Annotated in this window: 56 protein-coding genes and 4 tRNA genes (2 of these 60 only partly in view); 32 read left to right on the forward strand and 28 right to left on the reverse strand. The window is 52.9% G+C overall.

The window, feature by feature from the left end:
- The 3 genes from J4377_RS05830 to J4377_RS05840 all read left to right on the forward strand — a co-directional run.
- On the forward strand, window positions 1–31 hold the end of the coding sequence (locus tag J4377_RS05830; protein ID WP_009100748.1) for a DUF1820 family protein. 299 nt of this gene lie to the left of the window's left edge; 31 of the gene's 330 nt are visible here — the last part of the coding sequence; the start codon falls outside the window, past its left edge; its stop codon occupies window positions 29–31.
- Window positions 32–115: 84 nt separating this feature from the next.
- Window positions 116–751 (forward strand): TIGR04211 family SH3 domain-containing protein, encoded by a 636-nt coding sequence (locus J4377_RS05835; RefSeq protein WP_253487365.1) that lies wholly within the window; start codon window positions 116–118, stop codon window positions 749–751.
- A gap of 53 nt (window positions 752–804) precedes the next feature.
- Window positions 805–1,437: a thiopurine S-methyltransferase gene (locus tag J4377_RS05840; RefSeq protein ID WP_253487367.1), complete on the forward strand. Its 633-nt coding sequence runs from the start codon at window positions 805–807 to the stop codon at window positions 1,435–1,437.
- 55 nt (window positions 1,438–1,492) lie between these two features.
- Here J4377_RS05840 and J4377_RS05845 read toward each other — a convergent pair whose 3' ends face one another.
- Complete coding sequence (locus J4377_RS05845; RefSeq protein ID WP_095602290.1) at window positions 1,493–2,086, reverse strand: YajG family lipoprotein; 594 nt, start codon at window positions 2,084–2,086, stop codon at window positions 1,493–1,495.
- Window positions 2,087–2,270: 184 nt separating this feature from the next.
- On the opposite strand from J4377_RS05845, the gene J4377_RS05850 reads away from it, so the two are divergent.
- Window positions 2,271–2,885, forward strand: coding sequence for an alpha-ketoglutarate-dependent dioxygenase AlkB (locus J4377_RS05850; protein WP_253487374.1), 615 nt, complete (start codon window positions 2,271–2,273; stop codon window positions 2,883–2,885).
- A gap of 119 nt (window positions 2,886–3,004) precedes the next feature.
- Here the strand turns inward: J4377_RS05850 and J4377_RS05855 are convergent, their stop codons facing one another.
- The 4 genes from J4377_RS05855 to cysP are packed head-to-tail and all read right to left on the reverse strand — an operon-like array spanning window position 3,005 to window position 6,824.
- Window positions 3,005–4,099: a sulfate/molybdate ABC transporter ATP-binding protein gene (locus J4377_RS05855; RefSeq protein WP_253487375.1), complete on the reverse strand. Its 1,095-nt coding sequence runs from the start codon at window positions 4,097–4,099 to the stop codon at window positions 3,005–3,007.
- The gene (gene cysW, locus J4377_RS05860) at window positions 4,096–4,923 is read right to left on the reverse strand and encodes a sulfate ABC transporter permease subunit CysW (protein WP_038482796.1); all 828 of its coding nucleotides are present in this window, start codon (window positions 4,921–4,923) and stop codon (window positions 4,096–4,098) included. Before cysW ends, J4377_RS05855 begins: the two co-directional genes overlap by 4 nt.
- The gene (gene cysT / locus J4377_RS05865; protein WP_253487377.1) at window positions 4,923–5,777 is read right to left on the reverse strand and encodes a sulfate ABC transporter permease subunit CysT; all 855 of its coding nucleotides are present in this window, start codon (window positions 5,775–5,777) and stop codon (window positions 4,923–4,925) included. Before cysT ends, cysW begins: the two co-directional genes overlap by 1 nt.
- Window positions 5,778–5,786: 9 nt before the next feature.
- Window positions 5,787–6,824, reverse strand: coding sequence for a thiosulfate ABC transporter substrate-binding protein CysP (gene cysP, locus J4377_RS05870; protein ID WP_038482802.1), 1,038 nt, complete (start codon window positions 6,822–6,824; stop codon window positions 5,787–5,789).
- A 220-nt stretch (window positions 6,825–7,044) separates the two neighbouring features.
- On the opposite strand from cysP, the gene rpe reads away from it, so the two are divergent.
- The gene (gene rpe, locus J4377_RS05875; protein WP_038482805.1) at window positions 7,045–7,746 is read left to right on the forward strand and encodes a ribulose-phosphate 3-epimerase; all 702 of its coding nucleotides are present in this window, start codon (window positions 7,045–7,047) and stop codon (window positions 7,744–7,746) included.
- 9 nt (window positions 7,747–7,755) lie between these two features.
- On the opposite strand, the gene J4377_RS05880 is transcribed toward rpe, so the two are convergent.
- Entirely contained in the window at window positions 7,756–9,054 is a 1,299-nt protein-coding gene (locus tag J4377_RS05880) for an NAD(P)/FAD-dependent oxidoreductase (protein WP_253487379.1), read from the reverse strand.
- 152 nt (window positions 9,055–9,206) lie between these two features.
- Between J4377_RS05880 and J4377_RS05885 the strand changes: the two genes are divergently transcribed.
- Window positions 9,207–9,875: a phosphoglycolate phosphatase gene (locus tag J4377_RS05885; protein WP_253487381.1), complete on the forward strand. Its 669-nt coding sequence runs from the start codon at window positions 9,207–9,209 to the stop codon at window positions 9,873–9,875.
- A 25-nt stretch (window positions 9,876–9,900) separates the two neighbouring features.
- Here J4377_RS05885 and J4377_RS05890 read toward each other — a convergent pair whose 3' ends face one another.
- Window positions 9,901–10,818, reverse strand: coding sequence for a metal ABC transporter solute-binding protein, Zn/Mn family (locus J4377_RS05890; protein WP_253487383.1), 918 nt, complete (start codon window positions 10,816–10,818; stop codon window positions 9,901–9,903).
- A 309-nt stretch (window positions 10,819–11,127) separates the two neighbouring features.
- Between J4377_RS05890 and J4377_RS05895 the strand changes: the two genes are divergently transcribed.
- The 3 genes from J4377_RS05895 to trpC are packed head-to-tail and all read left to right on the forward strand — an operon-like array spanning window position 11,128 to window position 13,601.
- Window positions 11,128–11,733 (forward strand): aminodeoxychorismate/anthranilate synthase component II, encoded by a 606-nt coding sequence (locus tag J4377_RS05895; protein WP_231658593.1) that lies wholly within the window; start codon window positions 11,128–11,130, stop codon window positions 11,731–11,733.
- Between the two features lie 36 nt (window positions 11,734–11,769).
- Window positions 11,770–12,789, forward strand: a complete 1,020-nt coding sequence (trpD, locus tag J4377_RS05900; RefSeq protein WP_038482819.1) for an anthranilate phosphoribosyltransferase — start codon at window positions 11,770–11,772, stop codon at window positions 12,787–12,789.
- Between the two features lie 8 nt (window positions 12,790–12,797).
- Window positions 12,798–13,601 (forward strand): indole-3-glycerol phosphate synthase TrpC, encoded by an 804-nt coding sequence (gene trpC, locus J4377_RS05905; protein ID WP_198350170.1) that lies wholly within the window; start codon window positions 12,798–12,800, stop codon window positions 13,599–13,601.
- Between the two features lie 18 nt (window positions 13,602–13,619).
- Here trpC and J4377_RS05910 read toward each other — a convergent pair whose 3' ends face one another.
- The 3 genes from J4377_RS05910 to J4377_RS05920 all read right to left on the reverse strand — a co-directional run bounded on the left by J4377_RS05910 (window position 13,620) and on the right by J4377_RS05920 (window position 18,772).
- Window positions 13,620–16,724, reverse strand: coding sequence for an FAD-binding and (Fe-S)-binding domain-containing protein (locus tag J4377_RS05910; RefSeq protein ID WP_253487385.1), 3,105 nt, complete (start codon window positions 16,722–16,724; stop codon window positions 13,620–13,622).
- 87 nt (window positions 16,725–16,811) lie between these two features.
- Window positions 16,812–17,402, reverse strand: coding sequence for a DUF4202 domain-containing protein (locus J4377_RS05915; RefSeq protein ID WP_253487387.1), 591 nt, complete (start codon window positions 17,400–17,402; stop codon window positions 16,812–16,814).
- Between the two features lie 116 nt (window positions 17,403–17,518).
- Complete coding sequence (locus tag J4377_RS05920; protein WP_038482831.1) at window positions 17,519–18,772, reverse strand: dicarboxylate/amino acid:cation symporter; 1,254 nt, start codon at window positions 18,770–18,772, stop codon at window positions 17,519–17,521.
- 341 nt (window positions 18,773–19,113) lie between these two features.
- Between J4377_RS05920 and serS the strand changes: the two genes are divergently transcribed.
- Entirely contained in the window at window positions 19,114–20,391 is a 1,278-nt protein-coding gene (gene serS / locus J4377_RS05925) for a serine--tRNA ligase (protein WP_253487394.1), read from the forward strand.
- Here the strand turns inward: serS and J4377_RS05930 are convergent.
- On the reverse strand, window positions 20,336–21,163 hold the full coding sequence (locus J4377_RS05930) for an SIMPL domain-containing protein (RefSeq protein WP_253487396.1): 828 nt from the start codon (window positions 21,161–21,163) through the stop codon (window positions 20,336–20,338). The genes serS and J4377_RS05930 overlap by 56 nt on opposite strands.
- A gap of 192 nt (window positions 21,164–21,355) precedes the next feature.
- Here J4377_RS05930 and J4377_RS05935 point away from each other — a divergent pair, with 192 nt between their 5' ends.
- Window positions 21,356–22,453: an AI-2E family transporter gene (locus J4377_RS05935; protein WP_120387218.1), complete on the forward strand. Its 1,098-nt coding sequence runs from the start codon at window positions 21,356–21,358 to the stop codon at window positions 22,451–22,453.
- Between the two features lie 69 nt (window positions 22,454–22,522).
- On the opposite strand, the gene trxA is transcribed toward J4377_RS05935, so the two are convergent.
- Window positions 22,523–22,906, reverse strand: coding sequence for a thioredoxin (gene trxA, locus J4377_RS05940; protein WP_009722702.1), 384 nt, complete (start codon window positions 22,904–22,906; stop codon window positions 22,523–22,525).
- A 298-nt stretch (window positions 22,907–23,204) separates the two neighbouring features.
- Between trxA and cysB the strand changes: the two genes are divergently transcribed.
- A complete protein-coding gene (gene cysB, locus J4377_RS05945; protein WP_038482846.1) occupies window positions 23,205–24,179 on the forward strand; it encodes an HTH-type transcriptional regulator CysB in 975 nt (324 codons plus the stop codon).
- A gap of 100 nt (window positions 24,180–24,279) precedes the next feature.
- Here the strand turns inward: cysB and J4377_RS05950 are convergent, their stop codons facing one another.
- Together J4377_RS05950 and pabB are read right to left on the reverse strand one after the other, a co-directional pair.
- Window positions 24,280–24,900: a phosphoadenosine phosphosulfate reductase family protein gene (locus J4377_RS05950; protein WP_038482849.1), complete on the reverse strand. Its 621-nt coding sequence runs from the start codon at window positions 24,898–24,900 to the stop codon at window positions 24,280–24,282.
- A 115-nt stretch (window positions 24,901–25,015) separates the two neighbouring features.
- Entirely contained in the window at window positions 25,016–26,374 is a 1,359-nt protein-coding gene (gene pabB / locus J4377_RS05955; RefSeq protein ID WP_038482852.1) for an aminodeoxychorismate synthase component I, read from the reverse strand.
- Between the two features lie 252 nt (window positions 26,375–26,626).
- Between pabB and J4377_RS05960 the strand changes: the two genes are divergently transcribed.
- From J4377_RS05960 to prpF, 5 genes are all read left to right on the forward strand, one after another.
- Window positions 26,627–27,370: a GntR family transcriptional regulator gene (locus tag J4377_RS05960; protein WP_038482855.1), complete on the forward strand. Its 744-nt coding sequence runs from the start codon at window positions 26,627–26,629 to the stop codon at window positions 27,368–27,370.
- Window positions 27,371–27,413: 43 nt separating this feature from the next.
- The gene (gene prpB / locus J4377_RS05965; RefSeq protein WP_038482858.1) at window positions 27,414–28,310 is read left to right on the forward strand and encodes a methylisocitrate lyase; all 897 of its coding nucleotides are present in this window, start codon (window positions 27,414–27,416) and stop codon (window positions 28,308–28,310) included.
- 57 nt (window positions 28,311–28,367) lie between these two features.
- On the forward strand, window positions 28,368–29,495 hold the full coding sequence (gene prpC, locus J4377_RS05970) for a 2-methylcitrate synthase (RefSeq protein WP_038482861.1): 1,128 nt from the start codon (window positions 28,368–28,370) through the stop codon (window positions 29,493–29,495).
- 32 nt (window positions 29,496–29,527) lie between these two features.
- Window positions 29,528–32,167, forward strand: a complete 2,640-nt coding sequence (gene acnD, locus J4377_RS05975; RefSeq protein WP_038482864.1) for a Fe/S-dependent 2-methylisocitrate dehydratase AcnD — start codon at window positions 29,528–29,530, stop codon at window positions 32,165–32,167.
- Window positions 32,168–32,327: 160 nt separating this feature from the next.
- On the forward strand, window positions 32,328–33,506 hold the full coding sequence (gene prpF, locus J4377_RS05980; RefSeq protein ID WP_253487398.1) for a 2-methylaconitate cis-trans isomerase PrpF: 1,179 nt from the start codon (window positions 32,328–32,330) through the stop codon (window positions 33,504–33,506).
- A 114-nt stretch (window positions 33,507–33,620) separates the two neighbouring features.
- On the opposite strand, the gene J4377_RS05985 is transcribed toward prpF, so the two are convergent.
- On the reverse strand, window positions 33,621–33,905 hold the full coding sequence (locus J4377_RS05985) for a ComEA family DNA-binding protein (protein WP_038482869.1): 285 nt from the start codon (window positions 33,903–33,905) through the stop codon (window positions 33,621–33,623).
- Window positions 33,906–34,181: 276 nt separating this feature from the next.
- Here J4377_RS05985 and pyrF point away from each other — a divergent pair, with 276 nt between their 5' ends.
- Window positions 34,182–34,880, forward strand: a complete 699-nt coding sequence (gene pyrF / locus J4377_RS05990; RefSeq protein WP_038482872.1) for an orotidine-5'-phosphate decarboxylase — start codon at window positions 34,182–34,184, stop codon at window positions 34,878–34,880.
- 13 nt (window positions 34,881–34,893) lie between these two features.
- Here the strand turns inward: pyrF and lapB are convergent, their stop codons facing one another.
- The 3 genes from lapB to J4377_RS06005 form a co-directional block, all read right to left on the reverse strand.
- Complete coding sequence (gene lapB, locus J4377_RS05995) at window positions 34,894–36,093, reverse strand: lipopolysaccharide assembly protein LapB (RefSeq protein WP_038482875.1); 1,200 nt, start codon at window positions 36,091–36,093, stop codon at window positions 34,894–34,896.
- Complete coding sequence (locus J4377_RS06000) at window positions 36,094–36,399, reverse strand: lipopolysaccharide assembly protein LapA domain-containing protein (RefSeq protein WP_038482879.1); 306 nt, start codon at window positions 36,397–36,399, stop codon at window positions 36,094–36,096.
- A 143-nt stretch (window positions 36,400–36,542) separates the two neighbouring features.
- Window positions 36,543–36,839: an integration host factor subunit beta gene (locus J4377_RS06005; protein WP_009722715.1), complete on the reverse strand. Its 297-nt coding sequence runs from the start codon at window positions 36,837–36,839 to the stop codon at window positions 36,543–36,545.
- Between the two features lie 205 nt (window positions 36,840–37,044).
- Here J4377_RS06005 and J4377_RS06010 point away from each other — a divergent pair, with 205 nt between their 5' ends.
- Window positions 37,045–37,338 (forward strand): succinate dehydrogenase assembly factor 2, encoded by a 294-nt coding sequence (locus J4377_RS06010; protein ID WP_009722716.1) that lies wholly within the window; start codon window positions 37,045–37,047, stop codon window positions 37,336–37,338.
- 46 nt (window positions 37,339–37,384) lie between these two features.
- Window positions 37,385–37,696, forward strand: a complete 312-nt coding sequence (locus tag J4377_RS06015; RefSeq protein WP_253487399.1) for a hypothetical protein — start codon at window positions 37,385–37,387, stop codon at window positions 37,694–37,696.
- On the opposite strand, the gene nadB is transcribed toward J4377_RS06015, so the two are convergent.
- The 7 genes from nadB to uvrY form a co-directional block, all read right to left on the reverse strand.
- A complete protein-coding gene (gene nadB, locus J4377_RS06020) occupies window positions 37,673–39,367 on the reverse strand; it encodes an L-aspartate oxidase (protein WP_253487401.1) in 1,695 nt (564 codons plus the stop codon). The two genes, J4377_RS06015 and nadB, sit on opposite strands and share 24 nt — an antisense overlap.
- Window positions 39,368–39,706: 339 nt before the next feature.
- A tRNA-Leu gene (locus J4377_RS06025) sits at window positions 39,707–39,793 on the reverse strand.
- A gap of 41 nt (window positions 39,794–39,834) precedes the next feature.
- Window positions 39,835–39,908 (reverse strand) — tRNA-Cys (locus J4377_RS06030).
- Between the two features lie 87 nt (window positions 39,909–39,995).
- A tRNA-Gly gene (locus J4377_RS06035) sits at window positions 39,996–40,070 on the reverse strand.
- An 84-nt stretch (window positions 40,071–40,154) separates the two neighbouring features.
- On the reverse strand, window positions 40,155–40,703 hold the full coding sequence (pgsA, locus tag J4377_RS06040; protein WP_038482886.1) for a CDP-diacylglycerol--glycerol-3-phosphate 3-phosphatidyltransferase: 549 nt from the start codon (window positions 40,701–40,703) through the stop codon (window positions 40,155–40,157).
- A gap of 97 nt (window positions 40,704–40,800) precedes the next feature.
- Window positions 40,801–42,615 (reverse strand): excinuclease ABC subunit UvrC, encoded by a 1,815-nt coding sequence (uvrC, locus tag J4377_RS06045; RefSeq protein ID WP_253487402.1) that lies wholly within the window; start codon window positions 42,613–42,615, stop codon window positions 40,801–40,803.
- A gap of 46 nt (window positions 42,616–42,661) precedes the next feature.
- Window positions 42,662–43,312: a UvrY/SirA/GacA family response regulator transcription factor gene (uvrY, locus tag J4377_RS06050; RefSeq protein WP_038482893.1), complete on the reverse strand. Its 651-nt coding sequence runs from the start codon at window positions 43,310–43,312 to the stop codon at window positions 42,662–42,664.
- A 195-nt stretch (window positions 43,313–43,507) separates the two neighbouring features.
- On the opposite strand from uvrY, the gene J4377_RS06055 reads away from it, so the two are divergent.
- Window positions 43,508–43,583, forward strand: a tRNA-Ala gene (locus J4377_RS06055).
- Window positions 43,584–43,764: 181 nt separating this feature from the next.
- Here the strand turns inward: J4377_RS06055 and argF are convergent.
- A complete protein-coding gene (gene argF, locus J4377_RS06060) occupies window positions 43,765–44,688 on the reverse strand; it encodes an ornithine carbamoyltransferase (RefSeq protein ID WP_198350143.1) in 924 nt (307 codons plus the stop codon).
- Between the two features lie 221 nt (window positions 44,689–44,909).
- On the opposite strand from argF, the gene grxD reads away from it, so the two are divergent.
- The 8 genes from grxD (at window position 44,910) to J4377_RS06100 (ending at window position 51,050) form a co-directional block, all read left to right on the forward strand.
- Entirely contained in the window at window positions 44,910–45,260 is a 351-nt protein-coding gene (gene grxD / locus J4377_RS06065) for a Grx4 family monothiol glutaredoxin (protein ID WP_038482899.1), read from the forward strand.
- Window positions 45,261–45,395: 135 nt separating this feature from the next.
- Window positions 45,396–47,459, forward strand: a complete 2,064-nt coding sequence (gene dnaX, locus J4377_RS06070) for a DNA polymerase III subunit gamma/tau (RefSeq protein WP_253487404.1) — start codon at window positions 45,396–45,398, stop codon at window positions 47,457–47,459.
- A gap of 54 nt (window positions 47,460–47,513) precedes the next feature.
- Window positions 47,514–47,840, forward strand: a complete 327-nt coding sequence (locus tag J4377_RS06075) for a YbaB/EbfC family nucleoid-associated protein (protein ID WP_038482905.1) — start codon at window positions 47,514–47,516, stop codon at window positions 47,838–47,840.
- A 2-nt stretch (window positions 47,841–47,842) separates the two neighbouring features.
- Window positions 47,843–48,448 (forward strand): recombination mediator RecR, encoded by a 606-nt coding sequence (gene recR / locus J4377_RS06080; RefSeq protein WP_198350141.1) that lies wholly within the window; start codon window positions 47,843–47,845, stop codon window positions 48,446–48,448.
- 53 nt (window positions 48,449–48,501) lie between these two features.
- Window positions 48,502–49,635 (forward strand): ribonuclease D, encoded by a 1,134-nt coding sequence (gene rnd / locus J4377_RS06085; protein ID WP_038482911.1) that lies wholly within the window; start codon window positions 48,502–48,504, stop codon window positions 49,633–49,635.
- Complete coding sequence (locus tag J4377_RS06090) at window positions 49,635–49,928, forward strand: YcgL domain-containing protein (RefSeq protein WP_038482913.1); 294 nt, start codon at window positions 49,635–49,637, stop codon at window positions 49,926–49,928. The genes rnd and J4377_RS06090 overlap by 1 nt, the downstream gene beginning before the upstream one ends.
- Window positions 49,929–49,975: 47 nt before the next feature.
- The gene (locus J4377_RS06095; RefSeq protein WP_253487406.1) at window positions 49,976–50,611 is read left to right on the forward strand and encodes an ACP phosphodiesterase; all 636 of its coding nucleotides are present in this window, start codon (window positions 49,976–49,978) and stop codon (window positions 50,609–50,611) included.
- Entirely contained in the window at window positions 50,592–51,050 is a 459-nt protein-coding gene (locus J4377_RS06100) for a YcgN family cysteine cluster protein (protein WP_253487408.1), read from the forward strand. The genes J4377_RS06095 and J4377_RS06100 overlap by 20 nt, the downstream gene beginning before the upstream one ends.
- A 56-nt stretch (window positions 51,051–51,106) precedes the next feature.
- Here the strand turns inward: J4377_RS06100 and J4377_RS06105 are convergent, their stop codons facing one another.
- Window positions 51,107–51,274: a hypothetical protein gene (locus tag J4377_RS06105; protein ID WP_167457126.1), complete on the reverse strand. Its 168-nt coding sequence runs from the start codon at window positions 51,272–51,274 to the stop codon at window positions 51,107–51,109.
- A 173-nt stretch (window positions 51,275–51,447) separates the two neighbouring features.
- Window positions 51,448–53,553 carry a S9 family peptidase gene (locus tag J4377_RS06110; RefSeq protein ID WP_253487415.1) on the reverse strand — a complete coding sequence of 702 codons (2,106 nt, stop codon included), beginning with the start codon at window positions 53,551–53,553 and terminating at the stop codon, window positions 51,448–51,450.
- A 62-nt stretch (window positions 53,554–53,615) separates the two neighbouring features.
- Between J4377_RS06110 and J4377_RS06115 the strand changes: the two genes are divergently transcribed.
- The 3 genes from J4377_RS06115 to J4377_RS06125 all read left to right on the forward strand — a co-directional run.
- Window positions 53,616–54,041 (forward strand): hypothetical protein, encoded by a 426-nt coding sequence (locus tag J4377_RS06115; protein WP_038482919.1) that lies wholly within the window; start codon window positions 53,616–53,618, stop codon window positions 54,039–54,041.
- A gap of 33 nt (window positions 54,042–54,074) precedes the next feature.
- Window positions 54,075–54,878, forward strand: coding sequence for a class II glutamine amidotransferase (locus J4377_RS06120; protein ID WP_231658633.1), 804 nt, complete (start codon window positions 54,075–54,077; stop codon window positions 54,876–54,878).
- A gap of 167 nt (window positions 54,879–55,045) precedes the next feature.
- Window positions 55,046–56,365, forward strand: partial view of an AMP-binding protein gene (locus tag J4377_RS06125; protein ID WP_120387210.1) — the 5' portion only. The gene runs 351 nt beyond the window's last position; 1,320 of the gene's 1,671 nt are visible here — the first part of the coding sequence; it begins with the start codon at window positions 55,046–55,048; the stop codon falls past the right edge of the window.

Here is a 56,365-nt window from a genome sequence, read left to right on the forward strand (position 1 = left end):
CTTTCCATTGCCGCCTCGTGGAGAAGGGTAAGCGCCTAGACAAGCGCACCGCTTTGAGCGATACGCGCGAAGGCTTCGTCTGCCTCGCGCGTTTTTACAATCAGGACATGACGTTATGCAAGTAAATAAACTTCGTAGTAGTTGTTACGCCACTGCCGTTGGCGTGTTGTTGAGTATCGGAGGAACCCCCGCATTTGCCCAGTCTGATAACCAAGCTTGGGTAAGCGATGAGTTAAGCACGTATGTGCGTAGTGGCCCCACCGATGGTTATCGCATTGTGGGAACGTTAAATGCAGGTGAGCAGGTCGAAGTGCTTGAAACAAGCGGCGATTATACTCGCGTACGTAGTAATAGCGGCGATACGGTGTGGGTGCTCAGTAGCGAGCTACAGCAAGACCCGAGCGCCCGTGAACAGTTACCCGTACTACAAGCCCAAGTCGATGAGCTTACCCAAGAACTAGATGGTATTAACGATACTTGGGATCAGCGCGTTTCTTCTATGACGGAAACACTTGATATTCGTGAAAAGCGGATAGTCGAGTTAGAAGCGCGTAACCACGAGCTTGATAGTGAAGCAGAGCAGTCTCGCCAGCAGGTGCGTGCCTTACAGGCGCGTCTAGAGACCCAGGAAGAAGATCTGCTGATGCGCTATTTCATGTACGGCGGTGGGGTTGCCGGCGCTGGGTTATTAGTGGGTCTGATTGTCCCCCATTTGCCGCGTCGTCGTAAAAAGAGAGACCGCTGGTTTTAAAGCGACGTAAAAAACAAACGTTTTGTGTAAATTTCGAGCACGAGGTGGCCGCAATGGAAAACCCCTGGCGCCAACGTTGGCAAGAGGGACGTATTGGCTTTCATTTGTCCGATACACACCCGGCGCTTGTCCAGTACTGGCCTACGCTTAATGTGACGCCTGGGGCCAAAGTACTTGTGCCGTTATGCGGAAAAAGCCTGGATATGCGTTGGCTAGCAGATGAAGGGCACCCCGTGTTGGGGATCGAGTTGGCTCCTGAAGCAATAGAGCAGTTTCTGGCCCAGCGCAATGCGAGTGTATCGCGCTATACCCAGGCAGGTTTTAATGTCTCACGCCAGGGTAGCGTTGAATTGTGGTGCGGCGATTTTTTTCACTTGCACATCAAACAGGCAGCGGAAGTGGGCGCATTTTATGACCGAGCTTCATTAATTGCACTGCCTCCGGCTACCCGAGAGCGCTATGCCTTCCACCTTGCCCAATTAGTGCCGCCTGGTGCTAAAGGGTTATTAGTGGGGTTAACTCACGATGAAGACAATGCAGGCCCGCCTTACAGTGTGCCCAACAGTGAAATTGAGCATTTGTTTATGCCCAACTTCCGTGTTGAACTGGTTGAGAATAGAGAGGCTGATGAGCGGGGACGCAGCGAAAGCGTTTGGGTCCTGGAGCGTCGTGGCCCGCACCTATAAATCTGCCCGTAAAGCGGGCAGATGTTCTCAGAATAAGCTATCAGGATAAAACTGTTTAGCGAGCGAGTAAGCGGCCCAGCTCTGGGTCACTAAACGCACGATTTAAACCATCACTTAACAAATCGTTTAGCATGCGTGTATTGGCATCTTCGCCGGGCTTGATGGCATAGCCTTGGGTGCGTCGCGAGGTGTAAGTGCCGGTATACGTCGTGCCTTTATTCTGGGCGATTGCCCGAAAAACCCCTTCAATACGCGCTTCGCCGACTAGCGGCTGTCCGCTGTTACCTCTGGCATAGTTAAGGCTTGCAAGTTCAAGAGTAATGCTCGGGCGGCCTTGGGCAGCATCGCGAGTAGGAGTGAACCCCATATCGCGCACAGCGCGTTCTGCTTCGGCTTGCAACTGCGGAATGAGCTCATGACTACTCACGGTAATCTGCGCGGTAGACATACTGCCACCTGAGCGTGTTCCAATCACTTCACTTTCCCTGGCATCAGCAGCTATCACGGTGACTTGCTGGCCAGAGCCTGTCTGCGGCACGCTGGCGCTGCGCTCTGGGCTTAGCTGTAGGTACTGAGGGCTAGCGCAGGCTGCTAGCAAAACGCTGGTAAGCAGCGCACCAGAGAGGTGTAAAAAATGGCGCCGACGCATGGTCTTCCTCCGCTATGGTTAAAACGTCAGTATAACGCGGGTAGTGTGCTGGCGGTATGTTCTGGTGGCGTGGGTTGTGCCGTCGCTTTCAACGCCGTGTCGGGAGAAGCGCCGTCAGTGATATCGAACAAATGCGTTAGGCTGTTTTTGCTGTCTTCATAGTGAGTACAAAATAGGCATAGCGATGACGTTCACAGATCTGTTTGAAAACGACGACATGAAGTTGATTAACCTGCTTCCACAAGATGGGGCGGTTTATTACCACGGCAAAATTCTAGATGTGGCCACTGCCGATATGTATCTAGCTAAATGTCGGGGCGAACTAAGTTGGGAGCATGATCGAGCGTTTATTTACGGAAAAGAGATCGTTACTAAGAGGAAAATAGCCTGGTATGCGGATGAGCCGATCTCTTATACATACTCTGGATATACGAAGATGGCGTCAGTGTGGCCTGGTTTTTTACAAGAGATTAAGCAGGTAGTGGAGAGTAGCTGCGGTGAAGTATTTAATTCGTGCTTGTGTAACTTCTATAGTTCAGGCGCGGAAGGTATGAGTTGGCACAGTGATGCTGAAAAAGACCTGGTTGAGAATGGCGTGATTGGAGCGTTGAGCCTAGGTGGCGAAAGGAGATTTTCGTTTAAACATAAAAAAACAGGGGAGAGTCTATCGCTTAATCTAGAGCACGGTAGTCTGTTGGTGATGAAAGGTGCCACGCAGCAAAACTGGCTACATAGCCTGCCTAAAACCAAGAAAGATTGTGGGCCGCGGGTGAGCCTAACGTTTAGGCAAATGCGCTAACCAGCTGTTGATACAGGCTGATAACTTATCTGTCGCGAGTCAAAGAAAGGTAGGAGGTGGCAGCTCTAAATCGGTCGCGAACTAAAGCTGCCCTCTGCTTGTGCCGTTGTTGGCATGCCCTAAGCGGCGCGGCTTTGCGCCGCCACTTTTGACTCTGTTGCGGGGAAACGGTGCCATTGCCGTGGATGGACGAAGAGGCGTTGTCCGCGGCGCATCTCAAGCTGCTCAAAATCAGCATGGCGCACCGTTGCAAGCCACGGCTTAGCCAGCCAGTCGGCTTCCAGCTCAACACGCACTTCAGCACCTACCGGTGAAATGGCCGTAACCGTCACCGGCAGATGACTCTCTGCACTAGGCTGCTGGGCAAGGCGCACTTCATGAGGGCGTAGCAATAGCTCTTCGTCACCGTCAGGCAAGTCAACAGTGAGATGAGCGTCGCCGCAGGTGAGCACGCCTTGATGTACTTTGCCTTCTAAGTGGTTAACGTCGCCAAGGAATTCAAATACAAAACGATTTTTGGGCGAACGATAGAGCGTTTCAGGCGTATCAATTTGCTCGATACGTCCGTTACTCATCACCACTACACGATCAGAAAGCTCCAGCGCTTCTTCTTGGTCGTGGGTAACAAACACACTGGTAAAGTTAAGTTCTTCATGCAGGCGGCGTAACCAGCGTCGTAGGTCCTGGCGCACCTTGGCATCCAGCGCACCAAATGGCTCATCCAAAAGCAATACGTCAGGCTCAACGGCCAGGGCGCGTGCAAGTGAAACACGTTGCTGCTGGCCGCCAGAGAGCTGGGCAGGCAAACGGTTAGCTAGATGCTGCAGCTGAACCATTTCCAGCAGCCTAAAGACACGGGCACGAATCTCGCCGTTGGATGGGCGGCGCTTTTTGGGCATCACGGTTAACCCAAAGGCTACATTGTCGTACACGCTCATATGGCGGAAGAGAGCGTAGTGTTGGAAAACAAATCCAATGCGGCGATCGCGAACGTGAACATTGGTCACATCGCGGTCGCCGAACAGTATTTTACCGGGTTGAGGAGAGCGGTCAGCGCTCTCCAAGCCGGCAATAATACGTAAAAGTGTGGTTTTTCCTGAGCCAGACGGGCCAAGCAGGCCGACTAGTTCGCCTTCATGGATGTCCAGATTGATCGGCTCAAGCGCCTGGGTGTTGGCAAAGTGCTTGGAGATGTTCTGTAGGCGAATACTCATAAAAATGCCTCCTGGCGCGCTGCGCGCCATTCCAGGCCTGCCTTGGCCGCAAGGGTTAACAGGGCAATAAGGGCTAGCAGCGCGGCGCTAGCAAACGCGCCCACCGCGTTGTAATCCTGATAAAGCTGCTCTAGATGCAGCGGTAAGGTGTTGGTCTTTCCGCGAATAGCCCCGGCGACCACCGAAACGGCACCAAATTCACCCACGGCACGCGCGTTGGTGAGGATGATCCCGTAGAGCAGTGCCCAGCGAATGTTAGGTAGCGTGACACGTCGGAAGGTGGTCCAGCCGCCAGCGCCGAGGGTCACGGCGGCTTCTTCTTCTCGGGAACCTTGGGCCTGCATAAGCGGAATGAGTTCGCGGGCCACAAACGGGCAGGTCACGAAAATAGTTACCATTAAAATGCCGGGCCAAGCGAACATCAGTTGAATATCGTGGGTATCTAGCCAACTGCCAATCCAACCGTTACGGCCATATAGCAACAGATAGATAAGCCCAGCCACTACGGGGGAAACGGCAAATGGAATATCGATCAGCGTTTGTAAAATACGCCGGCCCGGGAAACTGAAGCGGGTAACCAGCCACGCCAAGGCGACACCAAATACTAGGCAAATCGGTATGGTTAATAACGCAATGACGAGCGTCAGGCCAATCGCGTGCAGGGTGAACGTATTGCTAACGTTGGCCCAAAAGACCATCACGCCTTGGGAGAAGGCTTGGGCAAAAATTGCCACCAAAGGTAGCAGCAAAAATAGCGCTGACAGCAACAGAGCGGCGCCAATGAGTAAACGCCGCACAGCGGGTGCATCACCTATCCGGCGCATTAGCCTGTTCCTCCATGCAAGCGGCGCACAAAGCGGCCTTGCCAAATATTGATCACCAACAGCAGTGCCAGTGACACAAAGAGCACGACGGAGGCAATTGCGGAGGCACCAGCGTAGTCATACTCCTGCAGTTTGACGAAAATCATCAGAGCAGTGATTTCGGTTTCGTAGGGCATATTGCCCGCGATAAAAATAATCGCCCCGAACTCACCTAACGAGCGCACAAAGGCTAGCCCAGTGCCAGTAACGAGAGCTGGCCACAGGTGCGGCATAATCACACGCCGAAACGCCACGCCATCGGTTGCGCCAAGAGACATCGCTGCTTCATCAACTTCTGCGGGTAAATCCTCCAGCACCGGCTGTACGGTGCGTACCACAAACGGAATACTGGTAAACGCCATGGCCAGTGCAATACCTACCCAGGTGTAAGCTACTTGGAATCCTAGCGGCTCTAATAAGCTGCCCATCCAGCCGTTACCCGCATACAGCGTAGCGAGGGTAATACCTGCTACCGCTGTGGGGAGTGCAAAGGGCAGATCCATTAAGGCATCTAGCAAACGCTTGCCGGGAAACTCATAGCGAACCAGTACCCAGGCAAGTAGTAAGCCAAATACCGCATTAACCAGCGCCGCGACAGCCGCTGCTCCTATGGTGACCATGTAACTGGCCACCACACGGCCTTCGGTAATAATGGCCCAGTATTCGGCAAGGGTAAGCCCTGCCAACTGGCCAAACAGCCCGGTGATCGGGAGAAGAAGGACCAGCGAAATAAACAGGACGCTGATCCCCATAGATAGGCCAAAGCCCGGCAGCACGCGTGCGCTGCCGGACCGCCATAATGCTAGCTGGCTCATGGGGTTCCGTTAACGACGTTGCAGTTGATCAAGTAGGGCGCCGCCTTCAAAGTGGTTTTCCATTGCTTCTTCCCAACTGCCAAACACATCTTCAACTTCAAACAGTTCGGTATCAGGGAATTGATCGGCAAATTCGGCCACAACCGTTTCGTCGTGAACGCGATAGTTAAAACCTGCCAGCAAGCGCTGGGTGTCTTCACGGTAGAGATACTCAAGGTAGCTCTGGGCAAGGTCGCTGTTGCCATTGCGCTCAGCATTTTCACCCACCACTGCAACGGGGAACTCTGCCAGAATACTGACCGGCGGCACGATGACTTCGTAGTCGTCGCTGCCGTATTCGCTACGGATGTTGTTTACTTCTGATTCAAAGCTGATCAATACGTCGCCAATGCCGCGTTCGATAAAGCTAGTGGTGGCGCCACGGCCGCCGGTATCGAACACTGCAACATTGCGCAAGAAAGTACGCATGAAGTCCTGGATTTGCTCTTCATCACCCTCAAATTCGTTCTCGGCAAATCCCCAGGCGGCTAGGTAGGTATAGCGGCCGTTGCCGGATGTTTTGGGGTTAGGGAAGACCATTTGCACGTCTTCTTTCACCAGGTCATCCCAGCTCTCAATACCTTTCGGGTTGCCTTTACGCACCAAAAACGCCGTAGTGGAGTAGTAAGGGGATGCATTATTGTCGAATGCGTCTTGCCAGTCTTCGGCCACTAGGCCTGCATCCGCAAGTACTTGAACATCCGTTACTTGGTTAAAGGTAACGACATCCGCACGCATACCTTGCATAATCGCGCGCGCTTGCGCTGAAGAGCCGCCGTGGGATTGGCTAATGGCAATCTCTTCACCGTGCTCTTCTTGCCACCACGCTTGGAATTCCGGGTTGATAGCCGAAAACAGTTCACGGGCAATATCGTAAGAGGAGTTCAGTAACTCGCGTTCTTGCGCCATCGCCGTGTTTGAAACAGCTGTGGCAGCCATAGTAGCGCCAACAGCGGTGGCTATCAGGCTGCGGCGCAGGCCAGTACGGAAAAAAGTGGATCGCGTCATTACAGGCTCCTTACATCTGGGGGCGATTTAATCGCAATGAGGATAAGGTTAAACCTGTGATTGTGGAATTACAATTATGTTTTATATTCTATTTGAGAATATGTATTTAAAGATACGCATTCATTGCTGGCTGAGCTTTAACGGCATGGAGATGGGGCTTCTTAGGTGGCTCTGGTAAGATAGGGGCCTTCCTTTTCCCCTGTTAACCTAGGAATGCACTATGAGCGCTGAGCAGGACTTCCTGATTGCCCCTTCGATTCTTTCCGCTAATTTCGCGCGTCTTGGTGAAGAGGTCGACAATGTGTTGGCCTCCGGAGCCGATATTGTCCATTTCGATGTCATGGATAATCATTATGTGCCGAACCTGACGATTGGGCCGATGGTCTGCAAAGCTCTGCGCCAGCACGGCGTGACGGCGCCTATAGACGTCCATCTAATGGTTAAACCCGTGGATCGTATGATCGGCGATTTTAGTGAGGCCGGGGCGAGTTACATTACGTTTCACCCGGAAGCTTCTGAGCATGTTGATCGCTCGTTACAGCTAATACGCGATAGCGGCTGCAAAGCAGGGCTGGTATTTAATCCGGCAACACCGCTTTCGTATCTCGATTATGTCATGGACAAAATTGATATGGTGCTGTTGATGAGCGTTAACCCAGGCTTTGGCGGTCAGTCATTCATTCCTGGCACGCTGGATAAATTGCGTGAGGCCCGGGCACGTATCGATGCCTCAGGTCGCCCGATCCGCTTAGAAATCGACGGCGGCGTTAAGGTAGATAACATTGCTGATATCGCCGCTGCGGGTGCTGACACCTTCGTCGCTGGTTCAGCTATTTTTAACGCTCACCAGTCAAGCGACCCGCACGGTTACGATAGCGTTATCCAGCAAATGCGCACCGAGTTGGCAAAGAGTAACGGCTAAGCGAAAAGCTCAATGCAATTTCATGCGGGGCTTTAAGTAGCGGTTTAACTTATCAACCAGCCATGCGAGTCCCGTTTTGGGCGCGCCATGAATAGATAGCTGATGCATTCGATAAAGTGAAGCGTAGGCTTGGCGCGCTAACCAGCCCTCTAGAAATAGCCCACGAGAGGCGGAGCTGCGCATCAAGTTTCCTACAGCATCGTAGCGGGCGAGCGACACCAGCGAACCGTGGTCACGATAAGTAAAGCTTTGCAGTGGTTTGCTATCCAGGCAGTGCATCAGGTTTTTGGCGAGTAACTTTGCCTGTTGATGAGCAGCCTGTGCCCGGGGCGGCACGGAGCTGCCTTCGCCCTGAGGGCAGTCGGCGCAGTCACCGATGGCAAAAATATAAGGATCATCCACGCTCTGCAGCGTTTGGTGGACGCTAATTTGATTTTTCTTATTAGTGGTTAGGTCTAATTCAGCCAAAAATGGCGGTGCTTTGATGCCTGCTGCCCACACGTTCAGGTCTGTTTTGATAACCTCGCCGTCGCCTGTTACCAGTTGATACTGCTGAGCTTCTTGAATAGCGGTACCGACGTGAACGGTGACGCCCATACTTTCCAGTTCTTGCTGCACTGTTTCGCTAATACGCTCTGACAAACCGGGCAGCAGGCGGGGGGCAGCTTCGATGAGGTGTACGCTAATCGTTTGGTGGTCAACAGCGGTTACGCCGTAGGCGTTAAGCAAGCGCGAAGCATCTAGAAGCTCGGCAGAAAGCTCTACGCCCGTTGCGCCACCGCCTACAATGCCAATGGTCAGTTCAGCGTTTTGGCGCAGCGTTGAATCGGTATAACGCAAAAAGGTATTGATCATATCGCGCTGAAACGCTTTGGCCTGCTGAGGCGAATCAATAAAGTGGCAGTGTTCTGCAACGCCCGCTGTTCCAAAATCATTGGAAATACTGCCGAGCGCTATTACTAAATAATCGTAAGTTAGTTTTCGAGAGGGAAGGACTTCGACGCCGTCTTCATCTTTGATTGGTGCTAGGTGAATGACTTTTTGTTCGCGATCAAGGCCATTTAAAGAGCCGCGTTGGTAGCGGTAATGGTGCGCGGAAGAGTGGCCGCGGTAATCCACTTCATCCATGCTGGAGTTCAATACTCCGGTCGCGAGTTCGTGTAAAAGCGGTTTCCATACATGGGTGGCATTGCGATCTAGCAGGACAATCTCGGCGCGCTTTTTTTTGCCTAGCGTACGTCCTAAGCGTGTTGCTAGAGCAAGCCCGCCAGCGCCACCGCCGACAATCACAATTCGGGGGATGGTCATTACTTTCTCCTCGGCTAATATGGTCACAGCATAGAGCTTTCGGGCGTGGTTGGCGACGTGCTAAGTCGGTAGGATAAAAGAATAAGCTGCGATTACAGTTACTAACGGCCATTTTTTGAAAAATATTTTTGCGTAGAGTAGGGAGAAAAAGCGTGCATGCCATTTTGCAGGGTAAACGGTTAATTGCATTTGATTTAGATGGCACTTTGATTGATTCGGTCCCAGACCTAGCGATAGCGGTTCAGCGCTCGCTCAGCGATGTTGGGCTACCTGCGCCCAGCGAAGAGTTTGTGCGTGACTGGGTGGGTAATGGTGCACAGGTACTTGTCGAAAGGGCGCTAACTTGGGCGTTATCGGAGGCGCCGGGGCAGGTATTACAAACCACCGCCTATGAAGCTTTTATGCGCCATTACGGTGCTGCCCCCAATGCGCTAACCCGGCTCTACCCAGGCGTGCGAACAGCGCTGCATGATTTGCATAAGGCGGGCTATCCGCTGGTGCTGATTACCAACAAGCCTGAGCGCTTTATTGCGCCAATTCTGAGCCACTTTGATCTGCTAACGCTCTTTACACATTGCATTGGCGGCGACACGCTTGCCGAGAAAAAACCCAGCCCGCTGCCGCTACTTCATGTGGCTCAGCAGCTGGATATCCCTCCTTCGGCAAGTGTCATGGTAGGCGATTCACGCCACGATATCGCCGCAGGCAAAGCTGCTGGCTTTACTACCGTGGCGTTACCATACGGCTATAACCACGGCGAGCCAATTGAGCATAGCCAGCCTGATTTGATCATTAGCTCATTGCTGGCGTTGATGGAGTAAAACAGCCGATGTTGTTGTGCTAGGGCTACTTCTCTGCCCGTGCGCCGCCTAGGTGTTCATGCATTAATTCAGCGTTATGGCGCAGCATAGCAGGGTAGTTATAGGCGGAGCCGTCGGCATCGCTCAAGGTATCTACGTATAAAGGCCCTACCAGCGAAAGCTCCGTTTCTCGGGCATGCGCATCCATGTGGATATAGGGTGAGGTGCTTTCATAGAACAGTGCAGGCGGGCGTTTTTGTGAAAGGTGCATGCTCATTGCTTCCATCGCCTGCGCGCTACCAATTGTCTCACTGCCAATCCCCCAAATGGCGGCGTACTCAAAACCGTAGGCACGGGCAAAGTAAGCCATGGAGGCTTCGCTGGTAGTGAGCATGCGATTCGTTTGCGGAATGCCTTCCAAGCGCTCCCTAAGTTGATGATCTAACAGCGCCAGTGCTTCACGAGTTTCAGCGGCGCGCGTGGCAAACGCCTCAGCCTGCTCGGGATAGCGTTCGATAAGCGTTTCTTCTATCACATCAACATAAGCGGCTGCCCCTTTTGGGTCCATCCACATGTGCGGATCAGCGCTGTCTCTATATTGGCCTACCGGAATCGCTAGCGACTCATAGTCGGCGCTTTCTGCAAGCGCTGTCAGCGTTAGTGTGTCGTCTGCCATGGCTTCAATATGCCGTATCCATGGCTCTAACCCATACCCGTTGTAGAAAACAATGTCAGCTTCCTCGACAGCCAGGGCATTTGGCGGTTGAAGCTCCCAGCGGTGCACATCTTCACCCGTAGGCACAATAGTGGTAATGCTGATGCTGTCGCCCGCGACACGCTTCACTAAATCTTTAATGACTGAAAACGAAGCGATGACGTTAAACGAGGTGTCTCCAAGCGCGTGAGTGCTGCTGACAGTCGTCATCAATACGAGCGTTATTATCCAGGGTGCTCGATTGTCCATGTCACGCTCCTAACGCATTAAAAAGTCGGCAGATGATAAAGACAGTCAAGGCCTGTTGCCAGTTTCGTTATGCTGTCCAGTTGTTTAAACCTAGCAGGAAGGGCTAGCTAGTCGCTTTCAGGGTTTTTTGATTACCTTGAAAAGCTCCTCACAATTTACTGATAAACTCAGCGTTGGTTCCTCACTGAAAATTACCAGAGTATTAGAAGTGCTAATGTTTTAGCCAACCCTTGGCCCTGCAAGTGGTGCTTGGGTTGGGGTATCATCCCTACCAAGTGGTTTGATTAATGTGATGGAGTAGCTGCGGCGATGGCGCAAGTGCAGGTAGTGCAACGTGTATTGATGATCGATAACTACGACAGCTTCACGTTCAATATCGTCCAGTACCTGGGAGAGTTGGGTGCCGAGGTAATGACCTATCGCAACGATGAGCTTACCCTTGAACAAATTGACGCCTTAGCGCCTACTCATCTAGTCATTTCACCAGGACCATGCACCCCCAACGAGGCGGGTATATCGCTGGCTGCGATTGGCCACTTTGCGGGTAAACTACCTATTTTAGGGGTTTGTCTTGGGCATCAGGCGATTGGACAAGTTTACGGTGGTAAAGTGGTGCGAGCACCTCAGGTAATGCATGGTAAAACGTCGGCTGTAGTGCACGGTGGGCAGGGGGTTTTTAGCGGGCTTGAAAACCCGTTAGAAGTGACCCGTTACCATTCACTCGTGGTAGAAAAAACAAGCTTACCGGAGTGTTTTGAAATCACTGCCTGGACCGCAGACGATGACGTTACGCCAGGGCTGATAATGGGCTTTCGTCATCGTAGCCTGGATGTTGAAGGGGTACAGTTTCACCCTGAGTCAATACTCACGCGCCAAGGCCATGCGTTATTGGCTAACTTTTTAAAACGTGGCTGATTGCCAAATTTATACGCTTTAGGGGCTTTTCTGTTCATGCAAATGCGAGATGCAATTAACGCGGTGATGCGCCGCGAAGACCTCTCTTTCAATGCGATGCACGCGCTAATGCGCCAGATCATGACCGGCGAAGCCTCCGATGCGCAAATTGGTGGCCTGCTAGTGGGACTTGCCATGAAAGGCGAGAGCGCCGAGGAAATTAGCGCGGCGGCACAGGTTATGCGCGAACTCATGAAGCGTGTTGAACTGCACACCGATAACGTAGTGGATATTGTCGGCACCGGTGGTGATGGTGCAAATCTGTTTAATGTTTCTACGGCGGCTAGCTTTGTGGCGGCTGCTGGGGGCGCTCATGTCGCCAAGCATGGTAACCGCAGCGTCTCTTCTTCGTCGGGCAGTGCAGACCTTTTTGATATCGCTGGCATTTACCTTGATCTTAAGCCTGAACAGGTAGCACGCTGTATCGAACAGGTTGGCGTGGGCTTTATGTTTGCCCCCAATCATCACCCGGCTATGCGCTACGCTATTGGGCCGCGTCGGGAGATGGGCGTGCGCACGCTGTTTAACATCCTTGGCCCGTTGACTAACCCCGCAAGTGCACTTAACCAGGTGCTGGGGGTTTACTCGCCGGAGCTAGTGCCGTTGATGGCTGAAGTGCTGCGCAAGCTCGGCAGTCGCCACGTGTTAGTGGTGTGCTCTGAAGATGGCTTGGATGAAATTTCCTTGGCAGCACCCACGCGCGTGGCTGAACTAAAAGATGGCGAAATTACTGAGTACACCATCACTCCAGAAGAGTTGGGTATTGAGCGACAAAGCTTAGCTACGCTTAAAGCAGCCAGCGCTGAAGACAGCTTACGACTGGTAAAAGCCGCATTGAGTGGCGAGGGTGCGGCGGCAGATATAGTGGCCCTTAATGCGGGTGCCGCACTTTACTGCTCTGGTGTGGCCGACAGCTTAAAAGAAGGGGTGATGGTGGCCCAGGATGCGCAGGCCTCAAAGTTACCGCTAGAGAAGCTTCGAGAGCTTTCACACTTCACTAGCGTCTTTAAAAGGTAAAAAATCTAATGACTGATCAGGCAACGCCAACAATTTTAACGCGTATTTTGGCTCGTAAAGACGAAGAGGTAGCCGAGCGCCGACAGGCGGTTTCTGAAGCAGATCTGCTGGCGTTGGCTGACAAACAAAGCGCCCCCCGTGGCTTTATTGCTGCACTGAATGCGCGTATTGCCGCTGGTGACGCAGCGGTTATCGCTGAGGTGAAAAAAGCTTCGCCTTCCAAGGGCGTGATGCGCGAGGATTTTCATCCTGACGACATTGCCAAACGTTATGCAGAGGGCGGCGCAGCCTGTTTGTCGGTATTGACGGATGCCGATTTCTTCCAGGGGCATGAAGACTTTCTGATCGCTGCCCGCGATGCCAGTGACCTTCCCGTTATTCGTAAAGATTTTATTACCCATAGCTATCAGGTAACCGAGGCGCGTGCCATCGGTGCAGACTGCATCTTGCTGATTGTCGCTGCCCTAGACGACACCCAACTGCGCGATCTGCACCAACAAGCCAATGCGTTAGGCATGGATGTACTGGTAGAAGTGCATGACGCTGTTGAGTTAGAGCGTGCTCTAGCGCTGGATCTAAAACTGGTGGGCATCAACAACCGTAATTTGCATACCTTCGAGACTAGCCTGAACACCACATTAGACCTGCTGCCGCGCATTCCTGAAGGCGTCACGGTCATCACTGAATCCGGAATCCACACCCGCGATGACGTGGAGCTAATGCGCGACCATGAGGTGAACGGTTTCTTGGTTGGTGAAGCCTTTATGCGTGAAGAGGACCCTGGCCAAGCCCTCAAGCAGCTGTTCTTTTAATCGACAGTGTTGCGTTGATTAACTTGCCCGCTTGAGGCATGTAAGTAGTGCCTGAAGCGGGTGTGGCAAAGTTTGCGCTGAGTAGCGTTTCACCTGGCTGCGGCAGGAGTAGCCGGTGGCTAGCAGCTTGCCTGTGTTTTGCTCGGCTTCCACCTGGGGCTGCCAGGATTGGGCATAAATGGTTTTGGAGGTTGCGACATTACGGGTTTCATGGCCGTAGGTGCCGGACATACCGCAGCAGCCGGTCGCCATCAGCTCAAGCTCTAAACCAAATGCCGCAAACACCTGCTGCCAAGCTTTGGGGCTGCCCGGGGCGTTGGTCTTTTCGGTGCAGTGGGAAAGCAGCTTAAAGCCAGGATCGGTTAGGTTCAGTTGGCGAGGCGCTAGCGTGTTCATACGCGTGGCTAGCCACTCTTGCAGCATCAGCACGTTGGGCACTTGATCACGGCCCAGGGCTTTGACGTACTCTTGGCGATAGGTCAGCGTCATCGCCGGGTCGATCCCCACCATGGGTACGTCGAACTCTGCCAACGCCCGCAGGCGCTTGGCCTGTTTTGCCGCTGTGCGCTCAAAGGCACCTAAAAAGCCCTGCACTTGTAGCGGTTTGCCGTTAGCAGAAAATGGCATCACAAACACCCGCAGGTTGAGCCGCGACAGTAGTTCCACCACATCCATCACCAGCTTGGCTTCAAAGTGGCTGGTGAACGCGTCCTGGACAATTATCACGCTGTTGGCACGCTGCTGCTCAGTCAGCAGCGCAAGCGAGGTGGGCGTGGCTTCGGCAACGCCCCAAGCCCTTATCTGTTTCTTTACGCTGGCGCGGGAAAGCTGCGGGGAATCACTCATTCCCAGCCCTTGACGCATTAGGCTATCTACCCAACGCTGTTTAAGTAGGGAGTTATACAGCGGCGCCACCTTGGCAAGGGTTGGCAACATAAATTCGGTGCCACCGATCAGGTAATCGCGCAGTGGGCGCAAATAGCGGCCGTGGTAGACCTCTAAAAACTGTGAACGGAACTGCGGCACATTGACCTTTATCGGGCACTGGCCTGCACAGGATTTACACGCCAAACAGCCCGCCATGGCATCGTAAACTTGGTGAGAATAGTCGTGGTGTTGCTTGCGGCTGAGCGTATTGGCGACGCGTAATGGAAAGCTTTTGATAAAGCCCCAGCCGCTTTCGGCTTTCTTTTTGCGCGACTCCTCCACCACATCGATCCCTGCCTGGGACTGTAGGCGTAGCCACTCACGCATCAAGCTAGCGCGGCCTTTGGGCGAATGGCGACGATCGCGGGTAGCCTTCCAGGAAGGGCACATGGGGTCATCAACATCATAGTTGTAGCAGGCACCATTGCCGTTGCAGTACACCGCCGCGTCGTAAGCCTGCCACGCCCGTTCATCAATGGTGCGATCCAACTGGCCGCGCATAGTGACGCCATCAACCGTTAATAGCTCTGGGTCACTGTCTTTGGCGATTAGTTCGCTGCCTTCAGCGGGCGACGCAATTTTGCCTGGGTTTAGCTGGTTATGCGGGTCAAACGCAGCTTTAACGCGCTGCAGGCTGGGGTATAACTCACCAAAGAATTTGGGGCCGTACTCCGAGCGTACGCCTTTGCCGTGCTCGCCCCACAACAACCCGCCGTACTTCTGGGTCAGGGCTGCCACTTCATCAGAAATCTCACGAATCAGTTTTTCCTGTTCGGGATCTTTCATATCCAGCGCCGGGCGCACGTGCAGCACTCCCGCATCGACATGACCAAACATGCCGTAGGAGAGCTGTCGGGCATCCAACGCGGCACGAAACTCAGTAATAAAGTCAGCCAAGTGCTCCGGTGGTACGGCGGTATCTTCCACAAACGCAATCGGGCGCTTTTCGCCCTGTACATTGCCCAGCAAACCCACCGAGCGTTTGCGCATGGCGTAAACTTTTTGAATCTGCGAACGGCCTTCCGCCAGGGTGTAACCTAAACGTTCTACCGTGGGGTCTTGGCTCAAGTGTTCCGTGAACGCCCGCACACGCTTAGACAAGCGCTCAGGGTCATCGTCATTAAACTCGATCAGGTTAATACCACGAATCGGCGTGCTGCCGGTAGCGGGGAAAAACGCGGCCACGCTGTCCCAGACAAAGTCCTCCATCGCCAGCTGCAGCACGGTGTCATCAATAGTTTCAATCGAGGTAGGGCGCGCGCTGGTCGTCATCAGTGCCTTGGCATCGCGCAGCGCGTCCATAAAGCTGGCATAGCGCACATTGACCAAGGTAGCGTGCTTGGGAATCGGCAGCACATTGAGTACCGCTTCATTCAAAAAGCCTAATGAGCCTTCCGATCCGCACAGCAGGCTGTTCAGGTTCAACTGGCCTTCTGCTTCCCGCAGGTGCGCCAGATCGTAGCCGGTTAAGCAGCGGTTGAGCGGCGGAAATTTCGCCTCAATCAGCCCCCGCTGCTGGTCGATAATCTCAGCCGCGGTGGTATGCACCTGGCCAAGAATGCCGGATTGGGCAACGGCCTGCTGCTCTTCGTCAGCGCTAAGCGCGCGGCTATGCAGATGCTGGCCCCCCAGCAGAACCGTATCCAGTTCCAGTACGTGGTCACGGGTTTTGCCATACTCGCAGCTACCCTGGCCGCTGGCATCGGTGGAGATCATCCCGCCGATGGTGGCGCGGTTAGAGGTCGACAGCTCCGGGGCAAAAAACAGCCCATGGGGCTTCAGCGCCGCGTTGAGTTGATCCTTCACCACGCCCGCCTGAACGCGTACCCGCCGTGCCTCTACATCGATCTCGAGGATCTGGTTCATATGGCGGGAAACGTCCACCACGATACCGTCGGTCAACGACTGGCCGTTAGTGCCGGTACCGCCGCCACGAGGCGTGAGCACGATATCGCGGTGGGGCAGCTCGGCAGCCAGCTTGGCAAGGCGCTCAAGGTCTTCCGCATGCTTAGGAAACACCGCCGCCTGGGGCAGGCGCTGGTAAATCGAGTTATCCGTTGCCAGCACCGTGCGGTTGGCATAGTCCGGGGCAATCTCGCCTTCGAAGCCACGGGCGCGCAAGGCGTCGAGGAAACGCACGTAATGAGTGCTTAGGCGTTTAAACGGGGCCGTACGAGAATCCAAAGATGCAATCATAGTTGATCAAGCCGTCACTGCTGGGAGCGGATAGGGGATACGCTACTTTACCGCAGCTACCGCGGCTCTGCATCTTGATGGCGCGTCTTATGCGCTGCCAAGCGCCTCTTTCACCAGCGCTGCGCTGGTCGCGTTCATGGGCAGTGCCAGAGCAAGTGCATGTGCTTGGGGGGACATCTTGCCCCAGGTTTTTTGCACAATACGCACCATATGGTCGTGCTCGACCTTGCGGGAGAAATCCGCGAAATAATTTTCCAAGAACACCAGGCAGGCGCAATCTTCCAGCGCTTGCACATCGGAGTCGCGGCCAAGACCTTTCTTACGGATAATCGTTGCGGTTCGTTCGGCGTCTGCAGCGCTATAGCCAGCGTCACGCATCAGCTGGGCAGTGGTATCGCCCGCGCGCTCACCCTGATCGCGACGCCAGGTTAAATAGCCTATGCGTCCTTCAGGGTAATCGCTGCGCGGCACAAGCCAGCGCTGGAGATGTTGGGCGCGTACCGCCAAACGCAGCAGTTCGGCAGGGGCAGATTGCAACTGCGCTAACCAATGGCTCATACGCTGGGCGTAGGCAAGCTCCTGGGGCAGGGGTGTGCCATCGGCAAGGGTGGTTTGGCGCGGATCTTGGGCGTGAAGCGCATCAATGGCCGTTAGAGTTTGTTCAAACGCAGAGGGCATAAGAGCTCGCATGGTTAGGGGCAATTAACAACATGCTAGCAGGTTAGCGCCAGGCCATAAAAAAAGCGCCCGCTGCACAAAGGCAGCAAGCGCTAAAGTAACATTCATAAAGAAGTCTATGCGCGGTTGTTGTTATAAACCTCTTCGTTTAGCTCGCCTTCGCTTTTACCCACCAGGGTCGTGACCATCAAATCACCCGCCACGTTTACGCTGGTGCGGGCCATATCCAGAATACGATCGATACCGGCAACCACTGCAATGGCTTCCAGAGGCAGGCCAATTTGTGCCATTACAATCGACAGCATTATGAGACCCGCGCCGGGAACGCCCGCGGTGCCAATTGAGGCCAGCGTGCCGGTGGCCACAATCATGCCGTAATCCATCATGGTTAGATCGGTGCCGGTCATTTGGGCAATAAACAGCACGACTACGCCTTGGTAAAGCGCCGTGCCGTCCATGTTAATCGTCGCACCCACGGGGAGCACAAAGCCAGAAACGCCCTCTGAAACCCCTAGGTTTTTTTGCGCGCAGCGAATCGACACCGGTAGCGTGCCAGCAGACGAGGCAGAGGAGAACGCCACCACAATGGCATCCAAGCTGCCTTGGAGGTAGCGCACAGGGTTCAAGCGGCCAAGTAGTGAAATAAACCCAGAGTAGATTACCAACACATGCAGAATGCAGGCGAGATATACCACGCCAATCAGCTTGGCCAGCGGCAGCAGGATTTCTAAGCCGTACTGGCCCGAAACGTGAGCGATTAAGCCAAATACACCAAAGGGCGCAAAGGCCATCACAATGCCGGTGAGCTTGTACATAGCTTCAGCAAAGCTATCGAAAACCTTCATAACCGGCTCGCCTTTTTCGCCAATCAGCGTTAGCGAAATACCTAAGCCAATGGCAAATACAATGATCTGCATAATGTTGCCATTAGCCAGGGCATCGAGAGGGTTGCGCGGCACCAAGTTAACCAGAATAGAAATCAGAGAGGGGGCTTCGTTTGCAGCCACTTCTGTATCGAAGCTTAAATCGACGCCTACCCCTGGCTGTAATAGGGTGGAAAGCAGTAGACCAATGCTGATCGCAAAGGCCGTCGTCACCAAATACAAGGTAATAGTACGCGCACCAATGCGACCCATTTTTTGCGGGTCTCGCATTGAGGTAATACCGACCACTAGCGTCGAGAACACTAGCGGTACAATCAGCATCATTATGGCATTAATGAAAATATCGCCGAGCGGCTTAAAGACACTGGCGGTTTCACCTAGTAACGCACCGGCTAATATCCCCAGTGCCAACCCCGCCAAAATTTTTTTCCACAGCGCGATTCTACTCCACCAAGAAAACTTTCCCTTTTTTGCTGTTTCCTGCACTACGTTTCTCCTGTTTAACATCCATTATTAGTGATTCGCGCTGCAAATCGGCGGGCACTCTATCACTTTGGGCTAGTGAGCCAAGGTTTTTATGCCGATTGGTAATAGCGTATGCAGGGGAGCGGGAGTTTTGTGCAGTAAACGTTCGGAAGGAATCTTTCTTGGAGGTGTGAACCCCTAATTTTCGTTTTCCAACCTGCTTTTCATAACTTGCTGTATTAGGTAATAACTCGCTGGCGCTCCCCCCCATAGCTCCCCGCCGTGCTTTTGCCTACAATAGGCCTCTTTCATCACGGGCGATGTACGCCGTGTTCCACTGATTTCAGGCCAAGGGATAACTCATGCTCGATCCGAAACTGCTGCGCGGTGATCTTGATGCGGCTGCGCAACAACTGGCCCGGCGGGGCTTCGAACTTGATAAAGCGGCACTGCAAGCGCTGGAATCGCGCCGTCGTGAGTTGCAAACCCAGACCGAGCAGCTACAAAACGAACGCAATATACGTTCAAAAGCGATTGGTAAGGCGAAGGCTAGCGGTGAAGATATTCAGCCGTTGCTGGATGAAGTGAGCGATTTAGGCGAGCGCCTGGATAAAGCCAAGAAAGAGCTGGCCGAGGTGCAGGAAGAGTGGGATGACGCTATTAGTGGTATTCCCAACCTTCCTCATGAAAGCGTGCCGGAAGGCAAAAGCGAAGACGATAATGTTGAGCTTCACCGCTGGGGTACGCCGCGTGAGTTTGATTTTGAGGTGCTGGATCACGTGGATCTTGGTAAGAAGTCGGGTTATCTCGATTTTGAACTGGCGGCTAAGCTGACTGGCGCTCGCTTTGCGGTAATGCGTGGGCCGATTGCGCGTCTGCATCGAGCACTGGCGCAATTTATGCTGGATACGCAAACTCAGCAGCATGGTTACGAAGAGTGCTATGTGCCGTACATGGTCAATCGCGATTCGCTAATGGGCACCGGCCAGCTGCCAAAATTTGGCGAAGATCTGTTTAAACTTAACGACGAGCGGGAATACCACCTAATTCCGACGTCGGAAGTGCCACTAACTAACTTTGTGCGTGATGAGATTGTCGATCAGGCGGCGTTGCCAATGAAGTTGACTGCCCACACGCCTTGTTTCCGCAGCGAAGCAGGTTCTCATGGGCGCGATACCCGCGGCATGATTCGTCAGCATCAGTTCGATAAAGTCGAAATGGTGCAGATTGTCGAGCCAGATAAGAGTTATGAAGCACTAGAAGAGATGCGTGGCCATGCTGAAGCAATTCTGCAGGCGCTGGAGTTGCCTTACCGCGTAGTGACGCTGTGTACCGGCGATATGGGCTTTGGGGCGGCGAAGACCTACGATTTGGAAGTTTGGTTGCCTAGCCAAGAAACGTATCGGGAAATTTCTTCAGTCTCTAACTGCGAAGATTTCCAGGCGCGGCGCATGCAGGCCCGCTTCCGCCACCCAGACGCGAAAAAGCCACAGTTGCTGCATACGCTGAATGGTTCAGGTCTGGCGGTGGGGCGTTGCCTGCTGGCGGTGCTTGAAAACCACCAGCAGGCGGATGGCTCTATTGCTATTCCTGCGCCTCTGCAACCCTACCTGGGCGGCCTTGAGCGTCTTGCCCTCTAATTGCCCACTCGACGTTGACCTCGGCATCGATACGAATGGTGCCGGGGCGATAGTCGCTAGCGGAACCACTGCCCATGGCATCGCTCTCAGCGCGCATGGCCATCATGCGGGGCTGGAAGATGGGGGCTTGGGCTTCTTCAATGCGCTGTACTTGGCCAAGCCTTACGCCTAGTGTGCTGGCCATTAGGTCCGCTTTATGGCGGGCTTTTTCTAGCGCTTTAGTAAGTGCTTCATCGGTAGCAGCGTCGCGGTCTTGAAGATCAAACTGAACGCCGTCCAGCGTGTTCACGCCAGCACTTATCATTGCGTCAAACACCTCGCCCAATTGGCCTATATTGGTAAGCTCAATACTGAAGGGGCGCTCTAGGCGGGTGCGCATTAACGTTTCTTGTTCGCCATCATCGTTGCGCGGCCCTGCGACGTGCTCAGGATAGACATTAAGTGACCCTGCATTGATGGCGCGTTGTTCAATGCCGATCTCTTCCATGGCTTTAATTAGCTCACTGGCTCGATTTTCAAGCCGTTCGCGTGCGTCGCTCAGCTCGCCACTGTCAGTATCTTCCAGCGTGGAAACCGCTGGGGTATTTTCCCATAGCCGTGCAGATAGTGTGGCTTTGTCGGGCTCTACTTCCACCCATGATTGGGCTTGGACATGTAGGCTAGGCGGGGTGGGGGGCGCGGCGTGAGCCGTAGACGTTACCAGAAGGGCGAGAAGTGCGCTGCCAAGCACGCCGTAGCGCAAGCGTCTTAGATGTGGTGTTGCTGGATTCATAGGTCACTTCCTTACTGATCGAGCCAATGATTAATGTTAACTAATTTATACTGTGACGCTGCTTGGAAGGGCAAAGCGCAATAAAGTTCACTGGCTAAGAGTCGATGCAAAGCAATTGCTTAATGTTGTCATGGTTTGTGCAATATCGCGTGAGCAGCCATGATATGTGGATAACATGCTAAGGAAAGGGCAATGTCGAAATTATCGGATGAGGATTATCGTAGTATCCCTTTAAATGCGACCCTGGCGCTTGCCGCACTCGTTGTTATTGTTGCGGGTATGAAGGCAGGGGCGGATCTTCTGGTTCCTCTGTTACTGTCAGTATTTATTGCTGTTGTATGTACGTCGCCTGTGCAGTGGCTGCACCGCTGTGGGCTCAGCAGGGGAGCCTCTGCTTTTTTAACATTGATGGTGCTGCTGGGTTTTATTTCCTTAATTGGCTTGCTGGTGGTGAACAGCTTTAGCACCTTTGTTCAAGTGCTGCCGGATATCGAGTCGCGTTTGTATGAGCACTATTGGGATTTGCTGAATGCGCTCTCTAGCCGTGGGCTAGCCATTAATCCTGATCAGCTCAGCAATATGCTTGCTATGGAAGACGATGGGTCGTGGGTGACAGCGTTGCTAGGCGAACTCGGCAATCTCTTTATGCAAGGCAGTATTATCGGGCTGTTAGTTATTTTCATGCTGTTTGAAACGCTTAACTTCCGAGATAAAGTGTCCCGCGCACTTGAGAACCCAGCGCCAAGCCTAAAGCGGTTTAGCGAGTTTAGTTTAACGCTGAAGCGCTACCTGGCAGTGAAGACCGTTATTAGCTTGGCTACCGGGGTATTAGTCTGGCTCTCCTGCTTGATAGTGGGAGTGGAGTTTCCGTTGCTGTGGGGGGTGTTGGCTTTTGCCCTTAACTTTATTCCTAATATCGGCTCGGCCTTGGCGGCGATTCCTCCTGTGCTGCTATTGCTGGTATCCCAAGATGGCGGAGTACTGCAGGCATTTTTACTCGCATCTGCCTATTTGGTGATTAATTTCGTTTTGGGTAACTTGATTGAGCCACGAGTGATGGGGCAAGCCTTGGGGCTATCGACGTTTGTGGCGTTTCTGTCGTTGGTTGTGTGGGGGTGGATCTTTGGTGCTGCGGGGATGTTGTTGTCGGTAGTATTGACGATGACATTAAAAATCGCCTTGGATAGTCATCCTCAGACTCGCTGGATTGCTCATTTACTGGGGCCGGGAGGGCAGCGTCGAACGCGTCTTGGTGATGCACGCCGTCCACCTTGGAAGCGTCGAGAATAGAAGGAAGCGTTTGAGATGGGAAGTGCAGGAAGTTACCGCTGGCAGTGCCAGCGGTAACGTTAGCGCGAGTTAGGCATTTTGATCGATAAATTGGGTCAGCTGGGATTTAGACTGTGCACCTACCAGCGACGCTACTTTCGTGCCGGACTTAAATAGCATCACTGTTGGAACGCCGCGTACACCTTGTTCTGCAGCAATTTCAGGCGCATCGTCAACGTTCACGCTAACCACTTTCAGATTATCACCACGTTCGGCAGCAACTTCATCAACCACAGGTGCCATTACTTTACAGGGACCGCACCAGGGGGCCCAAAACTTCAGTAGGACTGGCTGTTCGGCGTTGAGGACTTCTTGCTCAAAATTGGCGTTGGTGACATCAACATTGTTAGCCATCTGTTTCTCCCGTTTGCGTTGCTCTTGCTGTTTCGTTGCCTCAAATGGAGCAACGGTCATTACGCGTTCTACTAGCGCACTTTCACCGCGCCAAGTTGGCAGATGTTAGCGGGCGGAGAAGGTGCTGGCAAATTTCCTATGACGTTTTGACAGCCATTATGAAAAATTAAGGGGTGTTCGTAACGGCTATTTTTTATACTATAAGTGAATTATAAGATATTTTTTTATTCAAAATTGTATGTATGAGGCGTGCCGCCCACCAAGTACTTCACCTCTAAGTGCTTCGCGGGAAGGCAAGACAGCAGCGGCGCGAGGATGCGCTTCAACGTGCTTCCTGCATAGATAATAAGGTGAGGATATGAAGCTACAGCAACTTCGCTATATCTGGGAAGTCAATCGACACAACCTGAATGTGTCAGCCACCGCGCAGAGTTTATTTACCTCGCAGCCGGGTATTTCCAAGCAGATACGCTTGCTTGAAGATGAGCTAGGTGTGGAGATTTTTGCACGCAGCGGAAAGCACCTTACTCGCGTAACACCTGCTGGGCTGTCAATCATTGAGCTGGCAGGTCAGGTGTTGAAGCTGACCGAAAACATCAAACAAGTTGCCCAAGAGCACAGCGACGAGCGTCGGGGTAGTTTGTCGATTGCTACCACTCACACTCAGGCGCGCTATGCACTGCCTCCTATCATCAGCGAGTTTACTCTTAAGTATCCTGATGTTGCCCTACATATGCAGCAGGGCACACCCAAGCAGATCGCTCAGATGGTTAGCGAAGGTCAGGCCGACTTTGCAATTGCCACCGAATCGCTAGAGCTATTCACCGACTTAGTGTTGTTACCTTGCTATCGCTGGAATCGCTGCGTTTTAGTGCCTAAAGACCACCCACTGGCATCGATAGACAAGCCGCTGTCCCTTCAAGCGTTGGCCGAACATCCATTAGTGACTTACGTGTTTGGGTTTACCGGCCGCTCGCAGTTAGATGATGCGTTTAAAGCGCAGGGACTTACACCTAATGTGGTGTTAACGGCCGCCGATGCTGATGTGATTAAAACCTATGTGCGACTGGGAATGGGCGTTGGTATCGTTGCCCATATGGCGGTTGATCCGGTATTAGATGAAGACTTGGTCGCGTTGGATGCAAGCCATTTATTTGCGAGTTCTACGACTAAGATTGGGATTCGTCGTGGTACCTTTATGCGCGGCTACATGTACGATTTCCTAGTACGCTTTGCACCTCATCTCACCCGAGACTTGGTAGATGAAGCCTTGTTGGCTGGCCCACGTTTTGAGCATGACTTGTTTGAGGGAGTAGAGCTTCCTGAGCATTAGGAGCATCGAGTAGTGGGTGAATAGCGCTTGACGTGGGTGTCTGGGCGCTATTCACCATTTCTATCCCAGTTCTGTATTAATCAGCGCTGGGCGTTCTATCTCAGTGCTGTAAATGCAGGCCACACTCACGCTTGTCTTCTACCTTGGTGGGGTCGAAGTAGTCGAAGTTGTTGGGCAGGTCGTGTGCCTCAAGGTAGTAGTACATATCTTTTGCTGTCCACTGCAGCAGCGGGGCAATTTTTAATAAGCCATCGCTGTTACGGCTGGCAGGCTGCATTTTGGCCCGCTCTGGGGTGTCCTCTGCCCGCAGGGCGGTGAACCAGACATCCGGCTGCATTTCCCGTAGGGCACGCTCAAACGGCTCAATCTTTACTTCTTGAGTGAAGGCTGCGTGACGTGGGTCGTCAATGCTGGGCATTGCCCCCTCTAGCGCTTCACGGTGAGCACGGGTTCGCTGCGGAATAAAGCTGACCATGTTTAGGTTCAGCCGCTGGATTAAGGCATCGGCGAATTGGTAAGTGGCCTCAGTGTTATAGCCACTATCCATCCATACGATGGGTATGTCTGGACGTGCCTGAGTGACCATATGCAGAATCACCGCCTCAAACGGCCGAAAATTGGTCGTGCAAATAGGCCGCTCGCCTTGGCTAAGTGCCCACTTGATAAGATCTTGGGGATTATTGGCAAAATCACGGTTAATGCTGTCAAGCGCTGAAGACATGCTGCCTCCTGTCATAAGTTCGAGTATGACACTAGGCTATCAAAGAGGAGGGGCTTAGCCCCAATACCGTTTGGTTTGGCTTTTATATTCCTTTTTGATTTAAGGATTTTGTTATTTATTCCAAAGCGCCGATTAGATGGCGGATTTTATCCAGCGTTTCTGTATACTCCTCGTCTGCTCTAGAGTCGGCTACTAATCCGCCGCCGCCCCAAACATTTAGCTTGCCTGCATCTGCCACCATGGTGCGTATCGCAATTGATGTGTCCATGCTGCCCCGTTTATCGATGTACCCCAGGCTTCCGCAATAGACACTGCGTTGGCAAGGCTCCAGCTCGTCGATAATTTGCATGGCGCGTATTTTAGGCGCGCCAGTAATAGAGCCGCCAGGAAACGCTGCTGTCAGCAGAGATAGCGGTGAGCGATGTTTGGCGAGCTGACCTTGAACCACGCTTACCAGGTGATGCACGTTGGGGTAGCTCTCTAACTGACATAGCTGCGGTACACGAATAGACCCAGGAGTGCATACTCTTCCCAAGTCATTGCGCAGCAAATCAACAATCATGACATTTTCCGCGCGGTCTTTCGTGCTGCTTAATAACTGTTCGGCTAGGGCGATATCCTCCTCCGGCGACTTCCCACGTGGTCGTGTGCCTTTAATTGGGCGCGTTTCCACTCGCCCGTCTTTACACTGGATAAAGCGTTCAGGGGAAAGTGAGAGTACCGCCTGGTTTTCCCAGGCCATAAAGCCTGAGAAGGGCGTCGGCGTTGCCTTACGAAGGCGTAGATAAGCCTGCCATTCATCGCCTTCATAGCTCGCTGTAAACCGCTGAGCAAGGTTAATTTGATAGCAGTCACCTGCACGAATGTAGTGTTGAACAGAGTTAAAACGTTCGGTGTAATCCGCTTGGCTTAGCTCGCCCTGAAAGGGGCTGGTTAAGTGAAAGTCTTTATCAACACTGGCAGGTGGCTGAGCTAGCCATTTCATGACCTGCTGTTGACGAGTTGCTGTTGCAATGAGCCAAGTTGCCTGCTTTTCGTGATCAAAGGTAATGCACCAGTCGTAAAGCCCCAAACGTGCCAATGGCAGATTGGTAACATTGGGGTGGCGGCTGGGAATCGCGAGGTTATTACGTCCTAGGTCATAACTCCAATAACCCATCAGGCCGCCTAAAAAAGGCAGCTCGCTGGGGAAATCTGTGCTGGGTAGCTGTTCAAGCATCCATTGCTGCTGGGCGGTCATATCCCCAGCGAGTGCCGAAGGAAGGTCCAGCTGCGTTGAAGTGAAGTGAGTTTGTCCATCAGGCATGACTTCTAGCGTAGCTAACGGATCACTGCTGATAATGTCGTAGCGCCCGTTTGCTGATGGGCGGCCGCTATCAAGTAATACCGCACCATGACGCTTTCGCAGGTGAGCAAATATCTCCAGTGGAGTAGGAGAGTAGGGCAGGGCTTTAATGGTCAACGCCGATGTCATGAAGCAAACGCCAGGCCGATGGAAGGCAACGCATTCTAGAGGTCGTTAATTGATGACACCAGTGTTAACCACTGACGTCTTTCTCACGGTAGGTTAAACACAGTTAACGGAAAGAGCATGATTGTTGACATTAACCCAAGAATAAATGGCTGGGTTACACGAAAGGTGAATAAAATCGACCATTTTGACTAGTTGACGGCACAAATGTGGCGGGCTAAAGTTCTCCTACCCCATAATTGTCGACAATTAGCCATGACCTCACTTGCTACTCTTTCTCGTTCTACAGCTGATTCGCCCAGTGATCAGACCTCGCCAGAAGTCCGAACGCTGGCTGAGCGGGTCTTTCACCAGCTTCAAGACGCTATTGTACGTGGAGAGCTGGCGCCGGGCAGCAAAATTACCGAGCCGGGGCTTTCTAAAACGTACGGTATCTCTCGCGGTCCGTTGCGTGAAGCCATGCGGCGTTTAGAAGCGCACCGTCTAATTGAGCGTGTTCCTCACGTTGGCGCTCGCGTTGTCAAACTCTCAATGAAAGAGCTGCTTGAGTTGTTTGATGTGCGCGAAGCGCTTGAGAGCATGGCAGCCCGCTTGGCCGCTGAGCATATGTCTGCCGAGGAGATTAAAGGGCTGCGCGAGGTGTTGGCCCTTCACGAAGGCCAGGCAGATCTCAAGCGTGGCGAAGCTTACTATCAGCGCGAAGGCGATCTCGACTTCCACTATCGCATTGTTCAAGGCAGCCATAACAAAATGCTGATGAACCTGCTTTGCGATGATCTCTACTACTTAGTGCGTCTTTACCGTACCCAGTTCAGCGCCAGCGGTAAGCGGCCCCAGCTCGCCTTTGTCGAGCACCATCGTATTGTAGATGCCATTGAAGCCGGAGATGCCGAGTTGGCGGAGTTGCTGATGCGCCGCCACGTTAGCGCTTCCCGAGCCAACGTCGCCGACCGTTACGCTGCTGTTCTTGAACAACAATCAACGTCATCAGCGGATTAGTTCGTTACGCCTATCCGCCAAGCCTTTTAAAGGAGCAATGCCAATGTCCACTTTATCTACTCTCACGCCAGGTGCTCGCTTTCGTGCTGCGCTAGATGCGAACCGTCCTTTACCGATTCTAGGCACGATTAACGCGTATACCGCGATGATGGCCGAGCGAGTAGGCCACCAAGCGATTTATCTGTCGGGCGGCGGCGTGGCTAACGCGTCTTTTGGCTTGCCGGACTTGGGTATGACCAGCATGAACGACGTGGTGGAAGATGCACATCGTATCTGCGGCGCTACCGATCTTCCGCTGCTGGTAGATATCGATACGGGCTGGGGCGGTGCTTTTAATATTTCGCGTACCGTTAAAGAGATGCAGCGCGCAGGCGTTGCTGCCGTTCACCTGGAAGACCAAGTGGCTCAAAAGCGCTGCGGCCACCGCCCGAACAAAGCCATTGTGTCCCAGCAGGAAATGGTTGACCGCATCAAAGCCGCGGCAGATGCCAAACTTGATCCCGATTTCTATTTGATTGCGCGTACCGATGCGTTCCAGAAAGAGGGCTTAGACGCCGCTATCGAGCGTGCTAATGCCTGTGTGGAAGCGGGTGCGGATGCAATCTTCGCCGAAGCCGTGCACACCCTGGATGATTATCGTGCGTTCTGTTCGCGCGTGAATGCGCCAATACTGGCCAATATCACTGAGTTTGGCGCAACGCCGCTGTTCTCTCAGCAGGAGCTGGGCGAGGTGGGGTGTCGCATGGTGCTCTATCCGCTGTCTGCCTTCCGCGCTATGAATGCTGCCGCATTGAAGGTGTATCAGAGCATTTTAGATAACGGTCATCAAAAAGAGGTGGTCGATACCATGCAGACTCGCGATGAGCTGTACGACTTTTTAAATTATCACGATTTCGAGCAAAAGCTCGACGCGCTATTTGCTGAGCAAAAAGACGCTTAATAGCCGTTAATACTATCAATACTAAAACATATAAAAAGAGCTAACAGGAGACACGACATGGCTGACAAACCGCAAAACAGCGCAGGACTCCGTGGTCAAAGCGCCGGTACTACAGCGCTGTGTACGGTGGGTAAAACGGGTTCCGGATTAACCTACCGTGGTTTTGATATTAAAGAGCTGGCCGAAAAGGCGAAGTTTGAAGAAGTCGCGTATTTATTACTGAAAGGCAAGCTGCCCAATCAAGCCGAGCTTGATAGCTATATTACCAAGCTGAAGGGGCTGCGTGGCTTACCCGATGCTTTGAAAACCGTGCTGGAGCAAATTCCCAAAGATGCGCACCCGATGGATGTTATGCGCACCGGTACCTCCATGCTGGGTAACCTGGAGACAGAAGAGAGTTTTGACCAGCAGCAGGATGTTTCTGATCGACTGTTAGCGGTACTGCCCTCGATTATTTGTTACTGGTACCGCTTTAGCCATGACGGCGTTCGTATTGATACTGAAACCGACGATGCCTCGGTAGGCGGTCACTTCTTGCATATGCTGCGTGGTGAGCCTGCTTCTGAGCTGCATGCGCGGGTTATGAACGTATCGCTGATTCTATACGCCGAGCATGAGTTCAATGCTTCAACGTTTACGGCGCGGGTGTGTGCCTCGACGCTTTCCGATATGCACTCCTGTGTTACCGGCGCGATTGGTTCGTTGCGTGGCCCGCTGCATGGCGGTGCTAACGAAGCGGCCATGGCGATGATCGAGAACTGGGCTTCGCCGGAAGAAGCCGAGCGTGAAATGCTCGGTATGCTTGAGCGCAAAGAGAAAATCATGGGCTTTGGTCATGCAATTTATCGCGAGTCTGACCCGCGTAATGAAATTATCAAAGAGTGGTCGAAGAAGCTTTCTGAAGACGTTGGCGATAGTGTGCTTTATCCCGTTTCTGTGCGCTGTGAAGAAGTTATGTGGCGCGAGAAGAAGCTTTTCTGCAATGCGGACTTCTTCCATGCCAGTGCTTACCACTTCATGGATATTCCGACCAAACTGTTCACGCCAATCTTCGTCATGTCCCGTTTAACGGGATGGGCAGCGCATGTGTTTGAGCAGCGCGCCAATAACCGCATTATTCGCCCCAGCGCCGACTACACTGGTCCTGAGAAGAGCGAGTGGGTGCCCATCGAAGCGCGTGACTAACCCTTAACGGGCCGTGATTAATGAGAGGCATTATGAACACGAATTATCGTAAGCCGCTGCCAGGCGTGACGGCAGAGGGTGCTCCGGTAGATTACTTCGACGCGCATCAAGCCGTTGAAGATATCAAGCCCGGCGCCTACGCGACGCTGCCCTACACGTCCAGAGTGTTGGCTGAGCAGTTGGTACGCCGCTGCGATCCAACGCTGTTAACCGACGCACTGAAGCAGCTCATCGAGCGCAAGCAAGATTTAGATTTTCCTTGGTACCCGGCACGCGTTGTGTGCCATGACATCCTGGGACAGACCGCGTTAGTCGACCTTGCTGGCCTAAGGGATGCCATCGCTGAGAAGGGCGGTGATCCGGCTAAAGTGAATCCTGTGGTACCTACACAGCTGATTGTTGATCACTCATTGGCCGTTGAGCACGCTGGGTTTGAGAAAGACGCGTTCGAAAAAAACCGCCAGGTAGAAGATCGCCGTAACGATGACCGCTTCCATTTCATTAACTGGACCAAAGTGGCATTTGAGAACGTTGATGTTATTCCTCCGGGCAACGGCATTATGCACCAGATCAATCTGGAGAAAATGTCGCCGGTGGTGCAGTGCCGCCCTGATGAGCAAGGCGTGCGTATTGCTTATCCAGATACCTGTGTGGGCACCGATAGCCACACGCCGATGGTTGATGCGCTGGGTGTTATTTCCGTTGGTGTGGGTGGTCTTGAAGCCGAGAGTGTGATGCTGGGCCGTGCTTCGATGATGCGCCTGCCGGATATCGTTGGCGTAGAGCTCTCTGGCAAACTGCAGCCAGGCATTACCAGCACCGATATGGTGTTGGCGATTACCGAGTTTCTACGTAAAGAGCGCGTCGTCGGTGCCTACCTGGAGTTTTACGGAGAAGGTGCCGACGCGTTAACCGTAGGCGACCGGGCGACCATTTCCAACATGACGCCAGAGTACGGCGCCACGGCGGCGATGTTCTACATCGACAACCAAACCATTGATTACCTCAAGCTCACGGGGCGTGAGGATGAGCAGGTTGCTCTGGTTGAAGCCTATGCCAAGCACACAGGGCTATGGGCCGATAGTCTAAAAACTGCTGAGTATGAGCGGATACTGCGCTTTGATCTTTCAAGCGTTAATCGCACCTTGGCAGGGCCTTCCAACCCTCATGCTCATTTGCCCACCTCGGAGCTGGCCCAGCGCGGGATCGCGATCGACCTGGATAAAGCAAGGGCCGACGAGCAAGCAGGTAGAATGCCAGATGGTGCGGTGATTATCGCCGCGATTACCAGCTGCACGAATACCTCTAACCCGCGCAATATGGTGGCAGCTGGCTTAATTGCTCGCAATGCTAACCGCTTAGGGTTAACCCGCAAACCGTGGGTTAAGTCGTCGCTGGCGCCGGGGTCGAAAACCGTCAAGATGTATCTGGAAGAAGCCAAGCTGATGGATGAGCTGGAAACACTTGGCTTTGGTGTCGTGGCGTACGCCTGTACGACCTGTAACGGCATGTCCGGTGCGTTAGATCCGGTCATCCAGAAAGAAATTATCGACCGTGATCTATACGCCACAGCGGTACTTTCCGGTAACCGTAACTTTGACGGGCGCATTCACCCCTATGCGAAGCAGGCATTTCTGGCATCGCCGCCCTTAGTGGTTGCCTACGCAATTGCTGGCACGATTCGCTTTGATATTGAGAAAGACGTATTGGGCACCGACCATGATGGAAACCCAGTCACGCTAAAAGATATCTGGCCCGACGATAGCGAAATCGATGCGATTGTGAAGGCTTCCGTGAAGCCGGAGCAGTTCCGTCAGACCTATATCCCGATGTTTGACCTCGACAAGAGCGCGCGCGTTCAGGTCAGCCCGCTTTACGAATGGCGGCCCCAGAGCACCTATATTCGTCGGCCTCCCTACTGGGAGGGCAATATGGCTGCCGAACGTGGTTTGAAAGGTATGCGTCCGTTGGCGATTTTGCCGGACAATATCACCACCGACCATTTGTCGCCTTCTAACGCGATTATGCTGGACAGTGCAGCAGGTGAGTATCTGCACAAGATGGGCCTGCCTGAGGAGGACTTTAACTCCTACGCGACCCACCGCGGCGATCATTTAACTGCCCAACGGGCGACATTGGCGAACCCGAAGCTGTTTAATGAAATGGTGCACGACGAGCAGGGCAAAGTGCTGCAGGGGTCGTTGGCACGTGTTGAGCCAGAAGGCACCGTGACGCGGATGTGGGAAGCCATTGAAACGTATATGGCACGTAAACAGCCGCTGATTATTATTGCCGGTGCGGATTATGGTCAGGGTTCCTCGCGTGACTGGGCGGCGAAAGGTGTTGCGCTAGCAGGTGTTGAAGCCATTGTGGCTGAAGGCTTTGAGCGTATTCACCGTACCAATTTAATTGGTATGGGCGTGATGCCGCTGCAGTTTGAAGAGGGCACCACACGTAAAACCTTGGCGCTGGACGGTACGGAAGTCTTCGACGTAGAAGGCACTCCTCAGCCCCGCGCCAAGCTGACGCTGGTTATCCATCGTCAAAGTGGTACCACTGAACGTGTGCCGGTGATCTGCCGTATTGATACCGCCGAAGAGGTCACGATTTACTCTGCCGGTGGGGTCTTGCAGCGTTTCGCCCAGGACTTTCTTGAGTCCACCACGGCGTAGCCAAATTGGCGTGTAACGCAGCGCCAAGGCGATTAATGAAAGAGCCCGTCGCTAAGCGCCGGGCTCTTTTTTCGGCATTCGATTAGTGAACATGGTCATTGATAATCGTCATTGAGAATGTTCAGGCATCGTCATTGAGAATGGTTAGGGAGCGTTATTTATGTCTCATGTTGGACAGATTAGTATTCCTGCGACGTATATGCGCGGTGGCACTAGTAAGGGGGTGTTTTTCACCTTGGACAACTTGCCCGAGGCGGCGAGAGTGCCGGGAGAGGCACGAGATAAGCTGCTGATGAGGGTGATTGGTAGCCCAGACCCCTATGAAAAGCAGATCGATGGGATGGGCGGAGCAACCTCAAGCACCAGTAAAACGGTGATTCTTTCCAAGAGTGAGTCGTCAGATCACGATGTGGACTACCTGTTTGGCCAGGTTTCAATTGATAAGCCGTTTGTGGATTGGAGCGGCAACTGCGGCAACTTATCGGCAGCAGTAGGTCCTTATGCGATTGCTAATGGGTTAGTTGACCCCGCCAAAATACCGCAAAATGGTGTCGCTGAAGTACGTATTTGGCAGGTCAATATCAGTAAAACCATTGTCTCTAAAGTGCCTATTGTTAATGGACAGGTGCAGGAGACCGGCGATTTTGAGCTAGATGGTGTGACCTTTCCTGCCGCTGAGATTCCTGTGGCCTTTATGGATCCTGCGGATGGTGAGGGGGCAATTTTCCCAACCGGGAGCTTGGTCGATGACTTGGAAGTGCCCGGGGTTGGTGTTTTAAAAGCGACGCTGATTAATGCGGGTATTCCCACCGTGTTTGTTAACGCCCAGGACATAGGCTATACCGGTTGTGAACTGCAGGAAGCAATTAACAGCGATGCCAAAGCACTCGCCATGTTCGAGACCATTCGTGCCCATGCTGCGGTGCGTATGGGATTGATTAAGCATGTTGATGAAGCGGCCAGCCGACAGCACACGCCGAAGGTGGCTTTCGTTGCCCCGCCGGCTAGCTATACGGCGTCCAGTGGTAAAGCGGTGAGTGCGGAAAACATCGATCTTGTGGTAAGAGCGCTTTCCATGGGTAAACTGCACCACGCAATGATGGGCACCGCAGCGGTTGCCATCGGCGCAGCAGCAGCCATTCAAGGCACGTTAGTAAATTTAGCCGCAGGTGGTGAGGAGCGTGAAGCGGTGACCTTTGGGCATCCTTCTGGCTCGCTACGTGTAGGTGCAAAAGCAAGCCTGGCCGATGGGCGCTGGCAGATTGATCAAGCTGTTATGAGCCGTAGCGCACGGGTATTAATGGAAGGTTCTGTACGCATACCCGGAGATAGCTTTTAAAGAGTTATTCGCGCGTGAATACTAGGTGACGCCTTGCCGCCGTTTTGGGAATGCCCTAAACGGCGGCTTCAACCTAGAGTGATGTAAGTTTTATACTATCTTTGCTTTAGCGGTTTACTCTTCAATCGCTACTTGCTCGCGCATACGATCAACAGTGGCGGGGCCAATGCCGCTAACGCGGGTGAGATCATCTACATTAGCAAATGCGCCATTATTTTCGCGCTCTTCTATAATCGCGGCTGCACGGCTGGGGCCGATGCCAGGCAACTCAGCAAGCAGCTCAGCATCCGCTGTATTCACATTAATAGGCGCGATGTCTTGTGCCAATGCAAGGCCCGAAACCCCTAAGCTTAGGCTCAATAGCAGTGCAGCCAATAGTCCTTTTAGCGTTGTTTGCATTGTTAATATCCTCATAGATTTCCTTAAAGCCGCCTTTCCCATCGGTTGTTGTACTTGGGAGTGATAGGTTGTGGCGGTTTGCGCATGCAAAAAGGTTTACTGTTTCTTCAATCCCCTTTTGCCTTAACTAAACTAATACGTTTATAGGAGGTGAGCTGTAAGACATTAACGACGGTGTTTGTAAGATTTTTGCTCTCTGATAATGGTTAATCACTTACACAGCAGGGTCGGGATGGCTGTTATAATGCTGTCAAATGAAAAATGGAGTTAAGCACAGTGTCTACTGATACCCCGTTGATTATCGCGTTGGATTATTCCTCTCTTGATGCGGCTTTATGTATGGCAGATCAGCTTGACCCTAAGCGCTGCCGGGTAAAGGTGGGTAAAGAGTTGTTTACGCGCAGTGGCCCTGCGGTACTGGAAGCCTTACATGGTCGTGGTTTTGAAATTTTTCTAGACTTAAAATTTCATGACATTCCCAATACGGTGGCAGGCGCGGTGCAGGCGGCAGCGGAGCAAGGTGTATGGATGGTTAACGTGCATGCTTCTGGCGGGCGCAAGATGATGGAAGCGGCCGCTAAGCGTTTAGATGATCATGGGCTAAGTACACATCTTATTGCCGTTACGGTGCTAACCAGCATGCAAAGTGAAGATCTGCATGAGGTAGGCATAGCTGCGACGCCGGAAGAACATGTATTGCGTTTAGCCGCATTAACTCAGCAGAGCGGATTAGGCGGTGTTGTCTGTTCAGCCCAAGAGGCGGCGCAAATCAAGGCGCTCTGTGGCGACGACTTTTTGAAGGTAACTCCTGGAATACGCCCTAGCTTTGCTGCGGCTAATGACCAACAGCGTATTATGACACCAAGTGATGCGATGCGTGTTGGTAGTACGCACTTAGTAGTTGGGCGACCGGTAACACAGGCGGAAGAGCCAATGATGGCGCTAGCAGCCATAGAAGCTGAGCTGGCTGACTGACGGTAATCATCGCTTATTCGCCATCAACCCCGGTAATAGGTTTAATGGTGCCCCAGCGGCGGCAGCTAGGGCACTGCCATGCCAGGCTGTCGCTGGCAAAGCCGCAGCGGCGGCAGCGATGGCGGGCTTTGCCCTCTAAAAGGGCATTGGTATGGTGCTTAAGTAACAGCAAACGCGTGTCTGGCGGAGTTTTTCCACTCAAACGTTGGCTTTCATGATAAAGGTCGATTAGGTAATCAAGCCCACCCAGGCTGGGTGCCTCCCTTAGCCACTCGCCCGTTTGCTCAATAGCACTATCTACGCCATCTCTTTGATGAACGAGCTCTCCGAGGGCGATAATAATGCTGGTGTACGGTGCTTGTCCCAGCAGTCGATAAAGATGCGTTTCAAACCCTTGAATGTCGTTATTACGCTCATAGGCATGCTGGAGGGTGGGCAGCATGGTGGGGATGTGAGCAATATCCTGCTGGGGAATATGGTTTAGGCGCTCAATGGCACGTGTGTAATGCCCATTATCCATCTCCAGTTCAGCAAGTAGTAACGTCGCACGGACGCATCGCTCATCCAACTGAAGCGCTTTTTTTAAGTGCTTGCGGGCGATCGCGCGACTTGCTTGATGTATCTCCTGCTGGGCGAGTTCACATAGCCAGTGAGCAGCAGGTCGTTGCATGCCGGGCTGTTGCTTAAACAGTGATTGAGCCACGTCGAGTGCTTCTTGCCAGTCCTTTTCGCGCTCAAGTAAATCGATCAGTAGCCGCTTGGCTTCCTGGCGATAGGTGTCATTGTCTGATTTATCCAGCAGCGCTCTCAGCATTCGCTGAGCTCGGTCGTGAACGCCTAACGCCATAAAGTCACGTGCTAGCTCAAGCTGCACATGTTCGTTAGTGCTGGTGGAAAGGGCAGGGCGAGCAAGTAGGTTTTGATGAATGCTAACGGCTTTGTCTGCTTCACCGCGTGCGCGAAACAGCTTGCCTAGCGCTATGTGGGTTTCCACAGTATCGCTATTAACATCCAGTGCATTGACAAACGTATTGATAGCTTCGTCGGGCTGCTCATTGAGCAGGTAATTCAGCCCGACAAAGTACTCTCTCGATAAGCCAGATGGGCGAGAGTCGTGAGTGCGCTGGCGGCGGCGGGAAGCGTGACGAACACCCAGGCCAAAGCCGATGGCAATGGCTGCCAGTAGAACGCCTAGCAGCACGGCATCATACATTTAAGCCAGTTCCTTAAGCTCCTGAGTGCGTAGGCGGTCTAGCTCTTTGCGCTGTTGCTTATTGTGTCGTTCACTTCGTGCTAGCTGCGCTTTAAGGCGTACGTAAACACCTAGCATGGCAAGCATGCCTAAGATAACGCCGAAAGTTAACGTAGCAAGCAGCCAGACAGAGAGTGACACAGGCGGCAGTTCTGCCCAAATTAGGTTTAAGGCAATGGTTTGTTGGTTGTTGACGGCAAATAAAATGCCCACCAGTAGAACAACCAGCAATATGACGGCCAGAATCAGCCCTTTGATCCAACGCATGAGAGTTTCCTAGTCAGTGACATTCATAATGGCTCTATTGTGTATGAGTCGTGGCGCGGCGTCATCCCACATAAAGTCGGATAACAAGATCAAAAGAGCCTTGCTATTGGCAACGCCGAGGTTGTGTAGCCTCGGTTAGCTCATTAATAGCCAAGTGCGCGGCTTGCATCTACCTGTTCGCGCAACTCTTTGCCCGGTTTGAAGTGCGGCACGTACTTGCCGTCCAAGTCGACCGGGTCTCCTGTTTTAGGGTTGCGCCCGACACGAGGCTCTCGGTAGTGAAGCGAAAAGCTGCCGAACCCCCGGATCTCAACCCGTCCCCCGCTAGCAAGAGCGTCGGTCATATCGTCTAAAATAATACGCACCGCCGTTTCTACTTCTTTGGCGGATAGCTCCGGTTGACGCATCGCAATTTGTTCGATTAGTTCAGATTTGGTCATCGGTTGGCTCCCTGCGAACTTTAATGGCCGTGACGCGCTTGCGACCTCGATAACAACAGAGTCAGCATACTGCGCATAACAGGATAAAACAATTCAGATAAAACAAGGTACTAGAATGAATATCAGCATAGGCGAAGTGAGGCGCTGGCGCGACCCTGTGGCTTAGGTATACTGGCGACTCATTTTGTAACCGGAGAGGCTGACGTTGAACGACGATACTTCCCCTGCAGCCATATTGCGTAAACGGCTTTATTGGCACTCTCGCCGTGGCATGTGGGAGCTTGACCTGCTGCTGATACCGTTTCTTGAACACCGCTTTGATGAACTGAGTGAAGATGAGCAGTTGGCCTATCAGCGCTTAATTGAGGAAGAGGATCAAGATCTCTTTGGATGGTTGATGCGTCGTGAATGGCCCGAGGAGCCATCATTAAAGCGCATCGTGCAGATGATCGTAGAGCATGCAGAAAATACCGATAACTCTGCTTATCGCACGCTCTAAAATCCAGTGCGCTTTTCACGCATTCTTGGCATTCGGGTTGTGTGCGGTGACGGCGTGGCTTATTGGCCCATGGATAGCGTTACTTGCGGCAGTAATCGCGATACTGTTGCTGGGCCGTGAGTATCGCTATCAACCCATAGGGGAGTTAAGAGTTTCGAAAAGCGGCAATCGATTAAGTGCGCAGTGGTTATCGGAAGAGGGTGAACTTGAAAGCGAACAGCCTGTTAACGCTGATTACGTGGGCCCTTGGTTAATCGGGCTCCATGTCGGGCCGCAACGGCTTTGGTTGTGGCCAGATAGCTTGCCAGCACACAGTCAGCGTTCGCTGCGGCGTTTATGCCATCGTCCCGGGCGCTAGCTGATCAAGTGACATCTCCGAAGCCGCTGTATTTTCCTGGTGCTTAGGCCAGTCGATAGAGTAATGCAGTCCTCGTGATTCATGTCTTTGAAGTGCCGCTAATACCGTCAACTTTGCAAGCCACAGTGCTTGCTGTAAACGCACGCTTTCAGGGTGGCTGCGCTTGCCAGCAGTGCCTTCAAAAGCGTTGTTAGAGCCTTTCTTTGAGCTGTCAGCAACACCGTCAAGACTGCCGTTTAGAATGTCGTTAAGCTGCGTCTCAAGTTCGTTCAGCTTATGGTGAGCGATATTTAGCCCCTGATTGCTGCGAACAATCGAAACATGCTGGCTCATTGTTGCCCGCAGTTCGCTACGTATAGTCGCCAGGGCTTCCAGGGGCGTGGATGACCACTGCTGACCCTGCAGCGGCATTGTATCGCGGGTATCGCTAAGAATCTCTTTAGGTGCAACTGGGCGTGTTTGTGCGCGTTTTTCCTGCGTGCGTAAGTGCTTTGCGCAGCTTCTGGCGTATACCAGACACTCCAATAGTGAGTTGCTAGCCATGCGATTTGCGCCATGTAGGCCTGTGTAAGCAAGCTCTCCAACCGCATAGAGATTAGTGACGTGAGTTGCACCGCGGTGGTCTGTGGCAACGCCGCCACAGCTGTAATGAGCGGCAGGCACTACTGGAATGGGTTGGCGGGTTATATCAATTCCCCGGGAGGCGCAGTGTGCCAAAATAGTAGGGAAATGGTGGCGAATAGCGGCTGCTCCAAGGTGGCTGATATCTAGCCACACATGCCCTTGGCTGCTTTGTTGGATTTGCGAATCGATTGCTCGAGCAACGACGTCTCTGGGAGCCAGCTCAGCGCGAGAATCGATATCGGGCATAAACCGATGGCCGGCCTCATTTAGCAGGTGCCCGCCTTCTCCTCGTACGGCTTCGCTAATTAAAAAAGCAGGTCCTTCTGGGTCAAACAGGCAGGTAGGATGAAACTGCTGAAACTCAAGATTCATCAGTTTTGCGCCCAGTTCAGCAGCCATCACCATGCCTTCCCCGCTGCTTGGCGATGGGGTGGTGGTGTGTCGATAAAGGCCACTTGCACCGCCTGTTGCTAGTACGATGTGCTTGGCAAGCAGTGTTTGTTGATGCTGCTGTTGATCTACGCCTTCCGCGCCAATACAGCGGCCTGTGGCATCGCTGATTAAGTGCAGGATGGTTAAGTCACTGCGCTGAGTAATATTGGGGTGAGAAGTGACTTTTTCGTACAGCGTATCGACTACCGCGCGTCCAGTTGCATCGTCAGCATGAATAATGCGGCGTGCGTTGTGGCCGCCTTCCCGTGTTAAGTGATAAGGGTAGCGGGCGCTCGGGTCTGGATCCGGTGTAAAGGGGACGCCGTTGTCGATTAGCCACTGAATGGCATCTGGGCCGTGTGTCACGGTAAATCGAACAGCCTCTTCATCACATAGGCCATCGCCAGCAATGAGCGTATCTCGCACATGGGCATCTAGGTCGTCGTCTGGTGAGAGTACGGCTGCTATTCCGCCCTGCGCCCAGCGGCTGGCTCCCTGGTCATCCAGAGCAGGCCTAACCAGGGTTACCGAAAGATGGTCAGCAACTTCAAGGGCTAAAGTTAGGCCGGCGACGCCGCCGCCGATGACAAGTACGTCGGATGTTGGCGAGCTCATGGGGCCGGATCCTCTTTTTACATTCAAACGCAGTGGGTGCTAAATGCTTCGCGTGCTGTAGACAGCAGAGGAAGGCATCATAGCGTGACTGTTGTCACTTGGCGATTAGGGGCTGTGAAAAATTGCTTTCAGCGCATATAGATAGCGGCTAAACGCTCTGATGCGATATTTAAGAGGGGGTAAGCTATTTGGCGATTGGATAAAACAGGAGGGGCAAAAAAGAGGGGTAATCAAAAAATTGCAGAGCCTTGTAAGAAGCACAAAAAACGCTTCTCTAGCGCTCTTAAAACAATATGGGAAACGTTTACCGCTGAAAGAAGGGGAGGTGCTAATTAAATATGGTGCCCGGAGCCGGACTTGAACCGGCACGGAGTTGCCTCCGAGAGATTTTAAGTCTCTTGCGTCTACCAATTTCGCCATCCGGGCAGTGCATCGCAGGAATATTGCTATTCATCGCCACACTAAAATGGAGGCTGGAGTCGGAATCGAACCGGCGTACACGGAGTTGCAGTCCGCTGCATAACCACTCTGCCATCCAGCCTAACAAGTCGTTGGAGCGAGAAAGTAGATTCGATCGGACTGGCGTTCCAGCTCACGACCCTCTCTTGCTTTACCACGCTATCCAAGTTGGAGCGGGAAAGGAGATTCGAACTCCCGACCCTCGCCTTGGCAAGGCGATGCTCTACCACTGAGCTATTCCCGCTCGACTCGAGGGCGAATTATACGCATCGCTACGCGCTTGTCAATTAATGAATTTGTCTGGAGGTTCAGTCGCCTAGAGAGTCGATCACATGGAACGACTCAAGTGAGGCCAGGCTGCTTTAAGGTACTGCGCCATGGACCACAGCGTAAGAATGGCTGCAGCGTAAAGAACAACCACACCCATTAGCGCAAACTCATGTCCTGGAGGGAAGGCCAGAAGTATGAGCAAGGCAACCATCTGCAGTGTTGTTTTAAGCTTACCGATCCAGGACACCGCAACCATACCTCGCTTGCCCATTTCGGCCATCCACTCACGTAGTGCCGAAATGACGATTTCGCGGCCGATAATGACCAATGCGGGCAGTGTTAATACCAGTGTGTCAAAGCGCTCAATGAGTAGCGCCAGTGCAACCGCGACCATCAATTTATCAGCCACAGGGTCGAGAAACGCGCCAAACGGCGTTGATTGATTCCAGCGGCGGGCTAAGTAGCCATCTAGCCAGTCGGTGATGGATGCTAGTGCAAATAAGCCTGCAGCAACTGGCATACTCCAACTGAAAGGTAGATAAAAAAGCACTACTAACAGTGGAATAAAAACGATTCTTGCCAGAGTAAGTATGTTGGGTATATTCATCGCGGGGCGCGATCCTTGCCGGAGAGTCATGGAAGACGGAGTGTAGTGGGGGATATTCTATCCCCCTTGGTGCTTAGCATCCATGTTAACAGTAGGTTTATCCATTTAGGGATTGGTAAATTGTCTCAGCGAGCGAGGCATTAATGCCGGGTACGCGCGCCAACTCATCGCGGCTAGCTTTCTGAACACCCTGCAAGCCGCCGAAGAAGCGTAATAGTTCGCGCCGCCTTTTAGGGCCTATGCCGGGAATGTCTTGAAGCGTAGAGGTGCGGCGTGCTTTGTCACGTTGAGCGCGGTGGCCGGCAATGGCAAAGCGGTGAGATTCATCGCGAATATGCTGAATTAAGTGTAATGCTGGCGACGCGGGGTCAAGGGGTAAGGGATTGTCAGTGGTTTCTAGAAAGAGCGTTTCCAGACCTGCTTTACGAGTGGTGCCTTTAGCAACGCCGAGCAAAATGATATCGGTAACCGCTAGCTCGTTTAGCACGCCGCGAGCCATGTTCAACTGACCTTTACCGCCATCGACAATCAAAATGTCAGGCGCCACTGCCTCGCCACTTTTTACCCGTTTAAGGCGGCGTGTTAGTGCTTGTTGCATGGCTGCATAATCATCGCCTGCTGCGACGCCTTCGATGCGGAAGTGGCGGTAATCGCTCTTGCGTGGGCCCTGATGGTCAAATACTACACAGGAAGCAACGGTTGCTTCCCCATGACTGTGGCTAATGTCAAAACACTCAAGGCGCTGGGGTATTTTGTCCAATGCGAGCGCTTTCTGAAGGGCTTCAAATCGCTGAGTAAGCTGGGTTTTGTTAGCCAACTGCGAAGCAAGCTGTTGCTCGGCATTGGTCATGGCCAGATGCTGCCACTGTGCGCGATGCCCCCGAACTTGGCTAGTGACGCGAACGCGTTTACCCGCTTGTTGTGAAAGTGCGTCGGCAATCAGTGGGCTATCTTCAAGTGGGTGGCTGGTAATTACTTCACTGGGTACGTTGTGGGGTTGGCCAAAGTAGTACTGGCTAACGACGTCCGTCAGCAGCATGCCCAGTGGCAGGTCGAGATCGTTTTTAGGCGTGTGATGGCGAGCGCCCAGTAAGCGGCCATCGCGAACGCTAAGTATTGATATGCCTAGCGCCCCAGGGCGTTGGGCCAGCGCAAAGACGTCGGCATCACCACTTTCGTTATCGACAAACTGGCGTTGCTGCAACTGGCGTAGCTGCTGTATTTGGTCACGCAACCTTGCTGCTTCTTCAAAATTCAAAGCGCGGCTGGCCGTTTCCATCTCCTCGCTAAGAAGCTGGGTGACGTGTTCGCTTTTACCTTCAAGGCACATCACTGCATGCTCAACGTCGCGTCGATAATCTGCTTCCGAAATGAAGCCAACGCAGGGCGCGCTACAGCGCTGAATTTGGTATTGCAGGCATGGTCGAGAGCGGTGGGCAAACACGCTGTCTTCACAATTACGTATGCGAAAAATTTTCTGCATCAGCGCTAGGCTTTCTTTCACCGCTCCGCTACTTGGATAAGGACCTAAATAGCGGCCATCTCCTCGACGCTGTCGCGCACGTTTATATTCAAGCGCAGGGTAAGCGTGCCGATCGGTCACAAATACGAAAGGGTAAGACTTGTCGTCTCTTAGCAGAATGTTATAGGGCGGACGCAGTTCTTTTATGAGCGTCTGCTCTAGCAGCAGGGCCTCTGTTTCGCTACGGGTGACGGTAATTTGGATATCTGCAATTCGTGCCACCATCGCCTGGGTTTTGGCATTAAGCTGGCCACGGAAATAGCTAGCAAGCCGAGCTTTTAGACGCTTGGCTTTGCCGACATAGAGAGTGTTGCTGTGCTCGTCCAGCATCCTATAAACACCGGGCGAGGCACTGACAGAGCTTAAAAATTGCTTGGCATCAAAAGTCATGGCTGGAAATCGGCGCTTCTAGGCAACGGAAGCTGCGATGGTAGGTCTATCCCAGCATGGCGTCAAAGCCCTCAACTAAACCGTGGCGTAGTGCCAGGTGGGTAAGCTCTACATCAGTAGCGACCTCTAGTTTGTCAAATAGCCGATAGCGATAGGTGTTCACTGTTTTGGGGCTAAGGTGTAAGCGGTCTGAAATATCCTGGACGCGCTGGCAATTTACAATCATAAGGGCGATTTGTAGCTCACGATGCGATAGGTGTCTAAACGGATTGTCTTCGTCAGTAAAATGGGAAAGCGCCAATCGCTGGGCGATTTCTTGGCTGACATAGCGCTTTCCGTGAAAGACTTGGCGGATAGCGTCGGTCATTTCTGACGTGTCAGCCCCTTTGCTGAGGAAGCCAATCGCACCCGCTTCCAGCATGAGCCGTAACGCACTATCTTCAATGTGAGCGGTTAATATGAGTACTTTGACGTCTTCCATTGTTCTATGGATGCGGCGAGTAGCTTCGAGTCCGCCGATGCCCGGCATGCGAATATCCATAACGACAATGTCAGGTTTTAAGCGACGGCATTGAGCCACTGCGCTTTCGCCATCGTCGACCTCACCTACGACTTTAATATCGCACTCTTCGTTTAGCAGATGAGCAATGCTGGTTCTCACTAGGTGATGATCATCGGCGATTAAAACTTTGATCAAGGTGCAGGCTCCTGCATGAAATCATCGTAGTGGTGGGCGTAAGCCGCGTTGCATGATATAGAGTGCCACAGCTCTAACCAAAGGAGAATTTAGTTGATAGTTGTTCATGATTAGCTTGACGCTGAGCAAATTACTGGCGTAGTATTTCGCCGCTGCTCAATGAGTGGTTTGAAAAAGCGGCATGTAAAACTATGTGGGGCCTTAGCTCAGCTGGGAGAGCGCAACACTGGCAGTGTTGAGGTCAGCGGTTCGATCCCGCTAGGCTCCACCATTTTGCAGACCCACAGAATCCAAAAAAACGCCTCGTTACCAGTAACGAGGCGTTTTTTTATGCTTATCATTTTCAATTGATGGTTCGTGCGGGGATACATGCGAGAGTACGTGTGAGAGTGCGTGCTGTTGGGCATTCGCGTAACTGAAAGCCTGTGTTAAAAAGCACGTACCCTCAGGTGTTACTCGTTGGCAATTCTGCCAAGCAGCAAAAATTCGATTAACGCCTTTTGTGCATGCAGGCGATTCCCCGCTTCTTGCCACACGACAGCGCGCGGATCGTCCAATAAGGTAGTGCTGATCTCTTCACCGCGGTGGGCAGGTAGGCAGTGTAGGAAAAGCACATCAGGTTGTGCGCTATCAAGCATTGCCTCAGTGACCTGGAAGCCTGCAAAGTCTGCTTCGCGCTTAGCTTGTTCTTCTTCCTGCCCCATGGATGCCCACACATCTGTCGTGATCAAGTCGGCGTCTTTGGCAGCCTCGTGGGGGGTGTGATGCAACGTTACACAGTCCCCGGCGGCTTCCATAATGTCAGCGCGCGGTTCATAGCCTTTAGGGCAACAAACGCGCAGTTTGAAACCAAACTGACGGGCGGCATTAATCCAGGAGTGGCACATGTTATTGCCATCACCTACCCAAACAGCCGTGCGTCCTTCTACACTGCCACGCAGCTCGGTCCAGGTCATCACGTCTGCTAGCAATTGGCAAGGATGATAATCGTCACTTAACGCGTTAATCACAGGCACGCTGCTAGCGTTGGCATAGGCTTCTAAGCCTGCGTGTGAAAAGGTCCGAATCATTACCGCATCAACCATTTCGGACAGTACGCGGGCGGTGTCTTCAATCGGCTCTCCACGCCCTAGTTGGGTGTCGCGGGGAGAGAGGAAGAGGGCGTGACCGCCGAACTGCGCCATGCCGGTTTCAAACGACACACGGGTGCGAGTCGATGATTTTTCAAAAATCATCGCCAGCGTGCGGTTAGGTAGCGGCGTATAGATGGGGCCGTTAGCCTTGAGCTCGGTTTTGATCTTAATCGCACGCTGAATCAGGTACGCCAGCTCATCTGGGGTTAAATCCAGCAAGGTTAAGAAATGGCGTGTCGCCATGATGATATCTCTCCGCGCAAAAACACTATCCTAGCGATGCGGCAGGGGATGCGCAACGCGCTTGGCATGCGTAGAATGACGACCCACATGGTAAGGCCGAGTAGTTTGCTCAAGTATTAGGTTGCACGGCAACAAAAGGTAATCTTCGGCTTTAAGGGTTAAAGCTAGTTAACGAATTGCGTAAACTGGCGAGATAACATCACTTGTTTTAGGAGCACATCATGAGTACGACTGCCGAAAATATTCAGCGCCAAATTAGTGAAAACCCCATTCTTATCTACATGAAAGGTACCCCCCAGCTGCCGCAGTGTGGTTTTTCTGCACAAACAGTGCAGGCGCTGATGGGCTGCGGTGAGCGTTTTGCCTTTGTTAACGTGCTGGATAATCCAGATATTCGCGCTGAGCTGCCAAAAATTGCTAACTGGCCGACCTTCCCGCAGCTTTGGGTGGAAGGCGAATTGGTTGGCGGCTGCGATATCGTGATCGAGATGCATCAAAGTGGTGAGCTCGAAAAGCTGATCAAAGAAGCTGCCCAGCGTGCTGGCGCTGCTGAAAGTGACAACAACGCTTAACGTTTATTGCCCAATGCCGCTTGGTCTAGTGGACTGCTAGTCTATTGGGCTGAGCGGTTGGCGGGCTGCAGCGCAGCCGCTAGAATGGTGTCCTTTTCGCATCGACAGTTAGCCCGCCAAAGGAAGTAATGCTCAATGAGCTATCAGGTTCTGGCCCGCAAATGGCGGCCGCGTACATTCCACGAGCTCGTGGGCCAGGCCCATGTTCAGCGCGCCTTGGTCAATGCACTCGATCAAGGCCGTCTTCACCATGCCTACCTATTTACGGGTACTCGCGGGGTGGGCAAGACCACCCTTGCGCGTATCCTGGCTAAATGCCTTAACTGCACCGCAAATGGCCGCGGTAATGAAGGCATTACCTCGACGCCTTGCGGTCAGTGCGACAGCTGTCGCGCGATTGATGAAGGCCGATTCGTTGACTTGATCGAGGTCGATGCTGCTTCGCGGACAAAGGTTGAAGATACCCGAGAGCTGCTTGATAACGTGCAGTATGCGCCAACGCAAGGACGCTATAAGGTGTACCTGATTGACGAGGTACACATGCTGTCGACCAGCAGTTTCAATGCGCTGCTTAAAACGCTGGAAGAGCCGCCACCCCACGTGAAGTTTCTGCTGGCCACCACAGATCCGCAAAAGCTGCCCGCCACCGTCCTATCCCGCTGTTTACAGTTCACGCTTAAGCATATGCCCCCTGAACGGGTGGTAGAGCACCTAACCTATGTGCTGGGGGAGGAAGGGGTCGAGTATGATGAGAGCGCTCTGTGGCTGTTAGGTAAGGCCGCGGAAGGTTCTATGCGCGATGCAATGAGCCTGACCGATCAAGCCATTGCCTTTGGCCAGGGTGCGATTCGCCATGCGGATGTCGCTGCCATGCTGGGTACCTTGGATCATCGCCATGTGTTGGCGCTGGTAGAAGCGCTGGCTGATGTTGATGTTCAGCGACTGCTAGCCGAGGTTGCTCAGTTATCGGAGCAGGGGCCTGATTTTGCAGCAGTATTGGATGAATTAAGTGCGGTTTTGCATCGCTTGGCCGTGGCGCAGATGGTGCCTGATGCCGTTGATAATAGTCACGGTGATCGAGCGCTTATTCAACAACTGGCGAGCCGCTTTACTGCCGAGGATATTCAACTCTATTACCAGATCGGCATTCAAGGGCGCGGCGACATGGTGCATGCACCTGATCTGCGCAGTGCGCTAGAAATGACGCTATTGCGAATGCTGGCGTTTCGCCCCCAGGGGGTGCCAAAGCCTGCTGCCACGCCGCTTCCGCTGCGCCGAGAACCTTCCAGTGACACTGTTTCCCAAACAGCGGTGTCGCATGAGCCTGTCTCTCCTGAACCTGCTGCTCAGGTAGCTGCATCTGAGGATAGCTACGCACCTGAACCAGTCTCTGCCCATGAGCCAGCGGTAAAAAAGCCTGAGCCTGCGCTGCCGAGCAATCAGGCCAAAACGCCTGACTCAGCCGCGGTGCAGGCGAGTGCTGCCCCGGGTGCAACTGACGAGTTAAGCGCGCCTGACGCTGTTTCATCAGAGCAAGCGCCACCCTGGTCGCTTGACGAGGTGGAGAGTGCCGCCATGCTTTCTTCAGAGCCAGAGCCAGAGCCAGAGCCAGAGCCAGAGCCAGAGCCAGAGCCAGAGCCAGAGCCAGAGCCAGAGCCAGAGCCAGAGCCAGAGCCAGAGCCAGAGCCAGAGCCAGAGCCAGAGCCAGAGCCAGAGCCAGAGCCAGAGCCAGAGCCAGAGCCAGTTTCCAGTGAGGTGCCTGCCAATGCTGCTAGCAGCCAGGTCGCTGCTGACGATCGTCTAGACCATGCTGGGTGGCTGGCATGCTTCAGTGCCCTTGGGTTAGGCGGCCTTACCCGTAATTTGGCAGCGCACTGTCAGCTTGAAAGCGATGATGGCCACACTGTGGTGCTGCGGCTTGACCCTGGGCAATCCGCTATGCAGGCCGATGTTCACAATGGTCGTATTGAGCGCGCGCTAAGTAGTTATGGGCTGCCTCGGCGAATCGAGTTTACGGTGGCTGACTTAGCGCCTGATCTTGAAACTCCCCGCCAGCAGGAAGAGCGTCAGCAGAAAGAGCGCCACTCGTTGGCTGTTGATCTATTACACCGCGACCCCAATATACAGAAGCTACAGCAGGCATTTGGGGCTACTCTCATTGAGTCAACCGTTAAACCCGCGTCTGACAAGCGTTCTTAGCCGCTGACGATTGACTCGCGATGCTTATTTTTTATTCCTTCAGGAGATAACCGCATGTTTAAAGGTGGAATGGGCAACATAATGAAGCAAGCCCAAGAGATGCAGGAAAAGATGCAGCAGATTCAAGAAGAAGCTGCTAAAGCGGAAGTCCATGGCGAAGCGGGCGCCGGTATGGTGAAAATCACCATGAACGGCCGCCACGATGTTACCAATGTCACTATTGATCCCAGCGTTCTTGAAGAAGACAAAGAGCTGCTGGAAGATTTGCTCGCCGCTGCCGTGAATGATGCTGTTCGAAAAGTGGAAGCAAACTCCAAAGCGAAAATGGAAGAAGCGACGGCAGGCTTGAACTTGCCGCCCGGCTTTAAGATGCCGTTCTAAACATGCGCTTCTCCCCGCTTGTTGAGCAACTGATGGACGCTTTTCGCGTGTTGCCGGGCGTTGGGCCAAAAACGGCCCAACGCATGGCCATGCACCTGTTAGAACGCGAGCGCCCAGGAGGGCAGCGGTTGGCAGCGGTAATTCAGCAGGCCATTGAAGAGGTCGGTTATTGTCAGCGCTGCCGTACGTTGACCGAAGCAGATATCTGCGCGCTGTGCGAAAGCCCCCGTCGTGATGATGCGCTGCTGTGTGTAGTCGAGTCGCCTGCTGATCAGCTTGCTATTGAAGAGGCGGGTGGCTTTCAAGGGCGTTACTTTGTATTGCATGGTCACCTTTCTCCGCTGGACGGCGTCGGCCCAGATGCCATTGGATTGGATCTATTGGAAAGCCGCGTCGCAGAAGGCAACATTCGCGAAGTAGTGCTTGCCACCAATCCCACCGTAGAAGGCGAAGCGACAGCGCACTTCATTGCCGCCCAACTTGCTCACTACGGTGTCTCTTTTTCGCGACTCGCCTATGGTGTTCCTATGGGAGGGGAGCTTGAGTATGTAGACGGTGGTACGCTAAGCCGCGCCTTTAATGGTCGCCAGCCTTTCGCCAGCGATTGACCTTATAAAAAAACGCAAGCGCTTTTGCGATTGTGCCAACCCGGAAGTTTGCTTTGTCCTCTTTAGCCCCCTCGTTGTATCAATGGATTGATAGTGCCGACGCCTTAGATGCTGCATGCGAGCAAGTTGCCGGTGCCAGTGTGATTGCCTTAGATACTGAATTTTTCCGTGAAAACACGTTTTTTCCGGTGCCAGCGCTTATTCAGTTCACCACCGGTGACATGGCGTATTTAGTGGACCCGTTGAGCACGCCTTGCACCGCTGCTTTTCGTGATTTGTTGCAGAAGAATAGTGCCATCAAATTACTGCATGCCTGTAGCGAAGACCTCGAGGTGTTCCAGCACTGGGCCGGCGTATTGCCAGCACCGCTTATCGATACGCAAGTCGCTCAGGCTTTTTTGGGAGAAACTCCCGGCATGGGCTATCAAAAATTGGTAGAGCACTGGATGGGGGAAACGCTGCCTAAAGAGGAGACGCGTTCCAACTGGTTAGAGCGCCCCTTAACGCCCTCCCAGTGCGAATATGCGGCGTTAGATGTTATCTATTTGCTGAAGGTTTGGGGGCTTCAAGCGGAGAAGCTTGAACAACTGGGGCGGCGCGAATGGCTTGACGATGAGTGTGCCAGTCTTATCGAGCAGGCAGGTCGCAGCGTAGAGAGCGATGGCCAATGGTATACGCGCCAGCGGCAGTTGTGGCGCCTTGATCCTCGCCAGCTTGAAGCCTACCGCTTAATGACCATCTGGCGGGAAGGCGAAACCCGCCGTCGGGATTTGCCGCGTAATTGGTTGGTTAGCGATAAGTTGTTGTTCGCGGTGGCTGAAAAAATGCCTAAAAATCGTTATGAGCTAGCAGAAATTGAAGGGGTTAAGCCGCCCCTGGTTAAAAAAGAAGGCGATACGCTGCTGTCGCTGGTGAAACAGGCTCAGCATTGCCCCGAAGGTGATTTACCGGCGCGCTGGCCAGACCCGATGCATCCTGTGTTTAAGCGGCGCTTTAAAGCACTTAAAAAAGTAGTGACGGAGAAGGCTGCTGAGCTACAAATAGCGCCCGAGATGTTGCTGCGGCGGCGAGATATTGAGGCGCTTGTGATGCAGCGGCTTGCTAACCAGCCATTAACCACTCCTGGCGGCTGGCGTGATGCCTATTTAACTCAAGAAATTCATCAGGCGCTTGAGGAGTTGTCGTAATGAGCGAGAAACTGCTTTGTGAGATTTTAAAAAGCTCACGCAAAGACGAGATGTATCTCTACATAGACAAACAGAAAGGGTTGTCATCCGTGCCCGACGCATTGATGGATACCTTCGGTAAGCCAGTGCCGGTGCTTACAATGATACTGACTGCCGATAAAAAGCTGGCTCGAGTGAACGCTGCTGATGTGATGGATGCAATCCAAGAGCAAGGCTTTTACCTGCAAATGCCGCCTGCGAAAGAAGCCTATTTGCTGGATGTTCACCGCGCTCAGGCGGCTAACCGCGAATGAGCGTTATGAGCTTCTTACCATGAACGTTCTGCCATGAGCGTTTTGCCATGAACTTTCTTGCCCATGCTTGGCTTGCTCATCCTGGTAGTGATGAGTTTCTGTACGGAAATCTGATTGCTGACGGCGTGAAGGGGCAAGACTTAACGGCTTGGTCGCCAGATGTTGCTAGCGGCATACGTCATCATCGCCGCGTGGATGCCTGGATTGATCGGCACCCAAACGTTTTAGAAGCAAAGCGGCGCGCGCCGCACGCTCAGCGGCGTTATGTCGGTATCGCGTTAGATATCGTGTGGGATCATTTTCTTGCTCGTCAGCAGGCGGGAGAGCAGCAGCACCAGTTAATCGAGCGCTGCTATCAGTTGTTACAGGCTTGGCCTGCGCCGCAACGGTTGTCTACCATGATGCCGTTGATGATTAAGCATGACTGGCTGCACCGTTACGCTGATTTTGACTTTACCTGCCGTGCAGTAGCTGGCATTGGTCAGCGGCTATCGGGGCCGAACCGCTTAGCAGAGTTAGTGCCTTGGCTTTACGAAGACTATCCATGCTTAGCGGCCGACTTCGTAGTGTTATGGCAAGAGTGTCGTGCCACACTAACCAGCAGCGGTGGTGCTGCGGAGAGTGGGAGTTATTCAGACATGTTGAAAGTAAAGGGAATCAATGATGGTGGCGGCCATGCGTGAGCGCTTCTGGGAAAGATACTCGCTAGAAGAATTAACGCCCCAAGAGTGGGAGGCGTTATGCGATGGCTGCGGCCAGTGTTGCTTGTTGAAGCTCCACGACGATGAAACGCAAGAATTAGCGGTGCTTAACGTTGCCTGTCGGTTGCTGGATATTCACAGTTGCCAGTGCAGTGACTATGAAAATCGCTTCGATAGCGTACCCGACTGTACACAACTGACGCCTGAGCTCGTCAAAGAGTTTACCTGGCTGCCGCACACATGTGGCTATCGGCGTGTTGCTGAAGGGCGCAAGCTAGCAGGATGGCATCCGCTGCTGAGTAACGATGCTGAGCGCGTTCACCGGAAGGGCGTCAGCGTAAGAAGCTTTGCGGTTTCCCAAGATGACGTGCCCGAGCGCCTTTTGGAAGAGCATATTATCGCTGTATTGCCGATGCCTTAAACCTAACAGTCGCCCTCCCTGGCATGCTCACTAACCGCTGGCTAACGGTAATAACGTTAGCTGGCGGTTTTGCTTTTTGTACTATCCCAAATGGTTAAAAACGCTTCTTTAAACGGTGAGGGCTGTGGCTTCGCTGTGGCTTCTCGCGTCGCCGCTTGATCGGTTGGCGCTGTTGTCTTTGGCGGGGTATCCCAAATTGTTGGAAACTGTTCCTGATAGCTCATGGTCTGCTCCTGATTTTGTGAACTAGGCGTTTGTCTATAAAACTTATAGGTAGTATGACGTAAAAAACACTTCATGGAAAACATTTCCATAAAGTGTTTTTTCACAAAAAAAGCAGCGCCTGGGCGCTGCTTGAATGTTATTTTCGAGCTGTCGGCTATTTCTTGATAAGCAACTATTGCGCTTGCTTTGCCGCGTCCATAGGGGCTAGCCCGAGTGCCCACAGGATAAATGCGTCTTGGCGAGCCGTATCTCGCCAAGCTTTGAACCTGCCGGATGCGCCGCCGTGGCCGCTGGTCATGTCGGTGTGAAGCAGTACAGGAGCATTGCCTTGCTGTGCCTCGGTAACGCGGGCATAAAATTTGGCAGGCTCCCAGTAACTAACACGAGTATCAAACCAGTTGCCCTCTATCCATAGCGCTGGGTAGTGCTGGGCGCGTATGTTGTCGATAGGTGAGTAGCCAGCGATACGCTCGGCGACTTCTGGGTCTTCAGGATTGCCCCACTCACTATATTCGGCGGTGGTAAGCGGTAACTCTGGGTTCTGCATGGTACGGAGCACATCCAGAAACGGCACCTCCAATACCGCTGCGCAAAATGCCTCAGGTTTACGATTGACGCAGGTGCCGACTAGCAAACCGCCTGCGCTTGCCCCGCAAGCCACGATCCGTTCTGGCTGGCTAAGCCCCTCGTTTACTAGCGCCTCTCGGGCAGCTAAGAAGTCGTTAAAGCTATTCTCTTTATGAGCCATTTTGCCATTTAGATACCATGGCTCGCCTCGCTCACCGCCGCCGCGTACGTGGGCGACTGCAAATGCTGCGCCACGCTCCAGTAGTTCGAGCCGAGCAATTGAGAACCAGGGGTCAAGCGCTTCACCATAGGCGCCGTAACCATACAGCAACGTGGGCAGTGGTTGGCCGGCTAAGTCAGCGCGCATGACAATGGATACTGGCACGCGTTCGCCGTCAGCGCTGGTTGCCCATATGCGCTGGCTGACTAGTTGATCAGGCAGCAGTTGGCCGTAAACGGGGACTTGCTTTAGCAACGTACGTTCACCGCTATCCAGGTTTAGCGCGTACCAGCTGGGAGGGCGAGTGAACGACTCTTCGCGTAGATGTACGGTATTTGCATCGAAGTGTGGCGAATCTTCTAGCAGCTGCGAGCAGGGCGTTTCAGGTAGTTCGATATGCTTATCTAGTGTGAGGTTGTGATCTTTATCTAGCACTAAGCGGCGTAACATAACCTGGGCATCGCGATGGCTTCGCTCGGCGATGATTAGCCCCCATTCAAACGCATCGATCCCTTCTAGGGTAGTGTCTTCACGGTGAGCTATCAGCGACTTCCACTCGGGAGCAGGGTTGCTTTGTTGATCAGCGCGTGTGAAGTCGAGCTGAAAATGCGGGCCTGCGAGATTTTGTAAGCGATAAAACGTACCAGGGCGATGATCAATGCTCACTTCAACCCCTGCCTGGCGGGCATGTAGGCACATCGGGGAAGCATGGGGCTGATCTGCCGGCACGGCATGGATTTCTGTTGTATCTTTCGAACCGCTTTCAATCAAAAGCCATGCTTTCGAGCGCGTTTTGCCAATCCCAATCCAGAACTCCGGATCGTTCTCACGCATTACTAAGGTTGGTTCAGCAAGGCGCTCTGGCGTTGAAAACGGTATCCATACACGCCAGATGGAGTCCGGGCGCTGAGTGTCATCAAAGCGTGTAAATAGCAGCGTTGCGCCGTTGGTTGTCTCATCCTCTGCCCAGCATACGCTAGCGCCAATATCGCTTAGTAGTTGCTGAGGTTTGCCGTTGGGGAGTGCTTTTAACCACAGTGTGAAGCGCTCGTCGCCCTGGGTATCTTCCGTCCAGGCGAGCCACTGTTCATTCGGGGACAGTGCCATGTCGCCCATGTCATAAAAAGGCTGATCGGCGGCACGTTCACGTACGTCAAGAAAGCACTCGTCAGCACCGGGTTGGCCGTTAGGGTGGCGCCACCAGCAAGGGTAATCATCCTCGGCGGCGGTATTGCTCCAGAACGTAAAGTGGTCAAGCGCTGTCTTAAGGCTGGTTATTGCCAATTCACGACGCGCTAAGTGGTTTTGATAAAGTGTTTCAGCAAGCGGCCGTAAAGGAGCAAACCATTCATCATGCTGATGGTTGGCGGCTTCTAAAAAAAGCGATACGTCAGGCGCATCACGCTCTTCTAACCAGTGCCATTCTGGAGAATTAGCGCGATAATAATGTGTGACAGGCGAGCCTTCGTGCTTATCAGGCTGTGCTTTCATAAATTGATAGGTACCATAACGGGAAATCAACGTCGGGTGTCTCCACCCACATGAGGGGTATTATGCTGTTTGAAGACTCAATGTCACTGCTGTGGTTAAGTTATTACGTTCTTTCACTGATCGTGCTGGTCGCTGTCTACTTTGCGCTAGCATTTTTGCCTCGCCTACCGCGTTTGGTGATTACTTGGTGTGTGGCGGGAGCGATGTGGATGCCTGCAGGATATCAGTTACCGTTGATAGAAGAGGGTGAGTTCTATACCGGCTGGGCACCGGCTGCCATGGTGTCTGCGGTTGCTTTTCTTGAGCATAGCACCAGTGCACTACGTGGTGGTTTACTGTGGTTGATTTTAGGCATTGCCTTAGGCGCATGTGTTGGCATTGCCCTGTGGTGGTGGCGTAGGCCAGAACCTTATGATGATGTGTCTCAGCATCAGTCCCAGGAAGAAGATCCTCAGCCAACCCGACGCCGGGAACCAGTGATTAACTAATGCGAGTACAAGGCGCGATGATGGAGCTAGCCGATGTGTGAGTTACTAGGCATGAGCGCCAATGTTCCTACCGATATTTGTTTCAGCTTTTCCGGCTTTTTACACCGCGGCGGGGGCACCGGCCCTCACCGCGATGGGTGGGGCATCGCATTTTACGAGGAGGGCGGTTACCGTGAATTTCGTGACCCCCACCCCTCGGTTAATTCCCCGATAGCCCGCTTAATCTGTGAATATCCTATCAAGTCCAATGTAGTGATTAGCCATATTCGCCAAGCAAATGTAGGCGGCGTACGGCTGGCAAATACACACCCATTTACCCGTGAAATGTGGGGGCGGCCCTGGTGCTACGCCCATAATGGCCAATTGAGCGATTGGCAAAAGTTGCCATTAGGTACGTACACCCCGGTAGGTAACACAGATAGCGAACACGCTTTCTGCTGGCTAATGGGCGAACTGCGTCGTTGTTTTCCCACGCCGCCTGCGTCTCCTGAATCATTGTGGGAGCGTTTGCACGGGCTATGTGAAGAGTTGCGCGGACTAGGCGTTTTTAACCTACTGTTATCTGATGGCGTTTACTTATACAGCTACTGCTCGACCAAATTGGCTCATATCACACGACGCGCGCCCTTTGGCGAGGCGGAGCTGTCCGATGCAGAGTTGACGGTTAATTTTATCGAGCATACGACGCCTAACGATATTGTCTCTGTGATTGCCACCGAACCACTTACCCAAAATGAAGCGTGGCAGCGAATGGTTCCAGGCGAATTATTGGTATGGCGCGAGGGAGAAATCAAAGCGAGCTACGGTCATAGTAAACAGGATGACGACATAGCGTGAGCGACAGCAACAAGGCAGTGCTTTAAGCTAAAGTTGAAACGCCAGTTTCAATCGATCGTTTTACAGCGTGCTGCCTGTCGTATATGGTTGGCTCTTTTAGGCTTGCTAGTTAGTCACGCACAATAACAAGGTCGGTCAAATATCGACACGGATAGCGGAGATTGCCCATGAGCGAACACGCCAATGCCCACGTACTACGTGGCCCAGCGCTTGAAGGCTTGGATCAGTACAACTCAGTCACGGATGTCTTTCATTCAGCGGTTAAACGTTTTGCCAACAAGCCGGCATTTAGCTGCATGGGTAAAACCCTAACGTTTGCCGATCTTGATCGCCTGTCTGCCAATTTTGCAGCTTGGTTGCAGCATGAAACCGACTTAGTTCCTGGAGACCGGATCGCCATTCAGTTGCCTAACGTGCTGCAGTTTCCTGTGGCGGTGTTTGGTGCACTAAGAGCGGGGCTCGTGGTCGTTAATACCAACCCGCTTTACACCGAGCGGGAGATGGCGCACCAGTTCAAAGACTCAAATGCCAAAGCCATTGTGATTTTGGCCAATATGGCGGATAAGCTTGAGAAAGTTCTGGATAAAACGGATATCCAACACGTCTTGGTTACCCAGCTTGCCGATCTGCACGATGTGCCGAAGCGTTGGCTAATTAACGCCGTTGTTAAGCACGTTAAAAAGATGGTGCCTGCCTACTCGCTACCCACCGCTGTTGGCTTCCGCGATGCACTGAAAAAAGGCGCGTCGTTACATCATACCGAGGTGCAACGCACCATGGATGATGTGGCTGCACTGCAATACACCGGTGGCACCACCGGTATGCCTAAAGGCGCGATGCTGACCCACCGGAACCTAGTGGCCAATATGCTCCAGGCGCGTGCCGCTATCGGTGAACACTTGACCGATGGCGAAGAGCTGGTAATTGCGCCACTGCCGGTCTATCACATCTATACGTTTACCGTTAACTGTTTATTCCTGATGGAAACAGGCAACCACTCGCTATTGATTACTAATCCTCGTGACTTACCTAGCTTTGTCAAAGAGCTTAAAGGCTTGCCGTTTACCGGGTTTATTGGTCTGAACACACTGTTTAATGCGCTGTGTAACCGAGATGACTTTAAGCAGCTCGATTTTTCCAAGCTGAAACTGACCATTTCCGGCGGTATGGCACTGACTAAAGCGGCGGCTCAGCGTTGGGAAGAGACAACGGGGTGCCCGATTGCAGAGGGCTATGGGCTAACGGAAACATCGCCCATTGTTAGCTTTAACCCCACAAACGCTATACAGCTGGGCACCATTGGTAAACCAGTGGCTGGTACCTCAGTGAAGGTAATTGATGCTGACGGCAATGATGTTGCAATGGGGGAGCCTGGTGAGCTTTGCGTGCAAGGGCCTCAGGTAATGAAAGGCTACTGGCAGCGCGATGATGAAACCCGCAATTCTATTGATGAAAACGGCTGGTTCCATACGGGCGATATTGCTGTT

The sequence above is a fragment of the Halomonas sp. XH26 genome (assembly GCF_024138895.1).
GTDB lineage: Bacteria > Pseudomonadota > Gammaproteobacteria > Pseudomonadales > Halomonadaceae > Vreelandella > Vreelandella alkaliphila.

Bases quoted from the DNA above. Each gene is read 5' to 3' on its own strand.
- J4377_RS05835 (WP_253487365.1), top strand. From the start codon at position 116: ATGCAAGTAAATAAACTTCGTAGTAGTTGTTACGCCACTGCCGTTGGC.
- J4377_RS05840 (WP_253487367.1), top strand. From the start codon at position 805: ATGGAAAACCCCTGGCGCCAACGTTGGCAAGAGGGACGTATTGGCTTT.
- J4377_RS05845 (WP_095602290.1), bottom strand. From the start codon at position 2,086: ATGCGTCGGCGCCATTTTTTACACCTCTCTGGTGCGCTGCTTACCAGC.
- J4377_RS05850 (WP_253487374.1), top strand. From the start codon at position 2,271: ATGACGTTCACAGATCTGTTTGAAAACGACGACATGAAGTTGATTAAC.
- J4377_RS05855 (WP_253487375.1), bottom strand. From the start codon at position 4,099: ATGAGTATTCGCCTACAGAACATCTCCAAGCACTTTGCCAACACCCAG.
- cysW (WP_038482796.1), bottom strand. From the start codon at position 4,923: ATGCGCCGGATAGGTGATGCACCCGCTGTGCGGCGTTTACTCATTGGC.
- cysT (WP_253487377.1), bottom strand. From the start codon at position 5,777: ATGAGCCAGCTAGCATTATGGCGGTCCGGCAGCGCACGCGTGCTGCCG.
- cysP (WP_038482802.1), bottom strand. From the start codon at position 6,824: ATGACGCGATCCACTTTTTTCCGTACTGGCCTGCGCCGCAGCCTGATA.
- rpe (WP_038482805.1), top strand. From the start codon at position 7,045: ATGAGCGCTGAGCAGGACTTCCTGATTGCCCCTTCGATTCTTTCCGCT.
- J4377_RS05880 (WP_253487379.1), bottom strand. From the start codon at position 9,054: ATGACCATCCCCCGAATTGTGATTGTCGGCGGTGGCGCTGGCGGGCTT.
- J4377_RS05890 (WP_253487383.1), bottom strand. From the start codon at position 10,818: ATGGACAATCGAGCACCCTGGATAATAACGCTCGTATTGATGACGACT.
- J4377_RS05895 (WP_231658593.1), top strand. From the start codon at position 11,128: ATGGCGCAAGTGCAGGTAGTGCAACGTGTATTGATGATCGATAACTAC.
- trpD (WP_038482819.1), top strand. From the start codon at position 11,770: ATGCAAATGCGAGATGCAATTAACGCGGTGATGCGCCGCGAAGACCTC.
- trpC (WP_198350170.1), top strand. From the start codon at position 12,798: ATGACTGATCAGGCAACGCCAACAATTTTAACGCGTATTTTGGCTCGT.
- J4377_RS05910 (WP_253487385.1), bottom strand. From the start codon at position 16,724: ATGATTGCATCTTTGGATTCTCGTACGGCCCCGTTTAAACGCCTAAGC.
- J4377_RS05915 (WP_253487387.1), bottom strand. From the start codon at position 17,402: ATGCCCTCTGCGTTTGAACAAACTCTAACGGCCATTGATGCGCTTCAC.
- serS (WP_253487394.1), top strand. From the start codon at position 19,114: ATGCTCGATCCGAAACTGCTGCGCGGTGATCTTGATGCGGCTGCGCAA.
- J4377_RS05930 (WP_253487396.1), bottom strand. From the start codon at position 21,163: ATGAATCCAGCAACACCACATCTAAGACGCTTGCGCTACGGCGTGCTT.
- J4377_RS05935 (WP_120387218.1), top strand. From the start codon at position 21,356: ATGTCGAAATTATCGGATGAGGATTATCGTAGTATCCCTTTAAATGCG.
- trxA (WP_009722702.1), bottom strand. From the start codon at position 22,906: ATGACCGTTGCTCCATTTGAGGCAACGAAACAGCAAGAGCAACGCAAA.
- cysB (WP_038482846.1), top strand. From the start codon at position 23,205: ATGAAGCTACAGCAACTTCGCTATATCTGGGAAGTCAATCGACACAAC.
- J4377_RS05950 (WP_038482849.1), bottom strand. From the start codon at position 24,900: ATGTCTTCAGCGCTTGACAGCATTAACCGTGATTTTGCCAATAATCCC.
- pabB (WP_038482852.1), bottom strand. From the start codon at position 26,374: ATGACATCGGCGTTGACCATTAAAGCCCTGCCCTACTCTCCTACTCCA.
- J4377_RS05960 (WP_038482855.1), top strand. From the start codon at position 26,627: ATGACCTCACTTGCTACTCTTTCTCGTTCTACAGCTGATTCGCCCAGT.
- prpB (WP_038482858.1), top strand. From the start codon at position 27,414: ATGTCCACTTTATCTACTCTCACGCCAGGTGCTCGCTTTCGTGCTGCG.
- prpC (WP_038482861.1), top strand. From the start codon at position 28,368: ATGGCTGACAAACCGCAAAACAGCGCAGGACTCCGTGGTCAAAGCGCC.
- acnD (WP_038482864.1), top strand. From the start codon at position 29,528: ATGAACACGAATTATCGTAAGCCGCTGCCAGGCGTGACGGCAGAGGGT.
- prpF (WP_253487398.1), top strand. From the start codon at position 32,328: ATGTCTCATGTTGGACAGATTAGTATTCCTGCGACGTATATGCGCGGT.
- J4377_RS05985 (WP_038482869.1), bottom strand. From the start codon at position 33,905: ATGCAAACAACGCTAAAAGGACTATTGGCTGCACTGCTATTGAGCCTA.
- lapB (WP_038482875.1), bottom strand. From the start codon at position 36,093: ATGTATGATGCCGTGCTGCTAGGCGTTCTACTGGCAGCCATTGCCATC.
- J4377_RS06000 (WP_038482879.1), bottom strand. From the start codon at position 36,399: ATGCGTTGGATCAAAGGGCTGATTCTGGCCGTCATATTGCTGGTTGTT.
- J4377_RS06005 (WP_009722715.1), bottom strand. From the start codon at position 36,839: ATGACCAAATCTGAACTAATCGAACAAATTGCGATGCGTCAACCGGAG.
- nadB (WP_253487401.1), bottom strand. From the start codon at position 39,367: ATGAGCTCGCCAACATCCGACGTACTTGTCATCGGCGGCGGCGTCGCC.
- pgsA (WP_038482886.1), bottom strand. From the start codon at position 40,703: ATGAATATACCCAACATACTTACTCTGGCAAGAATCGTTTTTATTCCA.
- uvrC (WP_253487402.1), bottom strand. From the start codon at position 42,615: ATGACTTTTGATGCCAAGCAATTTTTAAGCTCTGTCAGTGCCTCGCCC.
- argF (WP_198350143.1), bottom strand. From the start codon at position 44,688: ATGGCGACACGCCATTTCTTAACCTTGCTGGATTTAACCCCAGATGAG.
- grxD (WP_038482899.1), top strand. From the start codon at position 44,910: ATGAGTACGACTGCCGAAAATATTCAGCGCCAAATTAGTGAAAACCCC.
- dnaX (WP_253487404.1), top strand. From the start codon at position 45,396: ATGAGCTATCAGGTTCTGGCCCGCAAATGGCGGCCGCGTACATTCCAC.
- J4377_RS06075 (WP_038482905.1), top strand. From the start codon at position 47,514: ATGTTTAAAGGTGGAATGGGCAACATAATGAAGCAAGCCCAAGAGATG.
- recR (WP_198350141.1), top strand. From the start codon at position 47,843: ATGCGCTTCTCCCCGCTTGTTGAGCAACTGATGGACGCTTTTCGCGTG.
- J4377_RS06090 (WP_038482913.1), top strand. From the start codon at position 49,635: ATGAGCGAGAAACTGCTTTGTGAGATTTTAAAAAGCTCACGCAAAGAC.
- J4377_RS06095 (WP_253487406.1), top strand. From the start codon at position 49,976: ATGAACTTTCTTGCCCATGCTTGGCTTGCTCATCCTGGTAGTGATGAG.
- J4377_RS06100 (WP_253487408.1), top strand. From the start codon at position 50,592: ATGGTGGCGGCCATGCGTGAGCGCTTCTGGGAAAGATACTCGCTAGAA.
- J4377_RS06105 (WP_167457126.1), bottom strand. From the start codon at position 51,274: ATGAGCTATCAGGAACAGTTTCCAACAATTTGGGATACCCCGCCAAAG.
- J4377_RS06110 (WP_253487415.1), bottom strand. From the start codon at position 53,553: ATGAAAGCACAGCCTGATAAGCACGAAGGCTCGCCTGTCACACATTAT.
- J4377_RS06115 (WP_038482919.1), top strand. From the start codon at position 53,616: ATGCTGTTTGAAGACTCAATGTCACTGCTGTGGTTAAGTTATTACGTT.
- J4377_RS06120 (WP_231658633.1), top strand. From the start codon at position 54,075: ATGTGTGAGTTACTAGGCATGAGCGCCAATGTTCCTACCGATATTTGT.